This is a genomic window from Kitasatospora sp. CM 4170 (genome assembly GCF_032110285.1).
In the GTDB taxonomy this organism is placed as follows: Bacteria; Actinomycetota; Actinomycetes; order Streptomycetales; family Streptomycetaceae; genus Kitasatospora; species Kitasatospora aburaviensis.
In genome coordinates this window covers 6,125,172-6,182,842 of sequence record NZ_CP134877.1, presented here as the reverse complement: position 1 = coordinate 6,182,842, position 57,671 = coordinate 6,125,172, and the positions used below count along the sequence as shown (strand labels likewise).

General features: G+C 74.2%; 41 protein-coding genes (1 of these 41 only partly in view). 6 read left to right on the top strand and 35 right to left on the bottom strand.

What is annotated here, in order from left to right; translation table 11 throughout:
- Nucleotides 1-106 precede the first annotated feature (106 nt).
- From RMN57_RS26360 to RMN57_RS26345, 4 genes are all read right to left on the bottom strand, one after another.
- Nucleotides 107-757: a response regulator gene (locus RMN57_RS26360; RefSeq protein WP_380236130.1), complete on the bottom strand. Its 651-nt coding sequence runs from the start codon at nt 755-757 to the stop codon at nt 107-109.
- A 74-nt stretch (nt 758-831) separates the two neighbouring features.
- Complete coding sequence (locus RMN57_RS26355) at nt 832-1,989, bottom strand: histidine kinase (RefSeq protein WP_313765779.1); 1,158 nt, start codon at nt 1,987-1,989, stop codon at nt 832-834.
- A 67-nt stretch (nt 1,990-2,056) separates the two neighbouring features.
- Nucleotides 2,057-2,542, bottom strand: coding sequence for a CcdC protein domain-containing protein (locus tag RMN57_RS26350; protein ID WP_313765778.1), 486 nt, complete (start codon nt 2,540-2,542; stop codon nt 2,057-2,059).
- A 168-nt stretch (nt 2,543-2,710) separates the two neighbouring features.
- A complete protein-coding gene (locus RMN57_RS26345) occupies nt 2,711-4,822 on the bottom strand; it encodes a DNA topoisomerase IV subunit B (RefSeq protein WP_313765777.1) in 2,112 nt (703 codons plus the stop codon).
- A gap of 537 nt (nt 4,823-5,359) precedes the next feature.
- On the opposite strand from RMN57_RS26345, the gene RMN57_RS26340 reads away from it, so the two are divergent.
- Nucleotides 5,360-5,593 carry a hypothetical protein gene (locus RMN57_RS26340; RefSeq protein WP_313765776.1) on the top strand — a complete coding sequence of 78 codons (234 nt, stop codon included), beginning with the start codon at nt 5,360-5,362 and terminating at the stop codon, nt 5,591-5,593.
- Nucleotides 5,594-5,864: 271 nt separating this feature from the next.
- On the opposite strand, the gene RMN57_RS26335 is transcribed toward RMN57_RS26340, so the two are convergent.
- The 7 genes from RMN57_RS26335 to RMN57_RS26305 all read right to left on the bottom strand — a co-directional run bounded on the left by RMN57_RS26335 (nt 5,865) and on the right by RMN57_RS26305 (nt 16,515).
- A complete protein-coding gene (locus tag RMN57_RS26335) occupies nt 5,865-6,818 on the bottom strand; it encodes a serine protease (protein ID WP_313765775.1) in 954 nt (317 codons plus the stop codon).
- 305 nt (nt 6,819-7,123) lie between these two features.
- On the bottom strand, nt 7,124-8,779 hold the full coding sequence (locus tag RMN57_RS26330) for an RNA polymerase sigma factor (protein WP_313765774.1): 1,656 nt from the start codon (nt 8,777-8,779) through the stop codon (nt 7,124-7,126).
- 643 nt (nt 8,780-9,422) lie between these two features.
- On the bottom strand, nt 9,423-10,355 hold the full coding sequence (locus RMN57_RS26325; protein ID WP_313765773.1) for a FadR/GntR family transcriptional regulator: 933 nt from the start codon (nt 10,353-10,355) through the stop codon (nt 9,423-9,425).
- Nucleotides 10,356-10,470: 115 nt separating this feature from the next.
- The gene (locus RMN57_RS26320; RefSeq protein WP_313765772.1) at nt 10,471-11,376 is read right to left on the bottom strand and encodes a hypothetical protein; all 906 of its coding nucleotides are present in this window, start codon (nt 11,374-11,376) and stop codon (nt 10,471-10,473) included.
- A gap of 3 nt (nt 11,377-11,379) precedes the next feature.
- Nucleotides 11,380-13,206, bottom strand: coding sequence for an ATP-binding cassette domain-containing protein (locus tag RMN57_RS26315; protein WP_313765771.1), 1,827 nt, complete (start codon nt 13,204-13,206; stop codon nt 11,380-11,382).
- 204 nt (nt 13,207-13,410) lie between these two features.
- Nucleotides 13,411-14,169, bottom strand: coding sequence for an NUDIX domain-containing protein (locus tag RMN57_RS26310; RefSeq protein ID WP_238863942.1), 759 nt, complete (start codon nt 14,167-14,169; stop codon nt 13,411-13,413).
- A 198-nt stretch (nt 14,170-14,367) separates the two neighbouring features.
- Complete coding sequence (locus RMN57_RS26305) at nt 14,368-16,515, bottom strand: glycogen debranching N-terminal domain-containing protein (protein ID WP_313767971.1); 2,148 nt, start codon at nt 16,513-16,515, stop codon at nt 14,368-14,370.
- Nucleotides 16,516-17,325: 810 nt separating this feature from the next.
- Here RMN57_RS26305 and RMN57_RS26300 point away from each other — a divergent pair.
- On the top strand, nt 17,326-18,636 hold the full coding sequence (locus tag RMN57_RS26300; protein WP_313765770.1) for an alpha/beta fold hydrolase: 1,311 nt from the start codon (nt 17,326-17,328) through the stop codon (nt 18,634-18,636).
- A 175-nt stretch (nt 18,637-18,811) separates the two neighbouring features.
- Here the strand turns inward: RMN57_RS26300 and RMN57_RS26295 are convergent, their stop codons facing one another.
- Nucleotides 18,812-20,605: a DUF4192 domain-containing protein gene (locus RMN57_RS26295; protein ID WP_313765769.1), complete on the bottom strand. Its 1,794-nt coding sequence runs from the start codon at nt 20,603-20,605 to the stop codon at nt 18,812-18,814.
- 240 nt (nt 20,606-20,845) lie between these two features.
- On the opposite strand from RMN57_RS26295, the gene RMN57_RS26290 reads away from it, so the two are divergent.
- Both RMN57_RS26290 and RMN57_RS26285 read left to right on the top strand, forming a co-directional pair.
- On the top strand, nt 20,846-23,095 hold the full coding sequence (locus RMN57_RS26290; protein WP_313765768.1) for a RecQ family ATP-dependent DNA helicase: 2,250 nt from the start codon (nt 20,846-20,848) through the stop codon (nt 23,093-23,095).
- A gap of 465 nt (nt 23,096-23,560) precedes the next feature.
- Nucleotides 23,561-24,193, top strand: coding sequence for a hypothetical protein (locus tag RMN57_RS26285; RefSeq protein ID WP_380236129.1), 633 nt, complete (start codon nt 23,561-23,563; stop codon nt 24,191-24,193).
- Nucleotides 24,194-24,429: 236 nt separating this feature from the next.
- Here the strand turns inward: RMN57_RS26285 and RMN57_RS26280 are convergent, their stop codons facing one another.
- The 3 genes from RMN57_RS26280 to RMN57_RS26270 all read right to left on the bottom strand — a co-directional run bounded on the left by RMN57_RS26280 (nt 24,430) and on the right by RMN57_RS26270 (nt 26,710).
- Nucleotides 24,430-24,819, bottom strand: a complete 390-nt coding sequence (locus tag RMN57_RS26280) for a hypothetical protein (protein WP_313765766.1) — start codon at nt 24,817-24,819, stop codon at nt 24,430-24,432.
- Between the two features lie 394 nt (nt 24,820-25,213).
- Entirely contained in the window at nt 25,214-25,924 is a 711-nt protein-coding gene (locus RMN57_RS26275; RefSeq protein ID WP_313765765.1) for a ribonuclease HII, read from the bottom strand.
- 162 nt (nt 25,925-26,086) lie between these two features.
- Nucleotides 26,087-26,710 carry a TetR-like C-terminal domain-containing protein gene (locus RMN57_RS26270; protein WP_313765764.1) on the bottom strand — a complete coding sequence of 208 codons (624 nt, stop codon included), beginning with the start codon at nt 26,708-26,710 and terminating at the stop codon, nt 26,087-26,089.
- 498 nt (nt 26,711-27,208) lie between these two features.
- On the opposite strand from RMN57_RS26270, the gene RMN57_RS26265 reads away from it, so the two are divergent.
- Entirely contained in the window at nt 27,209-28,657 is a 1,449-nt protein-coding gene (locus RMN57_RS26265) for an MFS transporter (RefSeq protein ID WP_380236127.1), read from the top strand.
- A 206-nt stretch (nt 28,658-28,863) separates the two neighbouring features.
- On the opposite strand, the gene RMN57_RS26260 is transcribed toward RMN57_RS26265, so the two are convergent.
- From RMN57_RS26260 to nrdR, 15 genes are all read right to left on the bottom strand, one after another.
- The gene (locus tag RMN57_RS26260) at nt 28,864-30,612 is read right to left on the bottom strand and encodes a DUF4173 domain-containing protein (RefSeq protein ID WP_313765763.1); all 1,749 of its coding nucleotides are present in this window, start codon (nt 30,610-30,612) and stop codon (nt 28,864-28,866) included.
- A 196-nt stretch (nt 30,613-30,808) separates the two neighbouring features.
- Entirely contained in the window at nt 30,809-33,955 is a 3,147-nt protein-coding gene (locus tag RMN57_RS26255) for an Ig-like domain-containing protein (protein ID WP_313765762.1), read from the bottom strand.
- Nucleotides 33,956-34,053: 98 nt separating this feature from the next.
- On the bottom strand, nt 34,054-34,989 hold the full coding sequence (locus RMN57_RS26250; protein WP_313765761.1) for a carbohydrate ABC transporter permease: 936 nt from the start codon (nt 34,987-34,989) through the stop codon (nt 34,054-34,056).
- Nucleotides 34,986-36,125: a sugar ABC transporter permease gene (locus RMN57_RS26245; protein WP_313765760.1), complete on the bottom strand. Its 1,140-nt coding sequence runs from the start codon at nt 36,123-36,125 to the stop codon at nt 34,986-34,988. Before RMN57_RS26245 ends, RMN57_RS26250 begins: the two co-directional genes overlap by 4 nt.
- Nucleotides 36,126-36,312: 187 nt before the next feature.
- Nucleotides 36,313-37,701 (bottom strand): ABC transporter substrate-binding protein, encoded by a 1,389-nt coding sequence (locus RMN57_RS26240; RefSeq protein ID WP_313765759.1) that lies wholly within the window; start codon nt 37,699-37,701, stop codon nt 36,313-36,315.
- Between the two features lie 325 nt (nt 37,702-38,026).
- Nucleotides 38,027-39,232: a cytochrome P450 gene (locus RMN57_RS26235; protein WP_313765758.1), complete on the bottom strand. Its 1,206-nt coding sequence runs from the start codon at nt 39,230-39,232 to the stop codon at nt 38,027-38,029.
- 156 nt (nt 39,233-39,388) lie between these two features.
- Complete coding sequence (locus RMN57_RS26230) at nt 39,389-40,633, bottom strand: cytochrome P450 (RefSeq protein ID WP_313765757.1); 1,245 nt, start codon at nt 40,631-40,633, stop codon at nt 39,389-39,391.
- A complete protein-coding gene (locus RMN57_RS26225; protein ID WP_313765756.1) occupies nt 40,630-41,409 on the bottom strand; it encodes an ATP/GTP-binding protein in 780 nt (259 codons plus the stop codon). The genes RMN57_RS26230 and RMN57_RS26225 overlap by 4 nt, the downstream gene beginning before the upstream one ends.
- Nucleotides 41,390-41,758: a DUF742 domain-containing protein gene (locus RMN57_RS26220; protein ID WP_313765755.1), complete on the bottom strand. Its 369-nt coding sequence runs from the start codon at nt 41,756-41,758 to the stop codon at nt 41,390-41,392. Before RMN57_RS26220 ends, RMN57_RS26225 begins: the two co-directional genes overlap by 20 nt.
- On the bottom strand, nt 41,755-42,225 hold the full coding sequence (locus RMN57_RS26215; protein ID WP_313765754.1) for a roadblock/LC7 domain-containing protein: 471 nt from the start codon (nt 42,223-42,225) through the stop codon (nt 41,755-41,757). Before RMN57_RS26215 ends, RMN57_RS26220 begins: the two co-directional genes overlap by 4 nt.
- A gap of 10 nt (nt 42,226-42,235) precedes the next feature.
- Nucleotides 42,236-44,044, bottom strand: a complete 1,809-nt coding sequence (locus RMN57_RS26210; RefSeq protein WP_313765753.1) for an ATP-binding protein — start codon at nt 44,042-44,044, stop codon at nt 42,236-42,238.
- Nucleotides 44,045-44,268: 224 nt separating this feature from the next.
- Nucleotides 44,269-44,835, bottom strand: coding sequence for a Clp protease N-terminal domain-containing protein (locus RMN57_RS26205; RefSeq protein WP_313765752.1), 567 nt, complete (start codon nt 44,833-44,835; stop codon nt 44,269-44,271).
- A gap of 3 nt (nt 44,836-44,838) precedes the next feature.
- On the bottom strand, nt 44,839-45,084 hold the full coding sequence (locus tag RMN57_RS26200; RefSeq protein ID WP_313765751.1) for an RNA polymerase subunit sigma-70: 246 nt from the start codon (nt 45,082-45,084) through the stop codon (nt 44,839-44,841).
- A gap of 179 nt (nt 45,085-45,263) precedes the next feature.
- Entirely contained in the window at nt 45,264-48,152 is a 2,889-nt protein-coding gene (locus tag RMN57_RS26195; protein ID WP_313765750.1) for a vitamin B12-dependent ribonucleotide reductase, read from the bottom strand.
- A gap of 241 nt (nt 48,153-48,393) precedes the next feature.
- Nucleotides 48,394-48,891, bottom strand: a complete 498-nt coding sequence (nrdR, locus tag RMN57_RS26190) for a transcriptional regulator NrdR (RefSeq protein ID WP_313765749.1) — start codon at nt 48,889-48,891, stop codon at nt 48,394-48,396.
- A gap of 562 nt (nt 48,892-49,453) precedes the next feature.
- On the opposite strand from nrdR, the gene lexA reads away from it, so the two are divergent.
- Nucleotides 49,454-50,116: a transcriptional repressor LexA gene (lexA, locus tag RMN57_RS26185; protein WP_224281048.1), complete on the top strand. Its 663-nt coding sequence runs from the start codon at nt 49,454-49,456 to the stop codon at nt 50,114-50,116.
- 162 nt (nt 50,117-50,278) lie between these two features.
- Here lexA and RMN57_RS26180 read toward each other — a convergent pair whose 3' ends face one another.
- The 5 genes in view from RMN57_RS26180 to RMN57_RS26160 are tightly spaced (at most 15 nt apart) and all read right to left on the bottom strand, a layout consistent with a single transcriptional unit that may run on beyond the window.
- Nucleotides 50,279-52,402, bottom strand: a complete 2,124-nt coding sequence (locus RMN57_RS26180) for an ATP-dependent DNA helicase (RefSeq protein ID WP_313765748.1) — start codon at nt 52,400-52,402, stop codon at nt 50,279-50,281.
- Between the two features lie 12 nt (nt 52,403-52,414).
- Nucleotides 52,415-54,241, bottom strand: coding sequence for an IucA/IucC family siderophore biosynthesis protein (locus RMN57_RS26175; RefSeq protein ID WP_313765747.1), 1,827 nt, complete (start codon nt 54,239-54,241; stop codon nt 52,415-52,417).
- Nucleotides 54,219-55,736 (bottom strand): SidA/IucD/PvdA family monooxygenase, encoded by a 1,518-nt coding sequence (locus RMN57_RS26170; RefSeq protein ID WP_313765746.1) that lies wholly within the window; start codon nt 55,734-55,736, stop codon nt 54,219-54,221. The genes RMN57_RS26175 and RMN57_RS26170 overlap by 23 nt, the downstream gene beginning before the upstream one ends.
- Nucleotides 55,737-55,751: 15 nt before the next feature.
- The gene (locus RMN57_RS26165; protein WP_313765745.1) at nt 55,752-56,402 is read right to left on the bottom strand and encodes a GNAT family N-acetyltransferase; all 651 of its coding nucleotides are present in this window, start codon (nt 56,400-56,402) and stop codon (nt 55,752-55,754) included.
- A protein-coding gene (locus RMN57_RS26160) for an IucA/IucC family protein (protein WP_313765744.1) crosses the window boundary here: on the bottom strand, nt 56,399-57,671 show its 3' portion. 548 nt of this gene lie beyond the right edge of the window; 1,273 of the gene's 1,821 nt are visible here — the last part of the coding sequence; its start codon lies beyond the right edge, outside the window; it ends in the stop codon at nt 56,399-56,401. The genes RMN57_RS26165 and RMN57_RS26160 overlap by 4 nt, the downstream gene beginning before the upstream one ends.

Genomic DNA, 57,671 nt, shown 5'->3' with positions numbered 1-57,671 from the left:
GGGTGTGCTGACCGAACCATGATGGAGGCCTGCGAACCCCGCCAACTCCCAATGCAGATACGTTCACTCGATGAGGTGATCGATCATCCGACAGACGCTCATGCGACTACTGCTGCGTACCGGTGATTCCGTGCCGGAAGGCGTACGCGACGGCCTGCGCCCGGTCCCGGACGGCCGTCTTGGCGAAGAGGTTGTTGATGTGGGTCTTCACGGTGGCCGGGCTGACGAACAGCCGCTGGGCGATCTCGGTGTTGGAGAGCCCCTCCGCGATCAGCGCCAGCACCTCGGCCTCGCGGGCGGTCAGCCCGTCCGGCAGCTCCGCCGGCCCGGAGGGGCCGATCGCCCCGACGGCGCCCACCGGAGCGGCGGCCGGCGGGGCGGCGGCCCGGGTCTCGTCCGCCAGCCGTTCGAGCAGGCGCAGCTGGACCTGCGGTGAGAGCCCGGCCGCGCCCGAGCGGACGTCGGCGATGGCCCGGGCGATCTCCTCGCCGCCCGCGTCCTTGGTGAGGTAGCCGCGCGCACCGGCCCGCAGCGCGGGGAAGAGCGAGTCGTCGTCGGCGTAGGTGGTGAGCACGACCACCTCGGTCTCCGGATGGGCGGCCCGGATCCGCCCGGTCGCCTCGACGCCGTCGCAGCGCGGCATCCGCAGGTCCATCAGCACCACGTCCGGGTGGTGCCGCTCCACCAGGGCGACGGCCTCCTCGCCGTCCGCGGCGGCGCCCACCACCTCGATGCCGGGCAGGAGGCCGAGCAGCATCACGATGCCCTCGCGCACCACCGTCTGGTCGTCCGCGACCAGCACCCTGATCGGGCCCGGCCCGTCCTGCCCGCTCACGCCGGCACCCGCAGCAGCACGCGCCACCCTCCCTCGTCCGGGCCCGCCAGCAGGGTGCCGCCGAGCAGTTCCGCGCGTTCGCGCATCCCCAGCAGACCGTACCCGCTGCCGCTGGCGGCCAGCTCACCCGTGCGGTCGGAGCGGGCCGCGGTGTTGCGGACCTCCAGCTCCACCGCCTCGGGCAGGTAGCGCAGTTCGACGGTGCAGCGTGCGCCGGGGGCGTGTTTGCGCACGTTGGTCAGCGCCTCCTGCACGGTGCGCCGCACCGCGAGCCCCGCCTCGGCGGCCAGCGGGCGCGGCGTCCCGGTCACCGCGAACGCGGCCAGCTCACGCGCCGTCAGCTCCACCAGGAACTCCCCGACCGGGGTGAACTCGCCGCGGAGCGCGGAGAGCGCCTGCCGGGTCTCGGCCAATCCGTCCTGTGCCATCCGGCGGGCGGCGACCACCCGTTCGCGGACCTGCTCCCGGTCGGTGCCAGCGTCCAGCATCAGCCGGGCCGCCTCCAGGTGGACCAGCTGGGCCGAGAGGCTGTGGGCGAGCACGTCGTGGATCTCCCGGGCGATCCTGGCCCGTTCGGCGAGGGCGGCGGTCTCGGCCTCGGCGGCCCGGGCGGCCCGTTCCTGGGCGAGCAGCCGCCGCGCGGTGCCGCGGGCCTCGGCGTCGAGGCGCAGCAGGTAGCCGAGGACGGTCAGCCCGCCGACGGTGGCGCAGACGGCGAGCCAGCTCTCCCAGCTGGCGGCGGTGTACGAGCCGAAGGCGGCCACGGCCGTGGCCAGCGCGGCCCCCATCGGCAGCCGGACCAGGGCGGCGACGGCGAGGCCGGCCCAGGTGAAGTCGGCCAGTACGTAGGCCCGCCCGAGCTCGGCGAGCCAGGCGCCGCCGATCAGGACGCCGGCCAGCGCGAGCGAGGGGAGCAGCCGCTGTTCCCGGCTGACCCGCAGGAAGGCCGCCACCACCAGGATCGTCGCGACCAGGCCCGCGACCGCCGCGGCCGCGGTCCAGCCGGTGTACCCGCCGCGGGAGTACATCCCCCAGATCACCGTGACGAGCAGCACGAGCCGGCCGGCCACGGTGAGGATCCGCCGCGGCCGGCTCTCGGCCTCCCGCTCCAGCCCCTCGCGGGACGGCCAGCGGGTCCAGGACCACTCGGGCACGGGTGTCTCCTCCGGGGGTCTTCGGTGCTGCGGTCGCCGGGCCCGCGGCCGCGCGGGTCGGGTGCGGTCAGTGGGCCGCGGTGGCCCCGTACGAGGGCTCCAGGGTCCGTGCCCTCCAGTTCACCACGAGCGACCTGACCAGCAGCAGGACCGCCAGGCCGAGCAGCAGCGCGCTGCCGGTCTGGTGGACGTGCAGGGCCGCGCCGATGCCGAACAGGCCGAGCCGGATCGCGATCATGCCCGACCAGGCGGCCACCGTGGCCCTGGTGCCCTTGGCCCAGACCGCGCCGTCCTCGCCGCGCCAGAGCCGGACGGTCCAGCCCCAGACGCAGCCCATCGCGAGCACGGCCAGCAGCGAGCAGGCCAGCAGGGCGACGGACGTCCCGGGGTGGGCGCGGTCGACGAGCTGCGGGTCCCGCAGCGCGAGCGCGCCGAGGAGTACCGGGAGCAGCCACGTGCGGCGGCCGGAGTCCAGGCGTTGCGCGCGCATCTGACGCTGGACCACGAGGACCATCACCACGATGATCACAAGGACGTTGGCGAGGGCGGTCATCGGACTCTCCGTCCCGACGGAAGGCGGACTGGGCAGACCTCACCGACGCTACGGATCCGGCCCGGCCGGGTGATCGGAGCCGGGGTGGACCGGGGACGGACCGGGGTGGAACCGACGGCAGAGGGCCCTCCACCCGTGGGTGGAGGGCCCTCGCTGCCCGGGTCGGGCTCAGGCGTCGATGCGGGAGCGGTCCAGGGTGGCCGCCGAGTCCACGATGAACTCCTTGCGCGGGGCGACGTCGTTGCCCATCAGCAGGTCGAAGATCCGCTCGGCCTGCTCCAGGTCGCCCAGGTTGATCCGGCGCAGGGTGCGGTGGCGCGGGTCCATGGTGGTCTCGGCCAGCTGGTCGGCGTCCATCTCACCGAGGCCCTTGTAGCGCTGCACCGGGTCCTTCCAGCGCAGGCCCTTGCGCTGGAACTCCAGCAGGGTGGAGCGCAGCTCGGCGTCGGAGTAGGTGTAGTGGTACTTCTCCTGGCCGCGCTTGGGGTTGGTGAGCTCGATCCGGTGCAGCGGCGGGACGGCCGCGAAGACCCGGCCCTGCTCGACCATGGGGCGCATGTACCGCTGAAACAGCGTCAGCAGCAGGCAGCGGATGTGCGATCCGTCGACGTCGGCGTCGGCCATGAAGATGACCCGGCCGTAGCGGGCCTGGTCGATGTCGAAGGTGCGGCCCGAACCGGCCCCTATCACCTGGATGATCGCGGCGCACTCGGCGTTCTTGAGCATGTCGCTCACGGACGCCTTCTGCACGTTGAGGATCTTGCCGCGGATCGGCAGCAGGGCCTGGAACTCGGAGTTGCGGGCGAGCTTGGCGGTGCCGAGCGCGGAGTCGCCCTCGACGATGAAGAGTTCGCTGCGGTCGACGTCGTCGCTGCGGCAGTCGGCCAGCTTGGCCGGCAGCGAGCTGGTCTCCAGCGCGGTCTTGCGGCGCTGGGCCTCCTTGTGCTGGCGGGCGGCGACGCGGGTGCGGGCGGCCGCGACGACCTTCTCCAGCACGGCGCGGGCCTGCAGTTTCTCGTCCTTCTTGGCCGAGGTGAGGAAGGCCTTGAGCTCCTTGGCGACGACGGCCGCGACGATCCGGTTGGCCGCCGAGGTGCCCAGCACCTCCTTGGTCTGGCCCTCGAACTGCGGCTCGGCGAGCCGGACGGTGACCACCGCGGTGAGGCCCTCGGTGGCGTCGTCCTTGGTGATGTCGTCCTCGGCGACGCGCAGCAGCTTGGCGGAGCGCAGCGCTTCGTTGACCGTCTTGGCGAGCGAGCGCTCGAAGCCGGTGACGTGGGTGCCGCCCTTGGGGGTGGCGATGATGTTCACGAAGGAGCGCAGCGTGGTGTCGTAGCCGGCGCCCCAGCGCAGTGCGATGTCCACGCCGAGGTGGCGGGTGACCTCGGTGGGCGTCATGTGGCCGAGCTCGTCCAGGACGGGGACGGTCTCCTTGAAGGTGCCCTCGCCGCGCAGCCGCAGCACGTCGCAGACCGGCTTGTCGGGCGCCAGGAACTCGCAGAACTCGGCGATGCCGCCGTCGTAGCGGAACGTCGCCTCCTCGACCTGGTCGCTCTCGGTCAGCCGCTCGTCACGGACGAGGATGGTCAGGCCGGGGACGAGGAAGGCGGTCTGCCGGGCCCGGCTGTGCAGGTGCTCCAGCGAGAGGCGGGCGTCCTTGAGGAAGATCTGCCGGTCCGCCCAGTAGCGGATCCTGGTCCCGGTGCGGGTCTTGGGCACCTTGCGGACCTTGCTCAGCCCGTTGGCCGGCTCGAACGGGGCGTCCGGGCTGGTCTCGGTGAAGATGCCGGGGGTGCCGCGGCGGAAGCTGATCGCGTGGGTGTGGCCGCTGCGGTCGACCTCGACGTCCAGGCGGGCGGAGAGCGCGTTCACCACGGAGGCGCCGACGCCGTGCAGACCGCCGGAGGCCGCGTAGGAGCCGCCGCCGAACTTGCCGCCGGCGTGCAGCTTGGTCATCACGACCTCGACGCCGGACAGCCCGGTCTTGGGCTCGACGTCGACCGGGATGCCGCGGCCGTTGTCGCGGACCTCCACCGAGGAGTCGTCGTGCAGGACGACCTCGATCCGGTCGCAGTAGCCGCCGAGGGCCTCGTCGACCGAGTTGTCGATGATCTCCCAGAGGCAGTGCATCAGGCCACGGCTGTCGGTGGACCCGATGTACATGCCGGGGCGCTTGCGAACCGCCTCCAGGCCCTCCAGGACGAGCAGGTGCCGAGCGGTGTAGTTGGAACCGTCGTCGCCGGCCAGCAGTGCGGACGGCACGGTCGTTTCGGCACTCACGCGGCACTCTCCTCAGGTCAAGTTCTGTCTCGTCGGTCACACCGGTCGCATCCGGCTCGGCCGCCAGTGCAGCACATCGCACCGACAGCCGCTCCGCTGCGTGTGCGCACCCCTCCGGTGGGTGCACAGCACGGCGAGCCGGTCCCGCGCAGCTTGTACGCGCTGCGCGAACAAGCGCCGCGCCGGACGGGGAGCGCCGGGGCGCCATCTCCTCCCGGTACCACCGGTCCTGGCGGATCGTGGGGCCGGGTGCAGGCTCCGGAACTGCCGTTATGCAGGCTACCGGGGCCTGGGACGGGGCTTATGCTCCAACCCAGCAGAGGATTATGCTACGCGGACCTCGCACCCCGTTCCGATCGGGCGTTCGAGAGGTGGGCGGATCCTGGGACCCGGCACGCATGAACCACCGGCCCCCGGGGCACGTCCTCATCAACACAGCAGAATCCTCAAAGAAGAAAAGCCACGAGCGGGAACGTTTTCGGCCTGGTTGGATGTTGACCCTGGTACGACAGCTCGTCGAGCTAGAGAAGAGGCGACGTGACTACTGTTCTGACACCTGCGAGCCCGCTCACCGCGGCTGACCGCTGCGACCGCTGCGGCGCCCAGGCCTACCTGCGCGTCGTACTCGCCAGCGGCGGAGAGCTGCTCTTCTGTGCCCACCACGGCCGGAAGTTCGAGCCCGAGCTCAAGAAGATCGCCGTGGAGATACAGGACGAGAGCGGCCGTCTCGGCAGCACCACGACTGCCACGGCCGCCGACGACGAGCGCTGATTCCGGGCGCCACAGCAGCAGCCAGACCACGAGCTGTGTCCGATCGCGCACTGCGCGCGACCGGACAGCCGGGTGACGGGCCCCCTCCCGGGGACCGGTCGCCCGGCTTCGCTGTTTCCGCGTCAGACGGCGATCGCCCGACCACCGGCCGCACGGCCACCGGCCGACGGACCGGTCGGCCGACACTGCCCCCGGGCCGGCCAGGACCGGAAGCGGCAGTGACAGCGACAGCGACAGCGACAGCGACAGCGACAGCGACAGCGACAGGCTGCTACAGCACGGAGCGCACGGCGTCCGAGACGGTGCTCACCCTCGTGTAGACGCCCGGGTGCACCGCCTCCGCACAACCCGTTCCCCAGGAGACCAGCCCGACCAGCCGGCCCGCGACGACCAACGGGCCGCCGCTGTCCCCCTGGCAGGCGTCCCGGCCGCCCTTCTCCTCCCCCGCGCAGACCATGCCGCGGGCGTCGAACCGCCCGTCCGGCCCGCCCGGGTAGGCCTTCGCGCAGGTCTCGTCGGCGATGGTCGACACGTCCACCCCGCGCAGTGTGGGCGAGTAGTCACCCCTCGCAGTGGTGTCCCCCCAGCCGAAGACCCGCGCCGGCGTCCCCGGCCGGTAGGGCTCGGTCTCGCCCTGGCCGACCAGGTCGAGCACCTGCCGGGCACCCTGCGGCTCGGCGAACGAGAGCACCGCGATGTCGTTCATGTTGGCGGAGAAGGAGTAGTCGGGGTGGATCCAGACCGACTCGACCGGCACCTCGCGGCCGGCGGAGCCGCGCAGGTCGTCCCGGCCGAGCACGACCTGCAGCGCCGGCCGGTCGACCCGCTTCCCCCTGGACTCGTCGTAGAAGCAGTGCGCCGCCGTCACCACCTTGGTCGGGGTGACCAGCGCGCCGCCGCAGAACTGGCCGGACCGCCCGCTGCCGAACTGCGGCCGACTGGAGAGCGCCACCATCCACGGGTGGTCGGCCGTGGACACCGCGTTCCCGCCGATGATCCGGCGCTGAGCCTCGACGGAGGCGGCTCCGGGGCCGAGCACGACCAGCGGTGCGGGCAGCGCCGCGAGCAGCGCCAGTGCGGCGGCCTTCCGCCGGCGACCGCCGGGCCGGGCGCTCGCGCGTACCGGCGGCCCGGCCGGGGCGCCGGCGGCGGTCGGCAGATCCGGGCGGTCCGGACGATCCGGGGTGGGCAGCACCGTGACTCCAGGTGGCTCGGCAGCAGGCAACCGGCACAGCGTAGGTGACCGACTACGCGCCGCGACCGCGTCCCGCCGCACGGCCACCCGGACGAGCGACAACGGCCACCCGGACGCTGACGCACCCGGCCCCCGAGCTGCCCGGACCCGCCCCCGGGTGGAGTCCGGGGCGGCCCGCAGGGCGGAGCGCCGCCGGCCCGCCGGGCGGAGCGGAGTGGCCCGAAGTGCTGCGCGTCGAGGCGCCCGCGGACGTCGTCCGGACACGCGAAGGGGCCCGGAGCGGTGTGCTCCGGGCCCCTTCGCCGCAGGGCCGGGCCCTGCGGACGGTCTGCCGATCAGTCCAGGTAGTCGCGCAGCACCTGGGACCGCGACGGGTGGCGCAGCTTCGACATGGTCTTGGACTCGATCTGGCGGATGCGCTCACGGGTGACCCCGTACACCTTGCCGATCTCGTCCAGCGTCTTCGGCTGACCGTCCGTCAGGCCGAAGCGCATCGAGACGACGCCCGCCTCGCGCTCGGACAGGGTGTCCAGCACCGAGTGCAGCTGCTCCTGGAGCAGGGTGAAGGAGACCGCGTCGGCCGGGACGACCGCCTCGGAGTCCTCGATCAGGTCACCGAACTCGCTGTCGCCGTCCTCACCCAGCGGGGTGTGCAGCGAGATGGGCTCGCGACCGTACTTCTGGACCTCGATGACCTTCTCCGGGGTCATGTCGAGCTCCTTGGCCAGCTCCTCCGGGGTGGGCTCGCGGCCCAGGTCCTGGAGCATCTGGCGCTGGACGCGGGCCAGCTTGTTGATGACCTCGACCATGTGCACCGGGATACGGATGGTGCGGGCCTGGTCGGCCATGGCGCGGGTGATCGCCTGGCGGATCCACCACGTCGCGTAGGTCGAGAACTTGTAACCCTTGGTGTAGTCGAACTTCTCGACCGCACGGATCAGACCGAGGTTGCCCTCCTGGATCAGGTCCAGGAAGAGCATGCCGCGGCCGGTGTAGCGCTTGGCCAGCGAGACCACCAGGCGGAGGTTGGCCTCCAGCAGGTGGTTCTTGGCCCGGCGGCCGTCCTCGGCGATGATCTCCAGCTCGCGCTTGAGCTTCGGGGCCAGCTTGTCGGCGGCCGAGAGCTTGTCCTCGGCGAACAGACCGGCCTCGATGCGCTTGGCGAGCTCGACCTCCTGCTCGGCGTTGAGCAGCGGGACCTTGCCGATCTGCTTCAGGTAGTCCTTGACCGGGTCGGCGGTGGCACCGGCGACGGCGACCTGCTGGGCCGGCGCGTCGTCCTCGTCGTCGTCGGAGAGGACGAAGCCCTCCGACTCCTCCTCCGGGGCGTCGCCCTCGGTGGCGGCCTTGTCGCCGGGCAGGGCCACGTCTTCGAGCAGCTCCTCCTCGCCGAGCAGCTCCTCGTCCGCACCCTTGCCGGCCTTGCCGGTGGCGGTCTTCTTGGCCGCAACCTTCTTGGCCGGGGCGGCGGTCTTCTTGGCCGCGGCCTTCTTGACCGGGGCGGCCTTCTTCACCGGCGCCGCCTTCGCCTCGGCGGTGACCGGGGTCGCCGCGTCGGCGGTGATGTCGGCGGACACCGTGCCGACCGGGGCCGCGGCGGCCGCGACCGCCGGGGCGGAGACGGTGGCACCGGGCGCGATCCGCACGGGGGGCTTGGTCGGGGCCGACGGCGCGGCCGGGGTCCGGGTGGTGACCGCCTTGGTGGCGGTGCGCTTGGTGGGGCTCTTGGCCGCAACGCTCTTGCGCTTGGCGCCGGCCGGCTCGGCCGCGCTGACCATGAGATCCACCCCCTCCTCAATCAGCACCTGGTTGAGGCTGCGCATGACGTTCTTCCACTTGGTGACCGGGATCTGGTCCGCCTCGAACGCCTGGCGCACGTCGTCACCGGCGATCTGCCCCTGGGCCTTGCCCCGCTCGATGAGCGCCAGCAGTGCCGCGGACTCGGCGATCTCGGGGGGAAGCGAACGGGATGTGCTGGCCGACACGAACAACCTCTCGGACGATGAGTGGACTCGAACCCGTACCGGCCGCCCGAGAGGGCGGGGAAGGAAATCGCGCATCGGACGCGCGGTGTCGATTCCGACCGACTCGGGCTTGAGGACTGGGTTTGCAGGACGGCAGCAGCGCCGCAGACCAACACAGCATTCTGACATGTTGGGGTATTCCGGAGCTGCTTCCGCTCAGGAGACATCGCTGCTACGCGTCAAGTGTTACGCATGGCCTTCGTGTCGCGGGTCACACCGCTCGGCGCCCGCGGCCCGAGGCCGGCTTCCATCATCGCGCACTCGCGCCGAAGATGGTTGGCATGGGCAGGACATTCTTGCGGAGTGTCTCGCCGGAGCGGGTCGGGGACCGGTCGGGACGGGGCCGGGGACGCGTCGGGGACGGGCCGGGGAGACCGTACGGGCGGGCCGGGGAGACCGCCCCGACGGGGCGGGGGGAAGGCGTCGCGGCCGGGGCCGGGGAGGCCGGCACGGGACGGCTGCGCGAGGTCGCACGGGCCGGGCCCGGGGAGGCGCACCGACCGGGCACCGGGGCGGGGGTGCGAGAGGGCCCTCCGACCGCGCCGTGCGATGCGGTGCAGCCGGAGGGCCGGGGGGTTCGCGGGAGCCGCTCGGTCGCCGGGTGGGCGGCTCAGTGCTCGCGGGGCGCCGGGACCGACGGCTCGATCTCCGGGTGCACGGTGAGCAGCGCCCGCATCGCGACCTCCCCCGCGGTGCCGTCGCCGGTGCCGAGCGCGTCGACCAGCCGGGCGTGCAGGCTGACCGAGGCCTCCGAGGGCCGCTCGCAGGAGGTCGCCGGGCCGCCGGACACCTGGAGCGCACAGGAGACGATCCCGGAGAGGTGCTCCAGCATGCGGTTGCCGGCCATCTGCAGGACCAGGGCGTGCAGCTCGGCGTCGGCCCGGGCGTAGGTGGAGTGGTCGGCCTGGGCGGACGCGTGGCCCATGATCTCGACCAGCTCGACCAGCCGCTGCTGGACGTCCTCGCGGCCGTGCCCCGCGGCGAGCCGCGCCGCCAGCGGCTCGATCGCCCAGCGCAGCTCGAACAGCTCGCGGCGCTGCTCGTCGCGCTGCGGGCCGAAGGCGCGCCACTCGATGATGTCCGGGTCGAGGAGGTTCCAGTCGCCGACCGGGCGGACCCGGGTGCCGACGTTCGGCCGGGCGCTGACGAGGCCCTTGGCCTCCAGCACGCGCAGCGACTCGCGGACGACGGTGCGGGAGACCTCGAACCGCTGGCCGATCTCCTCGGGGACGAGCGGGCGGTCGGCGCCGAGGTCGCCGGAGACGATCATCTGACCGAGCTGCTGGACGAGCTGGCCGTGCAGGCCGCGGCCGCGGCTGCTGGTGGTCTTGCGGCCGACCCGGGCCAGGTCCGACTCGGCGCCCTCCCAGCGGGGCGCCGGCGGGATCGGCCGGTCGGCGTACGAGAAGCGGTCCAGTTCGCCGGCGCCGGGGATGGCGCTGTCGGCGGAGCGGGCGGGGGTCATGGTGGGGTGCGCAAGGGTACTCACAGGTCCTTTGTCGGCGATCGGCGGGCGCAGCTTGAGAATTCTCGTGAAAAGCACACGAAAGGGTGATCGACCGCGACTGGATAATTGACTTCTTATCAGGAAGAACCGCGCATTCCGGTCACAGCTGGTCGATCTTGGCAGAGCGTCAGCCGGCCCGCCGTCCAAGGGATCACAGTGCGCGGCGGCGGACCTGTACCAGGAGGGCGGCGAGCAGCAGCACGCACGCCGGCGCCGACACCGCGGCCAGCAGCGCGGGATCCGTCAGCGCCGACCCGCTCGCCGCAACCCGGCGGTCCCCGCCGTACACCCATCCGTACGCCCACTCCACGCCGGACTGGAACGGCAGCAGCTCCACCGCGCGCGACGGCCAGGGCGTGCCGGTCTGGCGCAGCAGCAGTGCCACCCCGGTCTCCAGCAGCGGCGGCAGGGCGCAGAGCAGCAGGACGCCGGCGGCGGCGCTCCGGGTCAGCGAGGCGGTCAGCACCCCGGTCCAGGCCGCCACCACGGTCAGCAGGACGAAGGCCAGCAGTGCGGCCGGGCCTCCGTGACCCGCTCCGAGCGCCGCCGGGGCGAGGGCTCCGGGCAGGTCGGTGGGCGCGGCGAGACCGGCCGAGGAGAGCGCCGCGGCGAGGCGGTCCGAGAGTGCGCCCGGCTCCGACCAGGCCGCCACCGTCACCCCGCCCGGCAGCGCGAGGTGGGCGGCCACCGCGTCGACCGCCAGCGTGAGCGGTGCCAGCACCAGCGCGGCCGCCCCGGTCACCGTCAGCTTGGCCAGCAGCAACCGGATCCGGCGCAGGTACGAGACCTGGGAGGCCGGCAGCCCCGGGTGCCGGACCTCGTGCCCGTAGGAGAGGGCGCCCAGGATCCCGGCGCCGAGGGCCGCGAACGGCAGCGGGATCAGCGGCACCGCCGCCGTCAGCAGTCGGACGCCGGCCGGTCCGGGGAGCGGGCCGGAGGGTGTCTGGGCGGCCAGGACCGCGGCCACCACGGCGTCACAGAGCAGCACGGCGGCGAGGAGCAGCCAGGTGGAACGGAGGCTGCGCAGCCGGCGCAGCTCGTAGGCCAGGGCACGCACGGTTCACTCGCTCCGGTGGTCGGGGGTGGTGGGGGCGGTCGAGGTCGGGGCGGTCGAGGTCGGGGCGGTCGCCTCGGTGGGGAGCGTCAGCCGGCCGAGGCGGACGGTGTCGGCGGTCATCAGGTCGCCGGCCACGGCGTCCTCGCGCCAGTCGGTGGCGCCGGCGGCCGGAGCGGCGTCGCCGCGGTCGTTCCCGTCGTCGCTGCCGTCGCCGGCTTCGGACCAGGCCAGGCTGCTGAGGCCGTCCCGGAAGAGGCGGTCGACGGCGACGGTCGGCTTGGTCTCGTCGAAGAGGTCCGACTCCGGCGGCGCGGGCCTTGTGGCTCCGACGCCGGGTGAGGTGGCCGTGGTGGCCGCAGCGGCTGAGGTGCTTGAGGTGCCGGAGGCGGCTGCGGCAGCGGCAGCGGTCGCGGGGAGGGCGAGGGCGGGCAGCACCCCGCCGCCGGTGGGCGGTGGCGTGGACGGCGCCTCGGCGGCCGGTCGGGGCATCTGCTGGGCCGACGCGGCCCCCTGCGGCTCTGCCGGGCCGGCCGGGCCGGGCCGGGTCTGCGCCCCCGCCACGGGCAGCACCCCGGTCGCCGGCCGGCCCGCCGACGGTTCGGCGCCCGCCGTCCGGGCCGCCACCGGGCGGGTCGAGGCCGAGCCGTCAGAGGCGGGTCCGGTCCCCGCGGCCGGTGCGTCCCCGGGCTTCGGCCTGCGCCGAGGCTCCGGCTCGGCATCGGACCGGGCCGACGAGCGGGGCTCGGGCGCTGCCGAGCGCTGCCCGGACAGAACCGCACCGGCCGACCGCGGCTCGACCGGCACCGAGCCGCCCGGCACCGTGCCGGCGGGCACCGAGTCGCCCGGCACCGTGCCGGCGGGCACCGAGTCGGCCCGCGACGGCTGGACGCGGACGCGCCCCGAACGGCCCGAGGCCACCGGCAGCGTGGCCCGCGGTGCGGGCTGCTCGACCACCCGGTCCGCGAGCTCGTGCAGCAGGATGCCGTTGCGGTAGGCGAGTTCACCGATCTCGGTCCGGCCGATCCCGGCGACCGCGATGCCCGCCCCGCCGTCGCGGCGCACCTGCGCACCCTGACCGACCAGCAGATCGGCGAGCCGGGCCATCTGCGGCCCGCGCACGGCCACCTCGGGGCTGAGCCGCGTCCGGCGGAACTCGGCGACCGGCTGGTCGGCCACCAGCCGCCCCCGGTCGAGCGTGATCACCCGGTCCGCGAGTTCGGCCGCCTCCTTCGGGGCCCGGGTGGTCACCAGGACCGTCCCGCCCGCGGCTCCGAAGGAGCGCAGGAAGGAGTGGAACCACTCCGCATTGCGCGGCGAGAGGCCGTCGGTGGGCGCGTCCAGGACGAGGGTGCCGGGGTCGCCGAGCAGGGCGGCGGCGAGCGCGAGCCGGCGGTGCATGCCGGGCGAGAAGGTCCGCAACCGCTGGTCGCCGACGGCGGCCAGCCTGGTCTGCTCCAGGAGTTCGTCGGCCCGGCGGGTGGGGACGCCCACCGCCGCCGCCAGCATCCTCAGGTGGTTCTGCGCCCGCCGGCCCGGGTGCCCGGCCACGACCCCGGCGGCACTCGCCGCGCCGGAGCCGCCCGGGCCCGCCAGCAGGACGCCGACCTCGCGCTCGGGCCGCCGCAGCCGCCAGTACGGGCGGCCGTCGAAGAGCGCGACGCCCTGGCCGCGTTCTAGTCCGAGCATCAGCCGCAACGCGGTGGACTTGCCCGCGTCCTCGGGGCCGAGCAGCGCCGTCACGGCTCCCGCCCGGGCGTCGAAGGTCAGATCGAGCACCGCCGGCGGCGTACCCCTGCGGTAGACCTTGGTCAGTCCGGTGATCTGGATCATCGCTGGCTGCTCCCATGCCCTCGGCCGACCGGCGCCTGTACGGCGCGGGACGCCCCGCGCCGCCCCCGCGCCAGCACACTAGGGGGCCACGGGGACGATTCCGGGCATTACGGGAGCGGCACGGGCCCGCCGTCCGCACACCTCACCCGATCAGGGGACAATCCGATCCTGCGACCGAGCGGTGGACCGCTCCGGCCGGCCGTCTCAGGACTCCGGGCGCAGCATGGGCGGGTTGAGCACGGTGGCTCCACCGGCGGTGAACAGCTGTGCCGGGCGACCGCCCTGACGGGTCGTCGTGCCGCCGGACGGCAGCAGGAAGCCCGGCGTGCCGGTGACCTTGCGGTGGAAGTTCCGTGGGTCGAGCACCACGCCCCACACCGCCTCGTAGACCCGGCGCAGCTCGCCGACGGTGAACTCGGTCGGGCAGAAGGCCGTGGCGAGCGAGGAGTACTCGATCTTGGAGCGGGCGCGCTCGACGCCGTCGGCCAGGATGAGGCCGTGGTCGAACGCGAGCGGGACGCCGTCCGCCGGGCTCTTCCCGAGCAGCTCGGTGACGGGTGCCCAGCGCGCGCTGCTGGCGTCGCCGCCGGCCCGCGGGGTCGGCAGGTCGGGCGCCAGGACGAGGTACGCGACGCTTACCACCCTCATCCGCGGGTCGCGCTGCGGGTGGCCGTAGGTGGCGAGCTGTTCCAGGTGGGCGCCGGCCGTACCGGGGCCGGCCGTCTCGTGGCCGGGGGCGGAGTACGCGCGCAGGCCGGTCTCCTCGGCGAGCTCCCGGGAGGCCGCCTCGGCCAGGCCCTCGTCAGGGCGGACGAAGCCGCCGGGCAGGGCCCAGTAGCCCTGGAAGGGCGGCTCGCCCCGGCGGACCAGCAGGGCGCAGAGCTCATGGTCCCGGACCGTCAGCACCACCAGGTCAACCGTGACAGCGAACGGGGGGAAGGCCGACGGGTCATAACGCGACATGGCGACGATCATAGTCGTCTTTCTGACGATAAGCACAGGCCCCGTGCACGGACCGTGCTCCGGCGGTACCTGACCGCTTCCGTCGGCCCCGCCGGGCCGGGCGGCGCAGGGGCCGGCGAGGGGTCGGGCGGCGCAGGGGCCGGCGGCCGGGCCGGGCCGACCCGGCCGGCCGGCCCCCGCCCGGTCGCCGGGGGCGCGTCAGCGGGCGACCAGCTGCAGGTCGGCGGACGCCTCCTCGACCATGGCCACGCCGATCCGGCTCACCCGGACCGAGAACGGCTCACCGGCCACCCGCAGGCCGGTCAGCTGCAGCTCGCCGAGCGGTGCCGTGCTGGCCGGACGGACCAGCACCCGACCGCCCGGGACGTCGGGCCGTACCCCGGCGAGCGCGAACACCGCGTGCACCGCCCCGGCCGCCGACACCGCCGCCGGCCGGCAGGCGCCCGGGTGCGGCACCGGCGGGCAGCCGGGGGTGCGCTGCTCCCCCGCGTACATCTCGGGCAGTCGGCCCTCGAAGTGGGCGGCCGCGCCCAGCAGGCCCTCCAGCAGGGCGCCGGCCTCGTTCTCGTGGCCGGCCTCCGCCAGCCCGGCGACGGCCAGGGCGGTCTCGTGGACCCGCACGGCGCCGCTGCGGTGGCCGAGCGGGTTGAACCGGGGCGACTTGGCGCTGAGCGTGCGCAGGCCCCAGCCGCTGTCCAGCTCGGGCGCGGCCAGTCGCTGGGCGAGCAGCCTGGTCTGCTCGCGGTCCAGCAGGCTCTCGTGGCGACCGCCGTCGGCGGAGAGCCCGGGGTCGAGCAGGTGGACGACGGTGGAGGCGACCGCGGGCAGCGGCTGGCCGCCCGGGGCGACACCGGCCGCGGGGCGTCCGCCGGAGAAGTCGTCGATCCAGAACCGGTCGCGGAACCGCCCGCGCAGCTCGGCAGCCCAATCGCGCCACTCCTCGGCGCCGGGACGGCCGAAGGCCTCCAGCAGCTCGGCCCCGTGCAGGGCGGCCCGGTGCGCCTGCGCCTGGACCTCGGCGCGGGCCGCCACCGGGTGGGCGGAGCGTTCCTCCACCGGTCGGCTCAGGTCGGTGACGAAGCCGTCGACCAGGCCGCCGCGCAGGGCGCCGAGGGCGCGCTCGGCGGCCGGGAGCAGCTCGGCCACCTCCTGCCGGGGCAGACCCCACCGCCAGGCCTCGGCCAGCACCGTGACGAACAACAGGGTCGCCTCGGTGGCGGTGCAGGTGGGCGGCAGCTCGGGGCCGCCGTGCCGGAGCGCGCCCGGCAGCAGTCCCTCGGGACGCTGGCCGGCCCGGCCGGGGCCGCCCGGCGCGCCCGGGCCGGCGGGGTGCAGCTGCTGCCGGCGGGCCAGCGCCCGGAGCGTGCCGGCGGCCAGCCGGGTGCCGAGGGGGAGGGTCAGCCGGGCCGCCCAGAGCGCATCGGCCGGGGTGAGGCCGAAGCGCCAGGGCGCGCCGGAGGCCGGATAGAGGTCGGTGGGGCGGTCCGGGTCGGCGAACAGCAGGCCGCCGAGCGCCTCCAGCGAGCTGGCGACCAGTGTTCCGACCCGGGAGTCGTCGCTGCGGACCTCGGGCTCCGCCCAGGGCAACGGGACGCCGGTGCCCCGGCCACCCGGGGGACGCGGCCCGGGGGCGGTGGTCTCCAGCTCGGCGCGGAGCTCCACCGACCAGCGGGCGCCGGGCTGCACTTCGAGGTCCCAGCGCAGTACACCCGCGCCCGCGAGCACGGCGTGCGGCGACGGCTTGGCGCTGACCACCGCGCTGTGGGTGGGGCCGACCCAGCGCAGCCCGGCGGAATGCACCTGGCCGGGCAGGTCCGGCGGGCGGTGGCCGGCGGCGATCTCGCCGACCGGGCCGAGGTCGGTGCCGAGCGCGATCTCCAACGGCAGCCGGGCGGGGCGGCTGCCGGTGTTGCGCACGGTCACGGTCTCCACGCCGTCGGCGTGGCGCAGCCGCTCGACGGTGAGCGCCGGGTCCGGGTCGAGGTCACCGGGGATGCGGACGGCGCCGAGGAAGCGGGCCTGCGCCGCCGCGGTCAGGGTGCCCTGGAGCGGCAACGGCTCCATGCCGCCGATCCGCAGCTCCATCCGGGCCACCACCCGCAGACCGGAGCGGTAGAAGCCGTGGAGGCCGTGGCCGCGCAGCTGCCCGTCCGGGCCGGAGGCGGCCATCGCGGGCGCGTTCACACAGAGCACCGCGTGGTGGGCGGCGGCCGGCTGCGGACGCGGCGGCGCGGCAGGCCGGGCCTGGCCCGCGGGTCCGGCCCCCGGGACCTGGTCGGGCCGGCCGACCGGTCTGGGGGGCGCGCCGACCACGCTCTCGGCCGGCATGGCCTGTGGTGGCCTCATGGCGGTCACCGGACTCTCCTCCCTCGGCGGTCCGGTGGCCGGTCAGGCCGGTGGGCCGCGAGCGTGCTCGATCGCGTGCTGATGGTGCCGTGCCGACGGGGGTTCCCGTCGGCGTGTGTGCCGTGCTGGCCGTACCCGCCGGGGGGTCGTGCCATGCGGCGCGCGGTACCGCTGCGGTACCCGCCCCGCGTCTCGCCCCGGGCACCCCGTTGTGCCCGGCACGTCGTCATGTCCGGCGTCCGGCCCCACCCTGACGCCGCACCACGGTCGCCGCCGCCGCACCGGCCCGGCCACCGGGACGGGTCGGTGGTGCGTCTCCGCCCCCGCGCCCGGCGCTCCGGTGTCCGGCGCGCTGCCGACGGCCGGCCGGCTCTTCGCCGTCCGGGCGCCGTGGACGCCCCGGCCGCTCGTGCCCACCGACGCGGCGCGGCTGCGCCCGCCATCGGAGGACCGGTGGCCCTCCGGGCGCAGTCCCCCCGGGTTGAACGCCCCCGACCGGGCACAGGTAACGCCCGACGCGCCGATCCGGCCGACCGGGCCCGGGCGCGTCCCTCCGTGGCGCCGCTTCCGCCGCGGCGGTGCACGCCCGGACGGTGCCGTTCCGGGACGGACCCCGCCCGGGGCGGAGCCACCCCGGTGGAGCCGCCGCCCGTTCCGCCCCCCGTGTCGCCGGCCGACGGCCCTCGACGGGCCACCGCCGGACCGGCGTCCGACCGCCGTCAGGATACGGTGCGGGGGTCGCGGCGCCCGCACCGGCGACACCGCTGACGGCGACGCGACCCCTGTGACCTGCACATACCGAGGAGTTGTATGTCTACCGCCAGCCGGCTGCCCGGGATCGTCACGACCGACCACGTCTTCCAGCTGCCCCTCGATCACGCCGCCCCGCAGGGGGAGCAGATCGACGTGTACGCCCGCGAGGTGGTGGCGTCGGGCCGGGAGAAGGACGACCTGCCCTGGCTGCTCTTCCTCCAGGGCGGACCGGGCGGCAAGGCCGGGCGCCCGCTCGGCCGGGACGGCTGGCTGGAGCGCGCCCTCGACGACTACCGGGTGCTCCTGCTCGACCAGCGCGGCACCGGGAGGTCCACGCCGGCCAACCGGCAGAGCCTCGCCCGGCGCGGCGGTGCACGGGAGCAGGCGGACTACCTGGCGCACTTCCGCGCGGACTCGATCGTCCGGGACGCCGAGCTGATCCGCCGTCGGCTGATCGGTGACCGCCGCTGGAGCGTGCTCGGCCAGAGCTTCGGCGGCTTCTGCACCCTCACCTACCTCTCGATCGCACCCGAGGGCCTGTACGAGGCCTTCATCACCGGCGGTCTGTCCGGCCTGCGCAGCTCGGCCGACGACGTCTACCGGGCGGCCTACCCCCGGGTCGTCCGCAAGAACGAGGAGCACTACGCCCGCTACCCGCAGGACGTCGAGGCGGTCCGGCGAATCGCCGCCCACCTGGTCGGCTCCCCCGCGACCCTGCCGGACGGCGGGCTGCTCACCGTCGAGGCGTTCCAGTCGCTGGGGCTGATGCTCGGCGCCGGGAGCGGATCCGGCACCCTGCACTACCTCCTGGAGGAGGCCTGGGTGGAGGGTGTGGCCGGGCCGGAGCTGTCCGACACCTTCCTGGCCGGTGCCCAGGCCAAGCTCTCCTTCGCCGAGGGGCCGCTCTACGCCGTGCTGCACGAGTCGATCTACGGCCAGCGTTCGGTGGACCCGGCCGGGACCACCTGGGCGGCCGAGCGCGTCCGCAAGGAGTTCCCGGCGTTCGACGCCCGCACGGCGCTGGAGTCCGGCGCGCCGGTGCTGTTCACCGGGGAGATGATCTACCCCTGGATGTTCGACACCGACCCGACGCTGCGCCCGATCAAGGAGGCTGCGGACCTGCTCGCCGCCCGCACCGACTGGGCCGACCTCTACGACCCGGCGCGGCTGGCCGCCAACGAGGTGCCGGTGGTGGCGGCCGTCTACCACGACGACATGTACGTGGACACGGCCGATTCCCTGGAGACCGCCCGCGCGGTGCGCGGCCTGCGGACGTGGGTCACCAACGAGTGGGAGCACGACGGCCTGCGGGTGAGCGGGGGCAAGGTGCTCGACCGGCTGATCTCCATGGTGCGCGGCGAGGTGTAGCGGGCGGCAGCGCCGCAGGTCGGGGCACCGGCACCCGAGCGGCGGGAGGCCGCGGGGGCGGGGTCGGGCGAACGCGGGCCGGCCGGACCGGGCCGGGCGGGGTGGCAGTCCGGCCCACCCGGTACGGGCACCTCTCCCGGTGCGGGTGCCCCGGCCGGCCCGGGCGCCCCGGAGGTCACTGCGCATGCCGCGGTCCGATCGCCGGGCCGCGAACGCCGTGGCAGCGGCCCCGCCCGCCGGCCGGCAGGGCGGGGGCGAGCGCGCCGACCGCCCAGGGCGACGGGCGGCCGAGCCGCAGCCCTCGGCCGGGCTTCGCCGGGGCGGGCGGGCGGCGCCCCGGCAGCACGCCTCGGCGCGACGGCGGCCCGGTGGCCGCGCCGCCCCCGGTACGACCGCCGCCCTCTCCCTCGACCGGCCCCTCCGCACGGCCGACCCCCTTCTCGGACATCAGCCCCGTCAGTGCGGATCCGCCGCCGGGTGCACCGCCGGCCGGGCGGCGGGAGGGCGGGAGGACCGGCCCGGGTGTCTGCCCGGGATCGGGGGCCCCGGGAGCCCCGGGGACGGGCGGTGCCGTCGTCTCCCGCCGGGCCCGCCGCCGTCGGGCGCGGGCGGAGCCCGCCCCCCGTGGCCCGTCCGGCCCACCCGCCGGATCGGCCCCCGGCCCGGCAGCGGGCCCTTCGTCCCGTTCCGGCTCGGCCGCTCCGGCCGGCGAACCGGGGCCCGACCCACCGGGCCCCGGCCCGTCGGCCGGTACCGGCGCCGCCGACGGCGCCGGATCCGCGTCCGGCCCACCGTCCTCGGCCGTGCCGCCGGCCTCCCCCGACTCGGCGGCCGAGGCCCCGGCGGCCCCCGGTCCGCCCCGGGCCGGGCTGTTCCGGCGACGCCGCTCGGCGTCGGCGCGGGCGAGGAGCGGGGCCGGCGAGAGGCCGGCGTTCAGCGACTCGTAGAGCAGCTGGGCCAGCAGGTAGGAGGGGTCGCGACGGAGCGTGTGGGCGAGCACCACCCGGGCCGTCGCGGTGTCGCCGGCCACCCAGGACACCCAGGCGAGCAGGGTGAGCGGCGGCGAGGCGTAGCCCGTGTACGGCGGCACGCAGCGCCGGGCGAGGTAGCGCCAGAGCCGCTGGGCGGGCGCGAGCTCGGCCGGCCTCGCGTACTCGGCGGCGCGGTCCCGCACGCGGCGGTCCTGGAGGGCGACGAGCAGACGGGCCACCCTGAGCTCGTCGAGCTCGCCGGTACCGGTCGCGAACTCGGCGACGGCCTGGTCGAGCAGCGCGGCGCCCCGCTGCTCGGCCCGCGGCCGCCCGCGCCCGGCGCCCATGGCGCGCTCCGCCCGGGCGAGCGCCCGCCGCTGGGCGTCCGCGCCGGGCGGGCCGATCGGGGTCAGCCCGGCGACGATCGACTTGCGGCTGCCGCGCGGCGCCAGGCCGGCGACGGTGGCCGCCACGGCGACCGGGCCGGGGCCGGGGGCGTGCCGGACCGGATGGCCGGCCGGATCGCAGCACCCTTCACGGCGGCAGAGGAAGGACCACCAGCGGCCGGCCGAGACGCAGAGCGACTCCTTCACCGCCACTCCCCTGTGCTCGAAGGCCGTCCGCAGCTCCGCCGCGAGCGGGCCGAGCCGCTCACGGACGGGCGGGCCGTGCGTGGTGCCCGGATCGGGGCCGGGATCCTGGCAGAGGTAGAGGAGCACCTGGGCCGGGCGCTGGTCGCGCCGCTCGGACAGGCCGACCAGCAGGGCGGCCGCCTCGTCGGCGGCGGCCGGCCACTCCCCGGGCGAGTCGGGGAGGTCCAGCCGGATCACCCCGCCCTGGTGGAGGTCCCGCCCCTGGAGGCCGACGGCGACGATGCTGTCGTCGGGGTAGAACCCCAGCAGGTAGGGCAGCAGCTCGGCCATGTCGGCCGGGCCGCGCATGGTGACCGTTCGCGGACCGGCGGGGCCGAAGGGCAGCGGAATGCGTGCGTTGTTCATGGCGGGAAGAGTGCCGCCATTTCGCGAACGGCCCCGAATCTTTCGGATTCCCTGTGGACAACTCCCGCCTGTGGATAAAACCTCCTCCTTTCGAGTCATCCTTCGCCACTCTCCCGAGGGATATCTGACGGCCGTTCAGCTGGAGAGCCGATGAAATGATGCGGCTCTCCGCCCGGCCGGGAACGGCCGTGAACCCTCGCCGTTCGCCCGTTGTCGGCACCTCGGGGTTACATGGACGGCATGCAGCAGCCGCAGACCCACAGCACCGACAGCGAAGCCCCCGCCACGGCCGGTACCGGCCCGACCGGCGCCGGGGGCGCGACGGCCGCCGACCGCGCGGAGGTCCGAGGGCGGGCCGAAGCCGTCCTGCGCGAGCTCGCCGGCCCCTCCGCCACGCTCCGCGAGGACCAGTGGACGGCCATCGAGGCGCTGGTCGTCGACCACCGCCGCGCCCTCGTGGTGCAGCGCACCGGGTGGGGGAAGTCCGCCGTCTACTTCATCGCGACCGCCCTGCTGCGCGCCCGCGGGGCCGGGCCGACGGTGATCGTCTCGCCGCTGCTCGCCCTCATGCGCAACCAGGTGGAGTCGGCGGCCCGGGCCGGCATCCACGCCCGCACCATCAACTCGGCCAACACCGACGAGTGGGACGCGATCCAGGCCGAGGTGGCGGCCGGCGCGGTGGACATCCTGCTGGTCAGCCCCGAGCGGCTGAACAACCCCGACTTCCGCGACCAGGTGCTGCCCAAGCTCGCCGCCTCCACCGGCCTGCTGGTGGTCGACGAGGCCCACTGCATCTCGGACTGGGGTCACGACTTCCGCCCCGACTACCGCCGGCTGCGGACCATGCTCGCCGACCTCTCGCCGGGCGTCCCGGTGCTGGCCACCACCGCCACGGCGAACGCCCGGGTCACCGCCGACGTGGCCGAGCAGCTCGGCACGGGCGGCACCGACGAGGGCGCCCTGGTGCTGCGCGGCCCGCTGGACCGCGAGAGCCTGACCCTCGGCGTCCTCGCCCTGCCCGATCCGGCCCACCGGCTGGCCTGGCTGGCCGACCACCTCGACCGGCTGCCCGGCTCCGGCATCGTCTACACGCTGACGGTCGCCGCGGCCGACGAGGTGACGGCCTTCCTGCGCGAGCGCGGCTTCGCCGTGGCCTCCTACTCCGGCCGCACCGAGGACGCCGAGCGCCGGACGGCCGAGGCCGACCTGCTGGCCAACCGGGTCAAGGCGCTGGTCGCGACCTCCGCGCTCGGCATGGGCTTCGACAAGCCCGACCTCGGCTTCGTGGTCCACCTGGGCTCGCCCAGCTCGCCGATCGCCTACTACCAGCAGGTGGGCCGGGCCGGCCGCGGCGTCGACCGGGCCGAGGTCCTGCTGCTCCCCGGGCGCGAGGACGAGGCGATCTGGCGCTACTTCGCCTCGCTGGCCTTCCCCCCGGAGGAGCAGGTGCGCCGCACCATCGACGCGCTCGCCGAGGCCGGCCGGCCGCTCTCCACGGCCGCGCTGGAGCCCCGGGTGGACCTGCGCCGAGCCCGGCTGGAGACCATGCTCAAGGTGCTCGACGTGGACGGGGCGGTCCGCCGGGTGAAGGGCGGCTGGACGGCCACCGGGCAGAGCTGGGAGTACGACACCGCGCGCTACGCCAAGGTCGCCGCCTCCCGCGAGGCCGAGCAGCGGGCCATGCGCGCGTACGCGGCGGCCACCGACTGCCGGATGGAGTTCCTGCGGCGGCAGCTCGACGACGAGCAGGCCGTGCCCTGCGGCCGCTGCGACAACTGCGCCGGGCCGCTGCACACCCCGGACGTCTCCACCGAGGCCCTGGAGGCGGCCCGGGCGGCCCTCGGCCGGCCGGGCGTGAGCTTCGAGCCGCGCCGGCTCTGGCCCACCGGCATGGACGCGCTCGGGGTGCCGCTCAAGGGGCGCATCCCGGCCGGCGAGCAGGCCGAGACCGGCCGCGCCCTCGGCCGGCTCTCCGACATCGGCTGGGGCAACCGGCTGCGCACCCTGCTGGCCGACCAGGCCCCCGACCTGCCCGTGCCCGGCGAGGCCGTGGACGCGCTGGTGGCCGTGCTGGCCGACTGGGCGCGCGGTCCCGGCGGCTGGGCCGGGCCCGCGACGGCCGAGGGCACCCGGCTGGACCGGCCGGTCGGCGTGGTGACCATGGCCTCGTCCGGCCGACCCCAGCTGGTCGGCAGCCTCGGCGCCCGGATCGCCGAGATCGGCCGCCTGCCGCTGCTCGGGCGGATCGAGTACGCGACCGGGCAGCCCCCGCACGGCGCGCGCAGCAACAGCGCCCAGCGGTTGCACTCGCTGGCCGGCACGCTCGTCCTGCCCCCGGAGCTGACGGACGCGGTGGCGGCGGCGGGCGGGCCCGTGCTGCTGGTGGACGACCTGGTCGACTCGGGGTGGACGGTCACCGTGGCCGCGCGGCTGCTGCGCAAGGCCGGAGCGAGCGCGGTCCTGCCGCTGGTGCTGGCCGTGCAGGGCTGAGCGTCCGGCTTCGAGGGAGACCACGGACGGCACGGTCCGACGAAAGGATCCGGAGGTACTGCCATCACCCGAATGGAGTAATGGCACCCGGCACCGAACCGCGGCGGCCGAACGGCCGGACGGAACGCACGCCGATCGACGATTGGGAGGGAGAGTCCGTGCTCCAGGCACTTCGCGGTGCTCTCCGGTTCGCCGGGATCACAATCCCGCACCACCCGAGTGGCTTCCGCCCGACCGTGGAATATATCCGGCAGAACGTTGGCTTTCGGGCGGCGTTCATCATTTCATCGTTGCCGCTCCACCCCATCTGCCCTGAGAATTGGACCGTACCCGTAACCCGGTCCGACGGACCAGGCCTTTGGCGTACGTGCGCATCCGCGCGCCCGTGGGTCGGGAAGGAGGATCGTGATCAACGGTATCGACCGAGGTCAGTATCCCCTCGCCCGGAGCTCGTCGCCCAGACGGGTGCTGGATCTGGAGGCGTGGGCGACCGCGGGGATCCCGTTGCTCCGCGATCCGCGCGAGTTCGTCCTGGAGCTCCACCAGCGACACCTGCCGCAGCCGGGCACGGTCGTGATCGCCGTCCTGGACGCGTCGCACCGGCTGACCGCCTCGGCCTCGTTCACGCCCTGGCCCCACGACACCGACGGCTGGCAGCACCGCAACGCCCTCCTCGGCCACCTGCGCCAGGTCACCCCGCACGACCTGCGGCAGCCCGCGCCGAGCCGGACGGCCGTACTGCTGCGCTGCCGGGAGGGTGCGGCCGGCTGGACGGAGCAGGACGGCGCCTGGATGTGGGCGCTGCAGGACGCGGCCGTCCTGCACGGCCTGCGCTGCGGCTCCTACATCACGCTGACACCGGCGGGCTGGCAGATCCTCGGCGACGGGCGGAGCGGGCGCAACCCGCACGCGGGCTCCTGGGCGGACGGGCCGGTCCACACCGTGACGGAGCTGGCGCCGCGTTCGGCGCTGCGCCAGACCTCGGAGCGGGCCGCCCAGCACGGGGACCGCTCGCAGCGCTCCCGGCCGGCCGAGCTCCCCTGGACGCCCGCCCGGATCGCGGCGATCGAGCCGGCCCGGCGCACCGGCACCCGCTGACCCGACCGGCGGGCACGCAAGGCAGGCCACCGCGGCCCACACGGCAGCGCGCACGGCAGGGCGGCCGGCCGATCACCACGGCCGCGGCGGCGTCACCGACCGGGACGCCGCCGGCCGAGGCGGCCCCGGAACCGCGCCGGGCACGGTCCGGGCCCGGCGCCACTCGGCACCGGGCCCGGACGGCCTTCGGAGTGCAGACGCTCAACCGGCGTTCGACCGGTCCCCGACGCCGGAGGTCAGGCGGGCACCGGACGGCCGGCGGCCGCGCCGGCGGCGGTCGCGGCCGCCGGGCCGGCGTCGCCGCAGACCACCAGGAGGCCCGCGGCGTGGCCGAGCGCCTTGGTGAACGCCTCGGCGGCACGGTCGGCGCTGCCGCCGTTGACGGCCAGCACGACCACCTCGCGGCGGGCCTGGCGACTCATCGCGGCGTCGGCGTAGAACACGTCACCGCCCTCGGCGAGCTGCGCCCAGTAGCGCTCCTCCCCGAAGCCGAGTTCGTGCTGCTGCCAGGGGTGCGCCTCACCCACGGTCAGGACCAGGATGTCGCCCGGGTCGCGGCCTGCGTCCAGCAACAGGTCGACCGTCTCGTCGGCGCGCTCCACGGCCTCGGCCGCGGTGGCGGCCACGAGCTGGACCGCGACCTGCGGAGCGCCGGGCGCCGGGCGGCGCGGGCCTGGCTTGGGGATCTGGGCCGGACGCGGCGACGCGGATCGGGCGGCACGCGGCGGAGCCGGCCGGGGAGCCCCGGGACGAGGGCCCGGCACCGGGGCCGGGGCGGCCGCGACGGCCGACGGTACGGAAGTGGTCGAGCTGCCGGCGGCAGCCGTACGGGGGGCTTGTGCGTCCGACTCTCGGGGGAAGGGAACGCCGGGGCCCGGGAGGCTCTCGTGAATCTCCGGCTCCTCGGGGAAGACAGGCATACCCGGATATCTATCAAATGCCGGTCGGACGCGCACGGGCGCCCCACCTGTTGGGCCTCGCGAACCTTCCTCCCCCACCCCGGCAATTCCCGACGGAACGTCAGAAACCGAGCATCAACTGCTCGCCCGCCGAAGCCTCCGAAGCGGAACCGCCGGCCCCCTCGACGACCCGGATCCGCTTCAGGTGGCGCCACTTGGGGAGGCCGTCCATGAAGGCCCAGGAGACCCGGTGCTGCTCGGTGGGTCCGAGCTCCTCCAGTGCCGCCCGGTGGACCGGGGACGGGTAGCCGGCGTTGTCGGCGAAGCCGTACTCGGGGTGGGTCTCGCCCAGATCGGCCATCAGGCCGTCGCGGTGCACCTTGGCGAGCACCGAGGCGGCGGAGACGCAGATGCAGGACTGGTCACCCTTGATCACCGTGCGCACCCGCCAGGGGCCGCCGAGGTAGTCGTGCTTGCCGTCGAGTATCACCGCGTCGGGCTCGACCGGCAGCGCCTCCAGGGCGCGCACGGCGGCCAGCCGGAGGGCCGCCGTCATCCCCAACTCGTCGCACTCCAGAGCCGAGGCGTGACCGAGCGCGTACGCGGTGACCCAGTCGGCGAGCACCGGGGCCAGCGCCTCGCGGCGCAGCTCGGTGAGCAGCTTGGAGTCGGTCAGTCCCTCCGGGGGCCGGCGGAGCCCGGTGACGGCCGCGCCCACGGTGACGGGCCCGGCCCAGGCTCCGCGCCCGACCTCGTCCAGGCCGACGACGATCTTGGCGCCGGCTCGGCGGAGCGAGCGTTCGACGGAGTGGGTCGGCGGGACGATGGGCATCTCGGTGTCCGTTCAGCGGGGGCAACACCAGCCTAAGCCCCGCCCGGGGCCGCCCCGACCGCCTTCCGGCGGCCGGCGACGCCCCGCACACCCCACGACACCCGCACACCCCGCGCGCCCCATGCCAGCCCACGCCCCGCGGCAGCCCGCGGGCGCGACCCCTCAGGGTCGGATCATCGGGACCAGCACGTCGTCCACCAGTTCCACCGCGAACGCGGGGCCGAACTGCCGCCCGCAGGTCTTCACCCGGTACATCAGCATCGCCGGGGCCACGTCGACGGCCATCGAGGTGTCCGCGCCGGGCCGGACCTCCCCGCGCTCGACGCCCCGCCGGAGGATGTCCACGATGGTGGCCCGGGTCGGCATGATCACCCGCTGGATGATGAAGTCCTTGAACAGCTCGGCCTGTTCGTGGTCGAGCTCACCCATCAGCGCCTGCATCGCGCCGCCCGCCCGCGAGTTGATCGCCCCGGCGAAACCCTCGATGAGCAGCAGCAATTCACGACGGGTGGACCCGAGGTCGGGGGTGTCCGTAGGGCGTGGGAGAGTGGAGTCCAGGGCGTCGATGACCAGTTCGACCTTGGACGCCCAACGCCGGTACAGCGCGGCCTTCCCGGTCCGCGCGGCAGCGGCGACGCCTTCCATCGTCAGCCGTGCAAATCCGCCGGAGGTGAGCTGGTCGAGCGCGGCCTCGAAGATCGCCCGTTCCAACTCCTTCCCCCGCCGGCGCACCGGCCGGGACAGCACCTCGGCGGCCTTCTGCACCGCGCAGCACGCGACGGGCACGGCACCGGGGACGGCCGCAGGCGCGACGGCGGGCACGGCACCGGGGGCGGCGGCAGCCGCGACGGACCCCGACCCGGGCTCGTCGGCCCTCGGCCCGGGCGCGGCCGCAGGTCCGGCCGGGGACTCCGCGACTCTCCCCGCGGCCTGATCCGCCGCCCGGCCACTCGTCCGGCTCGCCGCCTGGCGTCGCACCAACTGATCCATGCTCACCAACCTTAAGGAACGCTTGCGTTCACAATCTTGTCCAGGATATCGTCCAGAGTAGTGAACGATCCCGTTCCTTCCTAGCTTGCGGGACGCCGCAGGGACCGCGTCGAACCCCGGGTCCACAGCACACGAAGCAACCCGGGCCGACGGCACACGAAGCACACGTAGCAATAGCCAGCAGGGGGCATCAACTTGGCTATCTCCGACACGCTCAGCAAGAACTCTCCACCGCAAGGCGGCCAGGGCCGGGGGAAGGGCATCACCCTGACCGTCATCGCGGCCACGCAGCTGATGGTGGTGCTCGACGCCACCATCGTGAACATCGCGCTGCCGCAGATCAGGGACGCGCTGGAGTTCTCGACCACCAATCTGTCGTGGGTGATCAACGCCTACACGCTGACCTTCGGCGGCCTGCTGCTGCTCGGCGGCCGCGCGGGCGACATCCTCGGCCGCCGCCGGGTGTTCATCGCCGGCACGCTGCTCTTCGGGCTGGCCTCACTGCTGGGCGGCTTCGCGCAGGACGGCGGCATGCTGCTGGCCGCCCGCGCACTCCAGGGCATCGGCGGTGCGATCTGCTCGCCCACGGCGTTCGCCCTGATCGCGACCAACTTCGACGAGGGGCCCGAACGCAACAGGGCCTTCGGCGTCTTCTCGGCGGTGGCGGGTTCGGGTGCGGCGATCGGCCTGCTGGCCGGCGGCCTGCTCACCGAGTACCTGGACTGGCGCTGGGTGTTCTTCGTCAACGTGCCGATCGCGGTCCTGATCGCCGTGGCCGCCCCGCGCTACATCGCCGAGTCGGAGCGCCACCCGGGCCGCTTCGACCTGCCCGGCGCGCTGACCTCCACGCTCGGCTTGGTCGGGCTGGTCTACGGGTTCATCCGGGCGGCCTCGGACGGCTGGACGGACCCCTTGACGCTCGGCTCCTTCGCGGGCGGCGTCGTGCTGGTGGCCGCGTTCGTGGTGATCGAGAACCGCACCGCGCAGCCGATCACCCCGCTCCACCTCTTCGCCGACCGGAACCGCGCCGGCGGCCTGGTGATGATGCTCTGCCTGGCCGCGGCCATGTTCGGCATCTTCTTCTACATCACGCTGTTCGTGCAGGGCCCGCTCGACTACAGCCCGCTGAAGGCCGGTTTCGCCTTCCTCCCGATCAGCGTGTCGATCATCATCGCCGCGCAGATCGCGTCGACCCTGCAGGTCAAGTACGGCCCCAAGCCGTTCATGGCCGGCGGCGCGGTGCTGGTCACCATCGGGCTGAGCTGGCTGACCCTGATGAACGCCGACAGCGGCTACCTGGACGGGGTCCTCGGCCCCACGGTGGTGTTCGGCTTCGGCATGGGTCTGGTCTTCGTCCCGGTGATGCTCCTCGCCGTCGCGGGCGTCGCCGGCGAGGACACCGGAGCGGCCTCCGGCCTGCTCAACTCGATGCAGCAGATCGGCGGTTCGCTGGGCCTGTCGATCCTGACCACCGTCTTCGCGCACTACGCGACGGCGGAGGCCAAGGTCCAGCTGCCCGGCTTCCTGGCCACGGCCACGCCGGAGCAGAAGGCCGCGTTCCTGGAGAAGCACGAGTTCCCCAAGGGCACCGGTGCGGCGAACGAGGTACTCGCCCAGGGCATCTCGCACGGCTTCATCGTCGGCGCGGTGCTGGCCGCTCTCGCCGCCGTGATCGCGCTCGTCGTGGTCAAGGCCAAGGCCGACGACCTGGCCTCGAACACCGCGGGCGTCGCGCTGCACTGACCGCGCGTCCCGACCGCGTGTCCCGACCGCACGGCCCTGACCGCGGTGCACTGACCGTGCGTCCCGAGCCGGCGTCGGGCGCCGGACAGGGGACGACCCGTGAGGTTGAACGACCGGCGAGGGCCGGCCGGGAGCACACGCTCCCGGCCGGCCCTCGTGGCTTTCCGGACCGTCGGTACCGGTCGGTCGTCGGTACCGGTCGGCCGTCAATACCGGTCGAAGAAGGAGCTCTCCTTCAGCCCCGCCTTGTCGCAGGCGTTGCGGGCCGCGAGCGAATCGACCGGCAGCGGGCGCCCGGCGACGATGTCCCGGGCCCGCGCGGCGGCGCGGCTGGTCGCGTACCACGGGGTCGAGGCGTCGGCGAGCTCCACCCGCATCAGGTCCAGCGCGCAGGTGCGGTAGTCCTCGGGCAGCCGGTCCAGGGCCGGAACGGCGTCGAGCGAGAGGTCCCGGACGTTGCGCAGGTCGATCTGGTGGGTGCGCTCGAAGCGGGCCACGTTCTGCTCGGCGACGATCGCGTCCGGGCCCATCAGCCCGTAGACGGCGGCGGTGAGCATCCCGCTGAGGACGACGGCGCGCGGCAGCCAGGCCACCGAGCGGACCAGTCCGGCCGTGATCAGCATCAGGAAGACGACGCCCAGCCAGACCTCGACGACCAGCACCCAGAGCCGCAGCCTGGTCAGCCCGGAGGCGTCGACGTAGAACCACATCCGGCCGAGGGCCGAGGCGACCACGACCAGGGTGAGCAGGCAGAGGACGCCGAGCAGGATGCGCGCCAGCCGGCGATCGGCCTCGGAGCTGCGCGGGGCCCAGCGCTTGGCCACGCCGACCACCACCAGGGTCAGCACGGTGACGGCCATCAGCTGCCAGAAGCCCTGCCGGGCGTACTCGGAGCGGCTCATCCCGGTGTTCTCCATGATCGAGTCCCGGCCGCCGAGCACGACCACGGCCTGGACCAGCGCGAAGGCGCCGAACATCAGGTTGAGCGCGCCCAGCGGCAGCGCCCACTCCAGGCGTCCGCGCTCGCGGCCCGGCCGGACGACGGTGCGGTCCCAGCGGCGCGGACCGGCCGCGATGTGGGCGAAGCCCAGGGCGGTGAGCAGGCCCAGCAGGAAGAGCATGAGGCGCCGCGGGAGTTCACCGACGTCCAGGCTCGGGCTGAGGCTCGTCATGACGTCCGCCATGGCCGCGTCGGCGCTGGCGAACAGCCAGCCGAAGACGGTCAGCAGCACGGCCGCGACCGCCACCGCCTTGAGCACCGGCACGAGCTTGCCCCGACCGGGCAGGCTGAGCCGGCGCAGGCCGTCCCGGGCCCAGAGCAGGCCGGGCCCGAGCTGCCAGAGGATGCCCGGCAGGGCGAGCAGCACCCCCGCCCAGCGGCGACCGCCGTGCAGGGCGAGGGAGGCCAGGGCCAGCGCGCAGGCGGTGGCGAGGGCCACCGGCCAACCCGCCTCGAAGAGGGCGGGCACGGCGAGCAGGGCCAGCGCGAGGACGCTCCACAGCACCGTCCAGGGGCGCGCCTTCCGGCCCGCCGACCGGGCGGCCAGGCCGGCTCCCACGGAGGCGACCGCGCCGCAGATCAGCAGGTTGACGCCGAGGCCGTCGCCCATCAGCCAGGCCGCCAGCAGGCCGGTCAGCAGGGCGGCGAGCAGGGCGCGGGGCGCGGCCGGGGCCTTGGCGGGCGGGTCGCTCGGACGCAGCCACCGGTCGGGCCGAGGCTGCGGTCCGACCGGTGGCCGGTAGGGGTCGGCGGGAGCGGCCGGACCGCGGTACGGGTCGAACCCGGCGGCCGAACCGGCCGGCCCGGGAACACCGGCCCCGGGAGCACCAGCCCCGGCCGGCCCGGGAACACCGGCCCCGGACGCCCCGGCCCCGGACGCCCCGGGCCCGGGCACCCCGGATGCCGCCGGTTCGGACGGCTCGTCGGCCGGAGCGGGCATGGAGAGGCCGGACATGGGTTCCCCCTCGGATGTTGGTGGGCATGCGGAAGCCGCCCTGGGGGCAGTCCGCTGCAGGCGCCTCGGGCACCGCGACTGCAGCAGACTGTAGACCATTCTGAACAAGTTCAAAAACACCGGGGCGCCCCCGTCACACGGCTGTGACAGAGGCGCCCCGCGCCACCCGCCCCGGTTCTGAGGGCAGGTCAGCAGCTCAGTAGGAGCCGTAGAGCGAGTAGAGCAGCGTGTCCTTCACCGCCGGCCCGAAGGCCGTCGGCCAGGTGCCGAAGGGCACCACCGCGTTGCTGTAGGCGCCGGAGCCGGCCGGGCCGGTGGAGTAGTTCATGTTGTTGACCGTGGCGCCGGTGCCGTTGCTGTTGTAGACGAACCAGTACGCGGTGTTGGCGCTCAGCGTGGTGGTGACCGGCAGCGAGTTCCAGGCGTTGGGGGTGAGCGTGCCGACCGCCGTGGTCGTCACCAGGGTGCCGGGCGAGCCACCCGCGTCAGTGTAGACGGCCAGCTGGTACTGGTTGTTGGGCGCCGCGCTGACCGGGCCGACGTGCACGCTCAGCGCCGTGAGCGGCACCGGGCCCGACCCCGTGGTGACCCGGCTGCCGTTGAGGTGGTGGGAGTCGGTGTCGTCGATCAGCGACCCCACCGCCGTGTTGCCGAGCGTCCGGGGCGCCGCTCCCCCGGTGGTGAAGGAGAGCGTGAACGGGCTCGCCAGTGCGTTGCCCGAGGTGTCCCGCACGCCCTGCACGGTCGCGGTGTGCCCGGTGGTCAGGGCCAGCGGGGAGCCGGGCGTGAAGACCACGCCGTTGGCTGCCGTGTCGTACGCCACCGTCCCCGCGACGGCGGCGCCGCCCGCGGTGCGCAGGGTGACGGAGGAGGCGGTGACGCTCGCCGGGTCCAGCGGCTCGCCGAACGAGAAGCGCACCGCCGTGCCGGGGGCCACCCCGGTGGCGCCGGCGGCCGGGGTGGTGCCGGTGACGGTCGGCGCGGTGGTGTCCCGGCCGTAGGACGCGGTGTACGCGCCCACCGCGCCGTCGAAGAAGGCGTACGACACCCCCTTCACCGTCTCGATCCGGTACGGCACCGCGCGGCCGCCCGAGCTGATGCCGGTCAGCGTGCCGGAGGCGGCGGAGACCGGCACCATCGCGCGGAGCCCGTTGGCCCCGCCGGTGATCTCGAAGGTCAGCGAACTCCCGCTCCAGGCCAGCTTGGAGAAGGCCGAGCCGTTGCGCCCGTCCAACCAGGTGAGCATCTGCCGCCCGGAGACCACCGGGACGCCGCGCGCCTTGGCCGCGGCGACGACCGCGTCGGAGGCGGCGGAGGCGGCGTAGTCGGTGTGGAGGTTGGCGGTCAGCGCCGCGTAGTAGCCCTTGGCGCCGTAGGCGGCGTCGAGCAGCGTGGTGATGGTGCCGGGGTAGGACTGGCCGGACTCGTCGGTCAGCTGGGTGGTGGCCTGGTACTCGTCGATCACGCTGCCGTCGGTGTCGGCGAAGCGCATGATCTGGGCGGTGCCGTTGAAGTAGCCGGGCCGGTCCTTGGTGAAGGTGGACGGGTAGAAGTAGTAGTCGGTGTCCAGCCGGATCCCGTTGGCCAGCTTGGTCTTCGCCTGGGTCGCCCAGTCGTCCCACTCCACGCAGTGCGTGCGGCTGCTCGAAGGGGCGGGCAGCGCCGGGTACTTGGCCCGCCAGTTCGCCAGCTGGTCGCGGTAGTAGCCCTGGAGGGCGGCGGTGGTGCCCCACGGGCGGCAGTTGGTGGTGACGTGCACGCCCACCTCGAAGCCCTGGTCGGTGTAGGCCTTGGCCTGCGCCGGGGTCAGCGGGTCGTCGGTGTAGATGTACGAGGAGCCGCGCACGCACTCCCAGTCGGCCACGTTGCAGCCGGGCGGGCTCTGCGCGATGTAACCGTCCCAGCGGCCGGCGGTGCCGCCGATGCCGTGGTCGTCACCGGTCATCACGACGACCGCCTTGACGTCCCGGGGGAAGTACCAGAACCGCGGCAGCGGCTTGTTGGCGGCGTCGACGAGCGTGATCAGGTTGGCCAGCAGCCGCTGCTGCTCGTCGGCGATCGGGATCAGCGCCTTGTCGAGGTTGTTCCAGTCGGGCTGGCCGCCGGTGCCGAAGAACATCTCGCTCGCCTCGTAGCCGTCGGTGCCGTCCCGCTGCTGGCCGGCCCAGGCGGCGTTGCCCTGCCGGGTCTGCACCACCGACTTCGCCAGGTCGTAGCTGAACGCGGCGGCCCGGCCGCCGCCCGCCGTGCGCAGGGTGACGGCCGGGTTGGCGGTGGCCGTGCCGGCGTCGCTGTAGAGGGTGGCGACGGCGGTGGCGCCGCTGAGCGTGTAGAGGTCGGCGGCGCCGTGGTAGCCCATGGTGTCGCCGGTGATCCCGGTGCCGGGGGCGGCTGAGGTGTCCACCTTGAGGTAGGCGTCGGAGCGGGTGCCGCCGGCCGGGGTGAGGCCGAACAGCGGGGCGAGCTGGCGGTCCGGCCGCATCGCCACCAGGCGGCCACCGCCGTTGGTCCAGGTGGTGAACACGGTGGCCTGCGCGGCGGTGAGCGGCGTCTCCCCGAGCAGCACCACGTCGTAGGAGGCGAGCAGCGAGCTCGTCACCGCCGAGAGGTCCACCGTGCGGTAGTAGTTGAGGCCCTCCGCCTTCAGGATCTCGCCGAGGTAGCGGGTGTACGGGTTGGCCTGGCTGGTGACCAGCAGGATCGGCCCCTCGCCGCCCGGGCCGGAGCCCGGCGGCGGGGGCGGCGGGGTCTCGTCCGCGGTGTACGTGGCGTAGATCGAGAAGCTGAGGCCGCTGGAGGTGGCCGCGCCGAAGTCGGCGGGCCAACTACCGAACGCCCGGCCGCCGTTGCCGTACACGCTGGTGCCGCCGGGGCTGTACCGCAGGTTGTTGACGGCGGCGTTCCCGCCGTTGCTGTTGTAGGCCAGCCAGTACGCGGTGTTCGCGCTCAGCGCGGCCGTCAGCGGCACCGTGTTCCAGCTGTCGGCGGTGAGCGCCGCGGAGGCGCTGGAGGCGAGCAGGGCGCCCGGGCTGCCCGCGTTGTCCCGGTAGACCGCCACCTGGAACTGATTGTTCGGCGCCGTGTCCACCGCGCCCACGTACACGCTGACGCTGCTGACCGTGCCGCCCGCCGCGCCGGTGACGTACCGGGACGCGTTCAGGTAGTTGGAGTCGGCGGTGTCGGTGGACGGACCGACCGCCGTGTTGCCCAGGGTGGCCGTGGCGGCGGCCGCCGTCACGGCCCCGGGACCGGCGGTCAGCGCCGCCGCCGTGCCGAGGGCCGCCAGCAGCCCCCCGATTCTCCTCCGCCACCGGCTGCCCGAGCGTACGCCTGCACCTGCCATGACCGCCCCCTATGCGCTTCGGCAACTGCCTTTAACGGTGTACCGGTTGCGCGTCGGCCCTGTCCACGGAACCGCCACAATCCCCCCGCCGGGCCGGACTACCCCTTGACGGATCCGGCCAGCAGGCCGCGGACGAAGTACCGCTGCAGGCCGAAGAAGACCGCCAGCGGGACGAGGATCGAGAGGAACGCCCCCGCCGTCAGCAGCTCCCAGCGCCCGCCGAAGGAGCCGGAGAGCTGCGCCAGCCGGACCGTCATCGGCGCCACCTCGGGGGTGCCGCCGGCGAAGGTGAGCGCCACCAGCAGGTCGTTCCAGACCCAGAGGAACTGGAAGATGGCGAACGAGGCCAGCGCCGGGGCGCAGAGCGGCAGCACGATCGACCGGAAGATCTTGAAGTGCGAGGCGCCGTCCACCACCGCCGCCTCCATCAGGTCGCGCGGCAGCTGGGCGATGAAGTTGTGCAGCAGGAAGATCGCCAACGGCAGCGCGAACATGGTGTGCGCCAGCCAGACCGGCGCGTAGGTGCCCTTGAGGTCCACCGCCGGGATCAGCGTCAGCGGGCCCAGGTGGGCACCGCCGGAGAACAGCCGCAGCAACGGGATCAGCGCCATCTGGATCGGCACCACCTGCAGGGCGAAGACCACGAAGAAGACCGTGTCGCTGCCCCGGAACCGCACCCAGGCCAGCCCGTACGCGGCCATCGCCGCCAGCACCAGCGGGAAGAGGGTGGCCGGGACGCTGATCGCCAGCGAGTTCACCAGGAAGGGCATCAGCCCGGTGGAGACGCCGGAGCCGCCCTCGAACAGCACCGTGTGGTAGTTGGAGAGGCCGAGGTCCGGGTGGAGGAGGACGTTCCACCACCCGTCGGCCGTCACGTCCTGCTTGGGGCGCAGCGAGGTGGCCAGCAGGCCGAGGGTGGGGACGGTCCACAGGACGGTCACCGCGATCACGAAGGCCGAGGCGAGCGGGCTGCTGAAGGTCTTCCGGACCGGCCCGCGCCCGGTCCGGACACCCGTCGGGCGGTGCACGCTCATCGGACCCCGCGCTCCTTCCGCAGCTGGACGATGTTGTAGGCGACCAGGGGCAGCACCCCGAGGAAGAGGATCACCGCGAGCGCGCTGCCCCGCCCGGTGTTGAACTGCACGAAGGACTGCGAGTACATCTCGTTGGCCAGCACCTGGGTGCCGAAGTTGCCGCCGGTCATGGTGCGGACGATGTCGAAGGCCTTGAGGGTGGTGATCATGACGGTGGTGAGCACCACCACCACCGTGGTGCGGATCATCGGCACGGTGACGTACCAGAAGAGCCGCACCCCGCCCGCGCCGTCCAGCCGGGCCGCCTCGGTGACCTCGTCCGGGATCGCCTTGATCGCCGCCGAGAGGACGACCATCGCGAAGCCGGTCTGCACCCAGACCATCACCGCCATCAGCAGGAAGGTGTTGAGCGGTTGGGAGAGCATCCAGTTCGGCGGGTGCTCCCAGCCCAGGGAGATCGCCACCTGGCTGAGCAGGCCGATCTGCTGTTGGGAGGCGTCCCGGGACTCGTAGACGAACTTGAAGATGATCGAGGCGCCGACCAGCGAGATCGCCATCGGCATGAAGATCAGCGACTTGTAGACCGCCTGGCCGCGCATCCGGTCCACCAGCAGCGCCAGCACCAGGCCGAGCCCGGTCGCGGCCAGCGGGGCGACGACCAGCCAGAGCAGGGTGGTGACCAGGACCTTCTGCACCGAGTCGGTGGTGAACGCCCAGCCGAAGTTCTCGCCGCCGACGAAGCCGGTGCCGTCGTCGTTCTGCAGGCTCAGGTAGACGGTGCGCACCAGCGGCACGACCAGGCCGACCATGAGCAGCACCACCGCCGGGCCGAGGAAGACCGCGACGGACAGCGGGCGGGCGAGCCGCCCGGAGGCGCGGCCGGCGACCAGGAAGACCAGCAGCAGGATGCCGAGGAACCCGGCGACGGCGCCGACGGTGTTGCCGAACTTCACGGCCGCGTCGCCCCAGGCCCCGGCGGCCAGGGCGGTGCCGCCGAAGCCCGGGGCGCTGCCGGCGAGCGCGGTGGCGCCGCCCGGGGGCGTGGCGCCGCCGAAGGGGACGACGTCACCGAAGGGGGCCGGAGGGCCGAGCGCGGCGGTGCCGGCCGCGGCGAGTGCGGTGCCGGATAAGGACATGGCGGTGCGTCCTCCCGTCCGGGGGAAGGGGGCGGGCGGTGCGGGTGGGTGGTCCCGCACCGCCCTCGGCAGGTGGTCCCTTGGCGAACCTCGCGGGCCCGGCGAAGCTCGCGGGCCCGGCGAAGCTCGTGACCGCGGCGAACCCGTGACCGCGGCGAACTCGCGGGCCTGGCGACCCGCGCCGCCGCTACTGCGGCCAGGCGGCGTCGATGTCCGCGGCCGTCTTCTGGATCGACTGGCCCTCGGCGAACCAGGCCGTCAGCGACTTCCACTCCTGCCCGGCACCGATCGCGGCGGGCATCAGGTCCGAGCCGTCGAAGCGGAAGGTCGCCGCCGGGTCGGTGAGCGCGTCGGCGGAGAGCCGGTCGATCGGGTCGGTGTAGAGGCTCTTGTCGACGCCCTGGTTGGCCGAGACCCAGCCGGTGGCGGTCTTCACCCGGCTGCTCGCCCACTCCGGGCTGGACAGGTAGTTCTGCACCGCCTGCACCTCGGGCCGGCCCGCGAACGCCGTCAGGAACTCGCCGCCGCCCTCGACGGGGTTGGGCACGCCCGGGTTCACCGCCGGCAGGTGGAAGGCGAAGACGTCGCCGTCCGGGCCGACCTTGGTGTCCTTCGGCCACTGCGCCTTGTAGAAGGACGCCTGCTGGAGCATGAAGCACTTGCCGGTGAGGATCGGCGCGCCCGCGTCCTGGAAGGTCGTGGTGGCGATCGACTTCACGTCACCGTAGCCGCCGTTGACCCAGGCGGGGTTCTGCATCCAGCCCGCGACCGTCTTCATCGCCGTGGTGATCTTCTCGTCCGAGAACTTCACCCGGTGGCTCACCCACTGGTCGTACACCTCGCCGCCGTACGAGCCCAGCACCACCTCCTCCAGCCAGTCGGTGGCCGGCCAGCCGGTGGCCGTCCCGGAGGCGATGCCGCCGCACCACGGCCTGCCGCCGCCCGCCTTGGCGATCCGGTCGCTGAGCTCCATCAGGGCGGACCAGCTCTTCGGGACTTCGTAGCCGGCCTGCTTGAACGCCTTCGGCGAGTACCAGACCAGCGACTTCATGTTGGCGCTCATCGGCGCCGCGTAGAAGGTGCCGTTCACCGAGCCGTAGGTCTTCCAGACCGGGCTCCACCTGTCCTGGTTGGCCACCGTCTGTGCGGGCGGCTTCACCACCTTGCCGCTCTTGACCATCTGCGCCAGCAGACCGGGCTGCGGGATGATCGCGAAGTCCGGGGCGTTGCCGCCGGCGACGCGGACCGGCAGCTGGGACTCGAAGTCGTTGGAGCCCTCGTAGCTGATCCTGATGCCGGTACACGAGCTGAACTCGGACCAGGACTTCTCCAGGTTGTCCGACTCGGGGCTGAGGATCGAGGCGAAGACGGTCACCGTGGTGCCCGAATGCCCCGCGTACGGCTGGAACCTGGCGCAGTCGCCGGTCAGGGCCGCGCCCCCGCCGTCACCGCCGCCCGAGCCGCCGGAGTCCGAACTGTTGGAACAGGCCGCGGTCAGCGCCAGTGCCGCCAGCAGGGCGGGCACGGCTGCCGACCGGCGGGAACGGGTGGACGGCGCGGTCGGGGTGGGGGTCAATGCGGTCCTCCTCGCCAGGGCGCGAAACGCCGGCAGTACGACGGAACGACATTGCGCTGTACCGGAGATCGACATGAACGCGGCGGCGGGCCGGTTTGACGACGTTAACGCAGCCGGCACCCCGCGCCAAGGTCCGCGTTCGACCTTCATCGGCACGTGCCACAGTCGTGACCCCGTTCGCAGGCGTGGAACGCCGCCGGCCCCGTCCGGGAGCGGACGGGGCCGGCGGGGCGCAGGCGCGGGCGCAGGCGCGGGCCTGGGGACGGGTCCGGGTACGGGGTCCGGCGTGGCCGCGCCGCCGGCACGGCCGGGGCGGCGCGGCCGGTCAGTACAGCCGGACCGGCAGCTCCCGCAGCGAGTTGACCACCAGCGACGGGCTCGGCCGCAGCTCCTCGTCCGGCACCGCCAGCTGCAGCTCCGGGAACCGCTCGAACAGCGCCGGCAGCGCGATCCCCGCCTCCAGCCGGGCCAGCGGCGACCCGGGGCAGACGTGCGGGCCGTGGCCGAACGACAGGTGCCGGATCGGGTCCCGGGTGATGTCGAACAGTTCGGCCGTCACGCCGTGCTGCGCCGGGTCCCGCCCGATCGCGTTGTAGGAGATCAGCACCGGCTCGCCCGCGGGGATGACCGTCCCGCCGACCGCGACGTCCTCGGTGGTGAACCGGAACAGGAAGTTGCTGGTCGGCGGCGTCCAGCGGAGCGACTCCTCGACCACCGCGTCCCAGCCGACCTTCCCCGAACGGACCAGCTCCAACTGGTCCGGGTGGGACAGCAACGCGCGGACGGCGTTGCCGATCAGGTTGACCGTGGTCTCGTGACCCGCCGCGATGATCACCCGCAGGGTGGCCGCCGCCTCCGCGTCGCTCAGCGCCCCGCCCTCGGTGTCCGCCGCCAGCAGCACGCTCGCCAGATCGTCACCCGGCACCGAACGGCGCTGCGCCACCAGGTCGTTGACGAAGGCGTTCAGCCCGGCGATGGTCGCCTGGATGCCCTCCGGGTTCGGGCGGATCCCGAAGAACCTCTCGTAGAGGTCGCGCAGGTGGCCGTGGTCGGACTCCGGCACCCCCAGCAGCGAGCAGATCACCGTCATCGGCAGCGGGAAGGCGAAGACCGACTTGAGGTCCACCACCCGGTCCCCCGCCGCCAGCGCGTCCAGCAGACCGCGGGTGATCTCCTCGACGCGCGGACGCATCAGCTCCACCCGGCGCGGTGTGAACGCCTGCGCCACCAGGGCCCGCAGCCGGCGGTGCTCGGCGCCGTCGGTGGTCACCATGCTCGGGCCGGGTACCGCCAGGCCGATCAGCGGCCAGGTCTTCGGCACCTCGCCGCGCTGGAAGGCAACCCAGTGCGCGGCGTCCTTCACCAGCCGGGCGTCCGTCAGCAGGTCGCGGGCGGCCGCGTGCTGCGTCACCGCCCAGGCGGCGACGCCACCGGGCAGCTCCACCGCCACCGCCGGGCCGGCGGCGCGCAGCAGCGCACCCTCGGCGGCGTTGTCGCGGGCCAGCGGGTCGAGGGCTATCGGCGCGCTCATCGGCACAACTCTCCTTCGGTTCCTCGTTCTTGAACAGTCATGCACGGACGCGGACGGGCATCGGCGCCGAGGCGGGCGATGGCACCGGACTCGGCGGGGCGCCGAGGCGGGGCAGCGGCGCCGGACCGGGCCCAAGGTGGGCGGCCCCGGACCGGGTCAGCCCTGGTAGCCCGGCGTGAACGACACCGGCAGCGCCACCAGCCCCCGCACCCACGCCGACGGCCGCCACACCAGCGCGTGCTCGGCCACCGCCAGCCGCAGGTCCGGCAGCCGGTCCAGCAGCACCTCGATCGCGGTGGTGGCGATCACCTCGGCCGCCTCCTGCGCCGGGAACGGGCAGCCGTGCTCGCCGTACGAGTAGCTCATGTGCGCCCGGTTGCCCTCGGCCGGACGCCCGTCCGGCTGGCGCACCGACGGGTCCGCGTTGGCCCCCGCGAAGCCCAGCAGCACCATGTCGCCGGCCGCGATCCGCTGACCGGCCAGCTGGGTGTCCCGGGTCGCCCACCGGCCGGCGAAGATCTGCGTCGGGGTGTCCTCCCAGAGCGCCTCGTTCAGCGCCTGGCTGATGCTGCGCCGGCCGCCGGAGAGCGAGGCGGCGAACCGCTCGTCGGTGAGCATCAGCCGCATCGCGTTCGAGATCCAGTACGAGGTGGGCTGGTGGCCGGCGATCAGCAGCACCCGCAGGTCGCGCATGACCTCGTCGTGGTCCAGGCCCGCCGGGTGCGCCAGCATCCGCGAGGCGATGTCCTCGGTCGGGTGCTCGGCCTTCTCCCGCACCACGTCGAGCATCACGCCCAGCAGCCGCTGCGCGCCGGCGGGCGCGTCCGGCCCGCCGTCCAGCATCGCCAGCAGACCGTCGATCAGGACCGGCGCCTGCTCCTCGCTCGGCCCGAGCAGCCGGCAGAGCACCAGCAGCGGCATCCGGTGCGCGTACTCGGCCACCAGGTCGGCCTCGCCGCGCCCGGCGAAGCCGTCGATCAGCCGGTCGGCGATCTCCTCGGCGTGCTTGCGCAGCTCGTACGGGTCGATGTCGGAAAGCGCGTCGGTGACCGCGCGGGAGCGGCGGACGTGCTCCTCGCCCTCGGCGTAGAGGATCGACGGCACCGGGGTCATCATCGGCCGCAGCGGCCAGTCCTCGGGGATCGACTCCCAGGCGTTCCAGCGGGTGGAGTCACGGCCGAACAGCTGCGGCTGGCCGGTCACCAGCTGCAGCTCGCGGTAGCCGATCACCAGCCAGGCCGGCACGCCGCCGGCCAGCTCGACCGGGGCGACCGGGCCGTGGGCGGCCCGCAGCTCGCGGTAGAGCTGGGCCGGGTCGGTCTGGAAGCGCGGCCCGTACAGCGGGGTGGCGCCGGCGTGCGCCGGGCAGCCCGGCGGCGGGGTGGCGGCGGGCTCGGTCACGGCGTGCTCTCCTCGTACGGGGACGGGTCGGTGGTGCCTTCGACGGTGAGCAGGGCGGCCGGGGCTCCGGCCGGAGCGGTGGCCCCGGCCTGCGCGGTGGCCCCGGCCTGCGCGGCCCTCCCGGACTCCGGGGGCGTCCCGGACTCCGGGGGCGCCCCGGCCTGTCCGGCGGCCTCGACCCGGGCGGCCAGGTGGCGGACCAGCTCGATCAGCACCTGCTTGCTCGACCCGCGGTCCCGCGCGTCGCAGTCCACCAGAGGCACCTCGGCCGGCAGGTCGAGCGCCTCCCGGACCTGCTCCAGGGTGTGGGTCGGCTCGCCGAAGTTGTTCCGGGCGACGATGAACGGCGTGCCGTGGTGCTCCAGCCGGTCGATGGCGTACCAGGACTCCTCCAGCCGCCGGGTGTCGACCAGGACGACCGCGCCGAGCGCTCCGCTGAACAGCCGGTCCCAGAGGAACCAGAACCGCTCCTGCCCCGGCGCGCCGAACAGGTAGAGCACCTGGCGCTCCGAGAGCGTGATCCGGCCGAAGTCGAACGCGACCGTGGTGGAGCGCTTGCCCCAGGCGCCCGAGGGGTCGTCGATCCCCTCGCCCGCCTTGGTCATGGTCTCCTCGGTGTTCAGCGGACGGATCTCGCTGACCGCGCCGACCAGGGTGGTCTTCCCCACGCCGAAGCCGCCGACCACGACGATCTTCAGCGCGTTGTCGGCGGTACCGCGCAGCGGGGTGCGCCCGGCCGGGCGGGTGTCCGGCAGCTCAGAGCCGTTGGAGTCCATGCAGCACCTGCTTCAGCGTGTCGAGGTCGGGCAGCCGGGCCTTGTTGGGCGCGAACCGGGGGTGGCGGGCGGTGACCGCCCCGCTCTCCAGCAGGTCGCCGAGCAGGATCTTCACCACCGAGACCGGCAGCGCCAGTTCGGCGGCGACCTCCACGACGGCGGTCGGGGCCTCGCACATCTGCAGGATGCGGACGTGCTCCGACTGCATGCCCGAGGCCGGCTCCCGCTCCGAGACGATCAGGGTGACCAGGTCGAAGGCGTTCTCCGGGGACCGGCTGCGGCCGCGGGTGATGGTGTAGAGGCGGTCCGGGTCGTCGTCACGGCCCGGCATGACCGGCCGGCCGGTCATGCCCGCGCGTCCTCGCGGCCCGCCGTGCCACCGTCCCCGCCGAGCCGCCCGCCGTCGCCGTCGGCCACGGCGTCCCGGGCCGGGGCGCTCAGGTGGACGCCGATCTGCTCGATCAGCCCGTGCATGTTGTGGCCGACCACGCCGACGTCCGCGTCGTCGTCGGTGACCACGGCGAGGTGCGCACCCTCGCCGGCCGCCACGATGCAGAGGATGCCGCCGTGGAACTCGGTCATCGACTGCCGCACGCCGCCGCTGCCGTCGCCGAACTCGATCGAGGCGCCGTGCGCGAGGCTCTGCATCCCGGAGGCGATCGCGGCCAGCTGGTCGGCCTGGTCGGCGCCGAGGCCGGAGGTGTGGCAGAGCTTCAGGCCGTCGGCGGAGAGCACCAGGGCGTGCCGGGTGCCGGGGGTGGCCGCCAGGAGGTTTTCCAACAGCCAGTCGAGGTCACGATCGGTGGCGCTGCTCATCGGGAGTCCTTCACTCGGTGACGGGGGAGGCGTCGGGGGTGGTGGGGGGTGTGGTGGCGAGGGAGGCATCGGTGGTGGCTGCGGCCGGGACGGCGGCGGGGGCAGCCGGGGTGGCGGCGGGCGCGGGCTCCGGCGTGGCGGCCGGCTCGGGCGCCGGGGTGGCGGCCTCGGCCGGCGGCGCGGCCCCGGCCGGGGTGGCACCGGTCCTGGCCTGCTGGGCGGCCCGGCGGAACGCGCCGAACCGGGCCGCGGCGGTCGCGCTGTCGCTGCGCGCGGGCTTGGCGGCGGGGGCCGCGGCCGGGGTGGTGGCGGCCAGCGTCTGACCGCGGCGGCGCTGCGGCAGGCCGCTGTCGGTGACCCGGACGGGCGCCGGGGCGGCGGGTGCGGCCGGGGCGACGGGGGCGGCCGGGGCCACCGGGGCGGCCGACGGCGCCGGGCGCGCGGGGGCCAGGGCCGGAGCGGGGGCGGGGCCGAGCGCCGGGCGCGCGGGGGCCTGGACGGCAGCGCGGGCCGGCACGGGCGCCGGGGCGAGCTCCGGCGCGGTGTGCGTCACCAGCTGCTGCGGGATCAGCATCACCACCCCGGTGCCACCGCGTGCCGACGGCCGGAAGGAGACCTGCAGCCCGTGCTTGCGGGCCAGCGAGCCGACCACCGCGAGGCCGAGCCGCGTCCCCGCGGTGAGCGTGGTGAGGTCCAGCGGCTCGGCGGAGACGGCCCGTTCGGCCCGGCGCAGCCAGCTCTCGCTCAGCCCCAGGCCGCTGTCCTCGACGCTGATCGCCAGTCCGGCCGGCACCTCCTCGACGTAGACGTGCACCTCGGCCGGCGGGGCGGAGAAGTTGGTGGCGTTGTCCAGGAGCTCGGCGAGCGCGTGCATGACGCCCTCGGCGGCGAACCCGGCCACCGCGGCCGTACTGGCGTTGTGCAGCCGGACGCGCTGGTACGCACCGATCCGGCCGAGCGCGCCGCGCAGCACCGACTCCACGGCGATCGGCTTGGCCCAGCGGCGGCCGGAGCGGGCGCCGGTGAGCACGGCGATGCTGTCGGCCATCCGGCCGGCCTGCGCGGTGGAGTGGTCCAGCCGCAGCAGGTCGCCCAGCACCTCCTCGTCGTGCCGGTGCTGCATCTCGCGCAGCTCCGCGTGCATGCTCGTGGCCAGCGCCTGGACCCGCCCGGCGGCCGTCGCGCAGACCGCGAGGGCCGCGGCCCGCAGCCGCTCGCCCCGGCCGATCTCCTCGGCGACGGCGCGCAGCAGCGCGTACTGCGGGTGCTTGCGGTGCGCGGCGAGCGCACTGTCGACGGACGCGCCGTCACGCAGCCGCTTCACCACCTCGGGCAGGACGTCCTCGGCCAGTCGGTCGAGCTGGGCGCGCTCGGCCCGCTCGGTCTCGGCCTCGGCCCGCGCCCCGACGAGCTCGGCCCGGGCGGCCGCGGCGTCCTCCTCGGCGCGGGCCGCCTCGGCCCGGGCGGCGTCGCGCTCGGCCTCCGCGGCGGAGGCCCGTGCCTTCGCGGCCGCCTCCGCCTGCCTCGCGGCGCCGGCCACGACCAGCGCGGTCATCGCCTCCTCCTCGCCCACGCCGAGCTGACCGTCCAGCCGGCGGGCGCGCTCGGTGGCGGCGGCGGCCGTCCAGACCGCGATGAGCCAGAGCGCGGTGACGGCGCAGACCGCGACGGCGGTCAGCGGCTGGTGGGCGTCGGCCGCCCGGACGACCGCCACCGGTCCGGCGATCGCCGCCAGCAGACAGGCCGCCGCCGTCAGGGCCGCGGTCCGCGGGGCGATCCGTCGCCACGACGGGGCGGCGGGGCTGGTGCGTTCTCTCATCGGTGCGGTCCTCGGCAACAGCGGCGTCCGGACGGACGCCGACAGCGGGGGCGGGCGAACGCGCCACCGCCCGGCGACGTGGTGAAACGTCTCCGGGCGGGCTGATCGGTTCACACTTTCGGCCGATCATATCCATTCAGCTGTTCGCCTCAACTGGAGAGTTGACGCTCAGTCTCGTTCAGACACGCTCCGCACACACGACCGCCGCCACTCCCCCACGGGGTTCAGCCGGTCTTCGCCTCGATCGCCCGCCGCAGCGCCGCGAAGTCCAGCCCGTGGTCGGCGATGACCTTCGCGCCGAGGCCCTCGCCCTCCCGGATCACCCCGAGCAGCAGGTGGCCGACCCCGATGTGACCCGACTTCAGCCGCAGCGACTCCCGCAGCGAGAGCTCCACCACCTTCCTCGCCCGGGCGGTGAACGGCGCCCGCCGGCCCTTGGCGTCGGAGCGGAACCAGCCCCGTCGCCGCGGCTCCGCCTCCTCGACAGGGGCATCCAGTGCCCCCGCACCGAACACGGACTCCACCGCGTCCCGGACCGCGTCCAGGTCCACGCCGATCGAGGCCAGCGCCTGCGCGTCGCCGCCCTCCCCCAGCAACCGCCGCACGGCCTGCCTGGCGGTCGCGTGGTCCAGCCCGGCCTCGACCAGCACCGCGGCCGCCGGGTCCTCCGGCCGGGCGAGGACCGCCAGCAGCAGGTGCTCGGTCCCGATGTGCTCGTGCCCGAGCCCCGCCGCCTCCTCCTGCGCCTGCACCACCGCACGCCGCGCACCCTCGGTGAACCGCTCGAACATCGCTCAGCCTCCGTCCTTGTCCCCACCGGCTCCCCCGGCCCCGCGCCGGGCGTACTTCTTGTGCACGGCCTGCCTGCTCACGCCGAGGCAGACCGCGATGTCCTGCCAGGACCACCCCTGGCTCCGGGCGTTCCCGACCTGCAGCCCCTCCAGCCGGTCCGCCAGATCCCGCAGCGCCCGGACCGCACGCAGCCCGACCGCCGGATCCCGACTGCTCGCGGCAGCCGCGAGCTCACCGTTCTCGCTCATACTGTCAACATAGGTTGACACCCGGGGAGCGTCAACCCCGGTTGACACGGAACGCGCGAAAGAGGCGGGGCGAGGACACCCGGTCCTCGCCCCGCCTCGAGCCCGCCTCCCCGTCTCCGGGAGGACGCGCGGGGGCACCGGGTCAGGTCCCGGTGCCCCCGCGGGCGGTGTCAGGTCGGTCAGCTGCAGCCGCTGGTGGAGCCGCAGCCCTCGCAGAGGTAGCAGCTGCCGGCGCGGCGCATCTTGGTGCCGCAGGAGAAGCAGAGCGGCGCGTCGGCGTTGAGGCCGAGCTGGATCTCCAGCAGCTCCGTGGAGTTGTGGGCCCGCGCCGGGGCGGCCTTGGGGGCCTCGACCGCCGGGGCCGCCGGAGCGGCCGGCTTGGCCACCGGGGCGGACTGGGCCAGGGTCTCGGTGTCGAGCTCCTCGGCCTCCAGCGGCTCGTAGGAGCCGGTCTCCAGGTGGCGCTGGCGCTCCTCGACGGAGTGGATGCCGAGCGCCGAGCGGGTCTCGAACGGCAGGAAGTCCAGCGCCAGGCGGCGGAAGATGTAGTCGACGATCGACTGCGCCATCCGCACGTCCGGGTCGTCGGTCAGACCGGCCGGCTCGAAGCGCATGTTGGTGAACTTCGAGACGTAGGTCTCCAGCGGCACGCCGTACTGGAGGCCGACCGAGACGGCGATCGAGAAGGCGTCCATCATGCCCGCGAGGGTCGAGCCCTGCTTGGACATCTTCAGGAAGACCTCGCCGAGGCCGTCGTCCGGGTAGGAGTTGGCCGTCATGTAGCCCTCGGCGCCACCGACCGTGAAGGAGGTGGTGATGCCCGGGCGGCCCTTGGGCAGGCGCTTGCGGACCGGGCGGTACTCGACGACCTTCTCGACCGCGGCCGGGGCGGCCTCGGTCTTGGCCTCGTCGGCCGCGGGGGTCTTGGTCTTCGCCGAGAGCGGCTGGCCGACCTTGCAGTTGTCGCGGTAGATGGCGAGCGCCTTGACCCCGAGCTTCCACGCCTCGAAGTAGATCTCCTCGACCTCTTCGACGGTGGCGCTCTCCGGCATGTTCACCGTCTTCGAGATGGCGCCCGAGATCCACGGCTGGATCGCCGACATCATCCGCACGTGGCCCATCGGGGAGATGGAGCGCTCGCCCATCGCGCAGTCGAAGACCTCGTAGTGCTCGGCCTTCAGACCGGGCGCGTCGACCACGTTGCCGTGCTCGGCGATGTGGGCGACGACCGCCTCGATCTGCTCGCCCTGGTAACCGAGGCGCTTGAGGGCCCGCGGGACGGTGCCGTTGACGATCTGCATCGAGCCGCCGCCGACGAGCTTCTTGAACTTGACCAGGGCCAGGTCGGGCTCGACGCCGGTGGTGTCGCAGTCCATCATCAGGCCGATGGTGCCGGTCGGGGCGAGCACCGAGGCCTGGGCGTTGCGGAAGCCGTTCTCCGCACCGATGCGGAGCACGTCCTGCCAGGTGCCGTTCGCCGCGGCCCAGACCGGGGCGTCCAGCTCGTCGACCGAGACGGCGGCGGCCGAGGCGTCCGCGTGCTGCTTCATGACCCGCTGGTGAGGGGCGGCGTTGCGGGCGTAGCCGTCGTACGCGCCGACCACGCCGGCCAGCTCGGCGCCGCGGCGGTAGGCGGTGCCGGTCATCAGCGAGGTGATGGCGCCGGCCAGGGCGCGGCCGCCCTCGCTGTCGTACGCGTGGCCGGTGGCCATCAGCAGGGCGCCGAGGTTGGCGTAGCCGATGCCCAGCTGGCGGAAGGCGCGGGTGGTCTCGCCGATCTTCTCGGTCGGGAAGTCGGCGAAGCAGATGGAGATGTCCATCGCGGTGATGACCAGCTCGACGACCTTGGCGAAGGTGGCGGCGTCGAACGAGTCGTCGTCGCGCAGGAACTTCATCAGGTTCAGCGAGGCGAGGTTGCAGCTGGAGTTGTCCAGGTGCATGTACTCGGAGCAGGGGTTGGACGCGTTGATGCGGCCGGACTCCGGGCAGGTGTGCCAGTGGTTGATGGTGGAGTCGTACTGGATGCCGGGGTCGGCGCAGGCCCAGGCGGCCTCGGCCATCTTGCGGAAGAGCTTCTTCGCGTCGACGGTCTCGATGACCTCGCCGGTCATCCGGGCGCGCAGGCCGAATTCGGTGCCGTTCTCGACGGCGGTCATGAATTCGTCGTTGACGCGGACCGAGTTGTTGGCGTTCTGGTACTGGACGGAGGTGATGTCGTCCCCGCCGAGGTCCATGTCGAAGCCCGCGTCACGCAGGGCGCGGATCTTCTCCTCCTCCTTCACCTTGGTCTCGATGAAGGCCTCGACGTCCGGGTGGTCGACGTCCAGGACGACCATCTTGGCCGCGCGGCGGGTGGCGCCGCCGGACTTGATGGTGCCGGCGGAGGCGTCGGCGCCGCGCATGAAGGAGACCGGGCCGGAGGCGTTGCCGCCGGAGGAGAGCAGCTCCTTGGAGGAGCGGATCCGGGAGAGGTTGAGGCCGGCGCCGGAGCCGCCCTTGAAGATCATGCCCTCTTCCTTGTACCAGTCGAGGATCGACTCCATGGAGTCGTCGACGGCCAGGATGAAGCAGGCGCTGACCTGCTGGGGCTGCTTGGTGCCGACGTTGAACCAGACCGGCGAGTTGAAGCTGAACACCTGGTGGAGGAGGGTGTGGGTCAGCTCGTGCTCGAAGATCTCGGCGTCGTCCGGGGTGGCGAAGTAGCCGTTCTTCTCACCGGCGGCGCGGTAGGTGAGCACCACGCGGTCGATGATCTGCTTGAGGCTCCACTCGCGCTGCGGGGTGCCGACGGCGCCGCGGAAGTACTTGGACGTGACGATGTTGACCGCGTTCACCGACCAGAAGTCCGGGAACTCGACGCCGCGCTGCTCGAAGTTGATCGACCCGTCGCGCCAGTTGGTCATCACGACGTCGCGCCGCTCCCAGCGGACCTCGTCGTACGGGTGGACGCCAGGGGTGGTGTAGATGCGCTCGATCCGCAGACCGCCCTTGGGGGCCTTGCCGCCGCCCTTGGCCGTGGTCTTGTCGGACTTCGACCCGCGTGCGGAACCGCTCGTGGTGTCTGTCACTTCTCGCTCCTCCTCCTGGGCAAACGCCCAAAGTGCCCCGAAAAAGTCCGGGCACCGCTGGTTCGCTCTTCCGGTGTGCGGACAGGCGACGACCTGCCTGGTTCCGCACGGTTTGTGGTGTTCCGTGCACCGTTTCCGGGCACGCGTCGGCCCCGGGAGGGGGCCGGTGTGGCACCGACCCCCGGGAGGGGGGCCGGTGTGGTGATCGACCCCGGGGGGCCTTGTGTGCTTCGCCGGGCCGCTAGGGCGCGGCGGCGGGGACGGGCACGGAGGTGCCGTCCGCCGCGGGGGCGGGCCGTTCGCGGCGGAGTTCCGCGATGGCGGCCTCGAAGTCTTCCAGTCCGTCGTACGCCTGGTACACGCTGGCGAACCGCAGGAAGGCGACCACGTCGAGTTCCTTCAGCGGTCCGAGTATGGCCAGCCCGACGTCGTGGGTGGTGAGCTCGGCGTTGCCGGTGGCCCGCACGCACTCCTCGACCCGCTGGCCGAGCTGGGCGAGGGCGTCCTCGGTGACCGGGCGGCCCTGGCAGGCCTTGCGGACTCCGGAGATGACCTTCTCCCGGGAGAACGGCTCGGTGACGCCACTGCGCTTGATGACCATCAGCGCGGCCGTCTCCACCGTGGTGAAGCGGCGGCCGCAGTCCGGGCACTGCCGACGACGGCGGATACAGCTGCCGTCCTCGGTGGTCCGGCTGTCGACGACGCGGCTGTCGGAGTGCCGGCAGAAGGGGCAGTGCACCTGAGGATCCCTCCCTGGCGGAACGTGCGGACTTGTCGAGTCTATGCGATGCCGACCCGTCCTCGGCAAGCTGATCATGCGACGTGACCACTAGTACTGGGCACGATGAGGACTGTAGCCACTACATGTAGGTCTTCGGGGGAAGTGACACCCCTGGCGTGTCGGCGCGGATTAGACTGCCGGAGTCGATCCTGGATCGAACATTTAATCGATGTACAACAAAGCCTTGATCGAGTCAGCCAACTCCCGAATAATTCACTCGAACGTGTGTTTGGCGCAACCTTTCGATAGGAGGTGCCGTTGGGCTGGAAAAGGGAGAGGACAGCCGTCGAGAGGGGCCGCCGTGAACACCATCGAAACCAACACCATCCCGGTGCAGGAACACTCCCAGCTCAAGGTGGGTCAGCGCACCACGAACCAGCAGAGTGTGGACGTCAGCATGGACCGTAGCGAACAGCACCGACTCTCCGGCCCGGCCATTCCTCACACGAGCCGCGTTCCCGACCAGCCCATCGAGCACGCCCCCGCGCTCGACGACACCCATCCGGTGCCGACGCGTTCGATGCCCGGGCGCCCCCCCGGTATCCGCACCGACGAGGCCGGGCTGACCGAGCGCCAGCGCCGGGTGATCGAGGTCATCCGGGACTCCGTCCAGCGCCGCGGCTACCCGCCGTCCATGCGCGAGATCGGCCAGGCCGTCGGCCTGTCCAGCACCTCCTCGGTCGCCCACCAGCTGATGGCCCTGGAGCGCAAGGGCTTCCTCCGGCGCGACCCGCACCGCCCGCGCGCCTACGAGGTCCGCGGCGTCGAGGTCGCCCGGCCCAACACCGCCGAGACGGCCGGCCGCCCGTCCACCTCGTACGTGCCGCTGGTCGGCCGGATCGCCGCCGGCGGGCCGATCCTGGCCGAGCAGACGGTGGAGGACGTCTTCCCGCTGCCGCGCCAACTGGTCGGCGAGGGCGAGCTGTTCGCGCTCACCGTGCGCGGCGACTCGATGATCGAGGCGGCCATCTGCGACGGCGACTGGGTCACCGTCCGGCGCCAGCCGGTCGCCGAGAACGGCGACATCGTGGCCGCGATGATCGACGGCGAGGCCACCGTGAAGCGTCTCAAGCGCGAGGACGGCCGGATCTGGCTGATGCCGCACAACCCGGCGTACGAGCCGATCAACGGCGACAACGCGACCATCCTGGGCAAGGTCGTCGCGGTCCTGCGCCGCCTCTGAGCGGCCGGCCGGGGCGCACACCGGGAAGGGGCTCCACCGCGCACTGCGCGGGGAGCCCCTCCGGCGTTTCACGGGCCGGTCGGCGGCCCCTCCTCCGGAAGCCCGCCGACCGCCGGTCCTGGCCGCGCCCGGCCGGGCGCGGCCAGGACCGACGCCTCGCCCTCAGCCCCGCCGGACCACCGGCCGCACCGGCGGCGCCGAGGCGTCGATCGCCGCCAGCGAGCGCCGCACCTGGTTGCGGTCGGTGGTGTACCAGAACTCCGGCATCGACGAGCGGAAGAAGCCCCCGTACCGCTTGGTCTCCACCCGCGGGTCCAGCACCGCGACCACGCCGCGGTCGTCCGACGCACGGACCAGCCGGCCCGCACCCTGCGCCATCAGCAGCGCTGCGTGCGTCGCGGCGACGGCCATGAAGCCGTTCCCGCCGCGCTGCTCGACGTCCTTCTGCCGGGCGCTCATCAGCGGGTCGTCCGGGCGCGGGAACGGGACCCGGTCCATCACCACCAGCTGGCAGGCCGAGCCGGGCACGTCCACGCCCTGCCAGAGCGAGAGCGTGCCGAACAGGCAGGTGGTCGCGTCCGAGGCGAACTCCCGGATCAGCTCGCCCAGGGTGTCCTCCCCCTGGAGCAGGATCCGGTTGTCCAGCCGCTCGCGCATCGCCTCCGCGGCCGCCTGGGCGCCGCGCATGGAGGAGAACAGGCCGAGCGTGCGGCCGCCGGCCGCACCGATCAGCTCCGCCAGCTCGTCCAGCATGTCGGGGCGCTCCGGGTCGCGGCCCGGGTCGGCCAGGTGCTTGGCGACGTAGAGGATGCCCTGCTTCGGGTACTTGAACGGCGAGCCGACGTCGATGCCCCGCCAGAACGGCACCGGGTCGTCCCCGAAGCCACCGGTCTCCGGCTCGTCGCCCGGGGTTCGCACGTCCGGCAGCCGGGCGTCGGAGGGCAGCCCGACCGAGGCGGCCACGCCGTTGAAGTCCCCGCCGAGCTTGAGGGTGGCCGAGGTGAGCACCACCGAGCGCTCCTTGTAGAGGCCCTCCCGCAGCAGTCCGGAGACGCTCAGCGGGGCGACCCGCAGCGAGGCGGTGCCCAGACCGAACCGGTCGCTGCGCTCGATCCAGACCACGTCGTACTCGGAGTCGGCCAGCAGCCGCTCGGCCGTCTCGTGCAGCGTCTCGGCGGCGGCCATCGCCTGCTTGCGCACCGCGTCCTCGTCGCTGAGCCCCTTGTCCCTGGTCTCGCCCAGCGAGGTGATCACCTGGCGGCTGGCGTCCCGGATCGCGGTGACGGCGTACGCCAGGTACTCGGGCAGCTCCTCCACCCGGCCGGGCTGGGCGGTCTCCATCAGGCCGTGGTAGTTCTCGGCGGCGGCCTGCAGGGCGTCCACGGCCTTCTCGTTGGCCAGCCGGGCGGCCCGCTTGACCGCACGGTTGACCGCGCCGACGGTCAGCTCGGCGGTGGCCGCACCGGTGACGCGGTTGACCAGCTCGTGCGCCTCGTCGACGATCAGCAGCCCGTGCTCGGGCAGCACCGGCGCGCCCTCGATGGCGTCGATCGCCAGCATCGCGTGGTTGGTGACCACGACGTCGGCCAGCTTGGCCCGCTCGCGCGCCTTCTCCGCGAAGCACTCCTGCCCGTACGCGCAGCGGGTCGCGCCCAGGCACTCCTTGGAGGTGACCGACAGCTGGGCCCAGGCCTTGTCGGAGACGCCCGGGGTCATGTCGTCCCGGTCGCCGGTCTCGGTCTCGTCGGCCCACTCGCGCAGCCGCAGCACCTCCTGGCCGAGCTTGCCGGCGGGCCCGCCCATCGCCTCGACCGGGTCGAACAGGCCCTCGCCCTCGTCGCTCGGGGTGCCCTCGTTGGCCCGGTGCAGGCAGAGGTAGTTGGAGCGGCCCTTGAGCATCGCGAAGAGCGGGCGGCGGCGCAGCACCGGGTGCAGGGCCTCCACCGTGCGCGGCAGGTCCCGCTCGACCAGCTGGCGCTGGAGCGCCAGGGTGGCGGTGGCGACCACCACGCGGTCCCCGTGCGCGAGGGCGGGCACCAGGTAGGCCAGGGACTTGCCGGTGCCGGTGCCGGCCTGCACCAGCAGGTGCTCGCCGTGGTCGACGGCGTCGGCGACGGCCTCGGCCATCCGGGCCTGGCCGGGGCGCTCGACGCCGCCGACGGCCGCCACGGCGGCGTGCAGCAGCTCGGGGAGCTGGGCCCGCGGGACGGCGTCGTGGGCGGCCGAATCGTCGGCGGCGTCCTCGGCGGCGTCGGCGGGGAGCTGGGATTCGGAGTCGTTCGTCATGACCCTCCCACCCTACGGGGCGGGGGTGACAATCCGGTCCTGTTGTCCGGGCAGCGCGGCCGTTCCCTCGGGGGTCAGCGCGTTGGGGACGGTACCGTGCCGGGCGGCGTGCGGGCGGTGCGGCCGGTCGCCGTAGCCGTCGAGCAGCAGCCGGTTGCGGTTGAGGCAGAGGCGGTCGATCCGCGGGCGGAACAGGTCGAAGAGCGCGAACCGCTCCTTCAGTTCGGGGAAGCGCTCCTGGTGGCGGAGGATCTCGGCCCGCAGCAGGGCCCAGAACTCCGCCTCGGGCAGGCCGGTCTGGGCCTCCAGCAGCGGGGCGAGGTAGCGGTAGACGCCGATGAAGAGGCCGGAGTGGAGGAACTGGCAGAGGCCCTGCGGGTCCTCGCGCAGCAGGACCTCGGCCACCTCGGCGGGCAGGCCGCGCAGTTCGGGCAGGTCCTGGTCGCTGAGGTTGACGTCGTCGACGAAGTCCTTGACGGCCAGCCGGACCGGGGCGTCGGCGGCGTCGAAGACCAGGATGGCGTTCTCGCCGTGCGGGGAGAAGACCAGGCCGTAGCGGTAGAGGAAGTGCAGCAGCGGCGGCAGCATGGCGGCGAACAGCCGGGCGGTCCAGGCCGCCGGGGTGAGCCCGGAGCGGGCGATCAGTTCGGCGGCGAGGGCCCGGCCGTCGGAGCCGGTCTGCAGCAGGGCGGCCAGGGTCCGGCCGCGCTCGCCGGGGTCCAGGGCGGGGCCGAGCGGCTCGCGCCAGATCGCGCCCAGCAGCTCCTTGTACTGGTAGGGCGCCTCGGGCAGCTCGCGGTAGAGCGGGTGGTCGACGGTGACGGAGGCGATCTCGCCGAGCAGGACGACCCGGCACTCGTCGCGCAGGAACGGGTCGGCGTCGCGCAGGCCGTGGATCCAGGCGGTGACGGCGGGCGCGGCCAGCGTGCGCTCGGTCGGGAGGCCGCGCCAGACCAGGGTGTTGAGGACGGCGAGCGGCAGCTTGACCGTGCAGCGGTCCGGGCGGCTCTGGTTGAAGAACGAGCGGATGGACTGCTGGGGCAGCCGCAGGTCGCCGTCGGAGGGCAGCGGGACGATCTCGCCGGAGGCGATCCACGGCGCGAACAGCGGGACGACGGTCTCGTCCCACTGCCAGGGGTGGACGGGCAGCAGCAAGTAGTCGTCGGCGTCCGGGCCGAGGGCGGCCCGCAGGGCGTCCGGGTCGTCGAGCTCGCGGGCGTAGAGCCGGTCGGGATCGGTGAGGCCGGGGACGCCGCGGTACTCGGCGAGCCGGCGGTGGACGGCGATCCAGGGCAGCGGCCGCGGGGTGCGCGCCTCGGGGGCCCAGCGGGCGGTGTCGCGGGCGGAGAAGCCGAGCCGGCCCTTGTTGGGGACGATCCAGGGGTGGCCGCCCTGCCGGCCCTCCAGGTCGGTGTGGCCGAGGTCGGCCAGCTCGGCGGCGGTGAGCGCGGTGGCGAGCAGGTGGGCGTCGGCGATCAGGGTGGCGGTGAGCTCGCGGACCAGGTGGCCGGTGGTGTCGCCGCGCAGACCGAGCGCCCGCCGGGCGTACGGGAGGAAGCGCAGCGGGTCGAGGCCGTCGGGCGCCGAGCAGCGGACCGAGTCCTCGTCGACCTGCCAGCTGCCGTAGGCGCCGCGGCGGGCGAGGAAGCGGTACTCGGCCCCGTCCAGCCGGAGCAGGTAGGTGCCCTCGGCGGTGCCGGGCTCGGGGGTGATCAGCTCCTCGTAGGCGAACTCGCCGAGCATCTTGGCCAGGAGCGTGCGCCCGGCCCGCTGCCAGTGCCCGGGGGTGAGCTGCGGGGGCAGGTAGAGCGGCGGTTCAGCGGCCGGCGGTTGCGGCACGGGTCGACTCCTGGGGGCGGGGGACGGCGGGGACGGGTCGGGGCGCGGTGGCCGGTTCGGGGCCGGTGGGGGCCGCGCCGCGCGGCGGGGTCTGCGGCTGGGCCCGCGGCTCGGTGCGCGGCGCCGTTCGGTGCCCGGCGTGTGGCGTGGTGTGCGGTGCGGCCTGCGGCTCGGCGCGCGGTGGGGCGAAGCCGGTCCAGGCGGTACGGGTGGGCAGCCGGTGGAGGGTGCGGCCGGTCACGGCGTTGAGGATGACGGCGGCCCGGTGGGCGCCGAGGCCCAGGTCGGGCGTGCCCACGCCGTGGGTGTGCAGTTCGGCGTTCTGGACGTAGAGCCCGCCGGTGACCTCGGGCCGGGTGGCCACCCGGTGGTCGAGGTCGACCCGGTAGCGCCCGGACCCGTCCCAGTCGATCAGGTGGGCGAGCGGTTCCAGGGCCGCCGGGCGGGCGGCCCGGTAGCCCGTGGCGAGGACCACGGCGTCGGTGCGCAGCAGGTGCCGGGCGCCGGAGTCGGTGTGCCGGCAGTCCAGTTCGAGGCCGCCGCAGGGCCCGGGCCGGGCCTCGGCGACGGCCGTGCCGGGGGTGATCTCGACCGGTGCGGCGTCGATCGGCCGGCCGATCGTCCGCTCGTACAGGTGGTCGTGGATCTCGGCCAGGGTCTCGGCGCTGGCGGCCTTGTGCAGCTGCCACTGGGTGTCGACCAGGGTGTCCCGGACGGGTTCGGGCAGGCCGTGGAAGTAGCGGGTGTAGTCGGGGGTGAAGTGCTCCAGCCCGAGCTTGGAGTACTCCATGGGCGCCAGCGCCCTGGTCCGGGTGAGCCAGCGCAGCCGGACGCCGTCGTCGCCGTGCCGGCGCAGCAGGTCGAGGAAGACCTCCGCGCCGGACTGGCCGCTGCCGACCACGGTGATGTCGCGGGCGCCGTCGAGGTCGCCGCGGCGGTCCAGGTAGTCGGCCGAGTGGAAGGCGCGCGGGTGCCCGGTGAGGGCGGCGAAGGCCTCGGGCAGGACCGGCCGGGTGCCCACGCCGAGCGCGAGGTTGCGGGCGTGCACCTCCTCGCGCCGCCCGGTGGCGGTGTGCCGCAGTTCGACGCGGTAGCGGTCGCCGGCCCAGTGCAGGGCGGTGACCTCGGTGCCGAAGCGGCAGTTGGCGAGCCGCTCGGCGGCCCACCGGCAGTAGTGGTCGTACTCCCGGCGGGGCAGGTGGAAGCGCTCGGCGAAGTAGAACGGGAAGAGCCGGTCCTGCTCGCGCAGGTAGTTGAGGAAGGACCAGCGGTTGGCGGGGTCGACCAGGGAGACCAGGTCGGCGAGGAACGGCACCTGCATCCGGGCCCCGTCGACCAGCATGCCGGGGTGCCAGCGGAACTCCGGGCGCTGGTCGCAGAAGAGGGTGCGCAGGCCGGGGACGGGGTCGGCGAGCGCGGCGAGCGAGAGGTTGAAGGGGCCGATGCCGACGCCGAGCAGGTCGTACGGCGCCGGCCGAGGTGTTGGGGTGTCCATGGGGTGGGCGGTGTCCTAGGCGGATCGGTTCGGGTCGGGTCGGTCGGACCCGGGGACGCGGTCGCGGTCACGGTCGCGGTCACGGCCGCGGAGCACACGGTCACGGTCGCGGACCATCAGGGCGGCGCGCTTGCCGGGCAGGTCGAGTTCGGCGGCCGGGGTGAACCCGGCCCGTTCGAAGGCCCGGACGGAGCGCCGGTTCCGGACGTCGGGCTCGGCCACCACGCGCTCGCAGCCCGGCCGTTCGCGCAGCACGCGGTCGGCCAGTGCGGCGATCAGGGTGGCGCCGAGGCCCCGGCCCCGGTGGTCGGCGGGACCGAGCAGCAGGTGCACCCCGGTGTCCTGGGGGCGGGCGGGGTAGTACCCGGCGAGCGGGTCGAGGTCGGCGCGGTAGACCTCCCAGTAGCTCATCGGGGTGCCGTCGAGCAGGCCGAGGCAGGGGGCGCTGCGGCCGTCGCCGTCGAGCTGGGCGCGGACGTGCCGCTCGGTGGCGGCGGCCGGACCGGCCAGCTCCCAGAACGCGGCGATCTCGGGGTCGTTCATCCAGCCGGCGAGCAGCTCCAGGTCGGCGGGGAGCCGGACCGGGCGGAGCCGGAACTCGCCGGCGCCGGTGGGCATGGCGCCCCAGCCGGCGACCTCGCCGGTCAGGGCCGGGGGAGCGCTCACGCGCCGGCCACCGGGTTGGGGATGTCGACGTAGACGGACTGGGTGGCGACCGGCCCGACCAGCTCGTCCATGCCGTTGATCCTGGTCAGCAGGTTGGCCTTGCAGGGCAGTGTGGCGGCGTCCAGCAGGAGGGCGGGCAGCGCGGAGCCGGTGGCTGCGGCCCGGGAGCCGCTCAGGAAGCCGCGCAACGCGGCCAGCAGCACCGCCTCGTCGGCCAGGCCCTGGGAGCCGAGGGCGCCGATCAGGCCGAGGACGTGGTTGATTCCCAGGTAGTAGGCGAAGTGGTGGTCGATCACCTCGTCGGCGAGGAAGGTGTCGCTGCGTGCGCCGAGGCCGGGCAGCCGGGCGGTGAGCCGCTCCGCGGCGCTCTGCCGGTAGTAGAAGCCCTGGTTGTCGCGGTAGCGCCCGCCGGTCGGCCAGCCGTCGGCGTCCAGCAGGACGAGGCTGTTCTGCTGGTGGGCCTCCAGCGCGATGCCGGCGCGGCCGTCGAGCCAGAGGACGGGCAGGACGACGGCGTCCAGGTAGCGCAGGAACCATTCGGCGGCCACGGTGGGCAGCGGGCGCCCGCTGCGGGCGGCGAGGGCGCGCAGGGTGTCGCCGAGCCGGGAGGGGACGGTCTCGCCGGTGCCGAGCGGCTGCTCGGCGACGAGTCCGGCGACGCAGAGCGCACGGTCGGCGGGGGCGAAGGGCTGGGCGCGCAGTACGGTGTCCAGCCCGCCGGGGTCGCCCAGGGCGGGGTGGTCGACGCCGATCCAGGCCGGGTCGCGGACGACGTCGAAGCCGGGGTGCGCGGCCCGCCACTCGTCGGCGAGGCCGCTCTCCAGCAGCCGGTGCATCTCCAGGCCGCGGTGCAGTTCCTTGCGGAGGTTCTCCCGGCGGGAGTTGGTGATCCGCAGGCCGAGCGAGAGCTTCAGCATCCAGGGCGTGCCGGGCCGGTAGACGGTGCGCACCGAGGAGGTCGGGTACCAGGCCTCGCCGGCCGGGCCGAGGTCGTGCAGCAGGCCGTCGGCCAGCAGGTCGGCGACGGCCGGACGCACCGCCAGCTCGCGGGCCTGCCAGGGGTGCAGCGGCAGGGCGGCGGTGCCGGGGGGCAGCGGCGTGCGGCCGCCGAGCAGCCCCGCGGTGATCAGGTCGGCGCTCTCGCTCAACGCGGATCCGGCGGCGAGCAGCTCGCGGTCGACGGCGTACCAGTGGAGTTGGAAGGAGCCGTGCAGCTCAGGGGAGTACGCGGCGCTCTGGGCCGGGCCGAGGCCGTCGCGGCTCTTGGGG

Coding starts and splice junctions, on each gene's coding strand:
- RMN57_RS26235 (WP_313765758.1), bottom strand. CDS start 39,232: ATGAGCGCGCCGATAGCCCTCGACCCGCTGGCCCGCGACAACGCCGCC.
- RMN57_RS26310 (WP_238863942.1), bottom strand. CDS start 14,169: ATGTCGCGTTATGACCCGTCGGCCTTCCCCCCGTTCGCTGTCACGGTT.
- RMN57_RS26255 (WP_313765762.1), bottom strand. CDS start 33,955: ATGGCAGGTGCAGGCGTACGCTCGGGCAGCCGGTGGCGGAGGAGAATC.
- RMN57_RS26220 (WP_313765755.1), bottom strand. CDS start 41,758: ATGACCGGCCGGCCGGTCATGCCGGGCCGTGACGACGACCCGGACCGC.
- RMN57_RS26180 (WP_313765748.1), bottom strand. CDS start 52,402: ATGACGAACGACTCCGAATCCCAGCTCCCCGCCGACGCCGCCGAGGAC.
- RMN57_RS26350 (WP_313765778.1), bottom strand. CDS start 2,542: ATGACCGCCCTCGCCAACGTCCTTGTGATCATCGTGGTGATGGTCCTC.
- RMN57_RS26295 (WP_313765769.1), bottom strand. CDS start 20,605: ATGAACAACGCACGCATTCCGCTGCCCTTCGGCCCCGCCGGTCCGCGA.
- RMN57_RS26265 (WP_380236127.1), top strand. CDS start 27,209: ATGGTGGTGCTCGACGCCACCATCGTGAACATCGCGCTGCCGCAGATC.
- lexA (WP_224281048.1), top strand. CDS start 49,454: ATGCCCGGGCGCCCCCCCGGTATCCGCACCGACGAGGCCGGGCTGACC.
- RMN57_RS26315 (WP_313765771.1), bottom strand. CDS start 13,206: ATGATCCAGATCACCGGACTGACCAAGGTCTACCGCAGGGGTACGCCG.
- RMN57_RS26210 (WP_313765753.1), bottom strand. CDS start 44,044: ATGAGAGAACGCACCAGCCCCGCCGCCCCGTCGTGGCGACGGATCGCC.
- RMN57_RS26170 (WP_313765746.1), bottom strand. CDS start 55,736: ATGGACACCCCAACACCTCGGCCGGCGCCGTACGACCTGCTCGGCGTC.
- RMN57_RS26360 (WP_380236130.1), bottom strand. CDS start 757: ATGCTGCTCGGCCTCCTGCCCGGCATCGAGGTGGTGGGCGCCGCCGCG.
- RMN57_RS26245 (WP_313765760.1), bottom strand. CDS start 36,125: ATGTCCTTATCCGGCACCGCACTCGCCGCGGCCGGCACCGCCGCGCTC.
- RMN57_RS26225 (WP_313765756.1), bottom strand. CDS start 41,409: ATGGACTCCAACGGCTCTGAGCTGCCGGACACCCGCCCGGCCGGGCGC.
- RMN57_RS26305 (WP_313767971.1), bottom strand. CDS start 16,515: ATGAGGCCACCACAGGCCATGCCGGCCGAGAGCGTGGTCGGCGCGCCC.
- RMN57_RS26200 (WP_313765751.1), bottom strand. CDS start 45,084: ATGAGCGAGAACGGTGAGCTCGCGGCTGCCGCGAGCAGTCGGGATCCG.
- RMN57_RS26260 (WP_313765763.1), bottom strand. CDS start 30,612: ATGTCCGGCCTCTCCATGCCCGCTCCGGCCGACGAGCCGTCCGAACCG.
- RMN57_RS26300 (WP_313765770.1), top strand. CDS start 17,326: ATGTCTACCGCCAGCCGGCTGCCCGGGATCGTCACGACCGACCACGTC.
- RMN57_RS26250 (WP_313765761.1), bottom strand. CDS start 34,989: ATGAGCGTGCACCGCCCGACGGGTGTCCGGACCGGGCGCGGGCCGGTC.
- RMN57_RS26275 (WP_313765765.1), bottom strand. CDS start 25,924: ATGCCCATCGTCCCGCCGACCCACTCCGTCGAACGCTCGCTCCGCCGA.
- RMN57_RS26215 (WP_313765754.1), bottom strand. CDS start 42,225: ATGAGCAGCGCCACCGATCGTGACCTCGACTGGCTGTTGGAAAACCTC.
- RMN57_RS26290 (WP_313765768.1), top strand. CDS start 20,846: ATGCAGCAGCCGCAGACCCACAGCACCGACAGCGAAGCCCCCGCCACG.
- RMN57_RS26205 (WP_313765752.1), bottom strand. CDS start 44,835: ATGTTCGAGCGGTTCACCGAGGGTGCGCGGCGTGCGGTGGTGCAGGCG.